54 protein-coding genes and 1 pseudogene are annotated in these 43,904 nt (G+C 41.0%); 11 read left to right on the forward strand and 44 right to left on the reverse strand.

Going from position 1 to position 43,904, the window contains the following annotated elements; translation table 11 throughout:
* Positions 1 to 258: 258 nt before the first annotated feature.
* On the reverse strand, positions 259 to 612 hold the full coding sequence (locus FYJ39_RS17675) for a helix-turn-helix domain-containing protein (protein ID WP_154473727.1): 354 nt from the start codon (positions 610 to 612) through the stop codon (positions 259 to 261).
* A 191-nt stretch (positions 613 to 803) separates the two neighbouring features.
* Here FYJ39_RS17675 and FYJ39_RS17680 point away from each other — a divergent pair, with 191 nt between their 5' ends.
* From FYJ39_RS17680 to FYJ39_RS17720, 8 genes are all read left to right on the forward strand, one after another.
* Positions 804 to 1,472: a TetR/AcrR family transcriptional regulator gene (locus FYJ39_RS17680; protein WP_235919882.1), complete on the forward strand. Its 669-nt coding sequence runs from the start codon at positions 804 to 806 to the stop codon at positions 1,470 to 1,472.
* Positions 1,473 to 1,553: 81 nt separating this feature from the next.
* Positions 1,554 to 2,468 carry a DUF4097 family beta strand repeat-containing protein gene (locus FYJ39_RS17685; protein WP_154473729.1) on the forward strand — a complete coding sequence of 305 codons (915 nt, stop codon included), beginning with the start codon at positions 1,554 to 1,556 and terminating at the stop codon, positions 2,466 to 2,468.
* Positions 2,465 to 3,583 (forward strand): hypothetical protein, encoded by a 1,119-nt coding sequence (locus FYJ39_RS17690; protein ID WP_154473730.1) that lies wholly within the window; start codon positions 2,465 to 2,467, stop codon positions 3,581 to 3,583. The genes FYJ39_RS17685 and FYJ39_RS17690 overlap by 4 nt, the downstream gene beginning before the upstream one ends.
* Positions 3,567 to 5,462 (forward strand): VTT domain-containing protein, encoded by a 1,896-nt coding sequence (locus FYJ39_RS17695; RefSeq protein ID WP_154473731.1) that lies wholly within the window; start codon positions 3,567 to 3,569, stop codon positions 5,460 to 5,462. Before FYJ39_RS17690 ends, FYJ39_RS17695 begins: the two co-directional genes overlap by 17 nt.
* A 447-nt stretch (positions 5,463 to 5,909) precedes the next feature.
* Positions 5,910 to 6,350, forward strand: a complete 441-nt coding sequence (locus tag FYJ39_RS17700) for an RNA polymerase sigma factor (protein WP_154473732.1) — start codon at positions 5,910 to 5,912, stop codon at positions 6,348 to 6,350.
* Positions 6,334 to 6,585, forward strand: a complete 252-nt coding sequence (locus FYJ39_RS17705) for a helix-turn-helix domain-containing protein (RefSeq protein WP_154473733.1) — start codon at positions 6,334 to 6,336, stop codon at positions 6,583 to 6,585. Before FYJ39_RS17700 ends, FYJ39_RS17705 begins: the two co-directional genes overlap by 17 nt.
* A 417-nt stretch (positions 6,586 to 7,002) precedes the next feature.
* Positions 7,003 to 7,206: an excisionase gene (locus FYJ39_RS17715; protein WP_154473735.1), complete on the forward strand. Its 204-nt coding sequence runs from the start codon at positions 7,003 to 7,005 to the stop codon at positions 7,204 to 7,206.
* Between the two features lie 80 nt (positions 7,207 to 7,286).
* The gene (locus tag FYJ39_RS17720; protein ID WP_154473736.1) at positions 7,287 to 8,486 is read left to right on the forward strand and encodes a site-specific integrase; all 1,200 of its coding nucleotides are present in this window, start codon (positions 7,287 to 7,289) and stop codon (positions 8,484 to 8,486) included.
* A 174-nt stretch (positions 8,487 to 8,660) separates the two neighbouring features.
* Here FYJ39_RS17720 and FYJ39_RS17725 read toward each other — a convergent pair.
* The 6 genes and pseudogenes from FYJ39_RS17725 to FYJ39_RS21060 all read right to left on the reverse strand — a co-directional run.
* Positions 8,661 to 9,023, reverse strand: a pseudogene (locus FYJ39_RS17725) (plasmid recombination protein); the annotation flags it as partial.
* Positions 9,024 to 9,411: 388 nt separating this feature from the next.
* Complete coding sequence (locus FYJ39_RS17730) at positions 9,412 to 10,425, reverse strand: Fic family protein (protein ID WP_328597572.1); 1,014 nt, start codon at positions 10,423 to 10,425, stop codon at positions 9,412 to 9,414.
* On the reverse strand, positions 10,370 to 11,164 hold the full coding sequence (locus FYJ39_RS17735) for a hypothetical protein (protein WP_154473738.1): 795 nt from the start codon (positions 11,162 to 11,164) through the stop codon (positions 10,370 to 10,372). The genes FYJ39_RS17730 and FYJ39_RS17735 overlap by 56 nt, the downstream gene beginning before the upstream one ends.
* Complete coding sequence (locus FYJ39_RS17740) at positions 11,146 to 11,577, reverse strand: hypothetical protein (protein ID WP_154473739.1); 432 nt, start codon at positions 11,575 to 11,577, stop codon at positions 11,146 to 11,148. The genes FYJ39_RS17735 and FYJ39_RS17740 overlap by 19 nt, the downstream gene beginning before the upstream one ends.
* Positions 11,578 to 11,838: 261 nt before the next feature.
* A complete protein-coding gene (locus tag FYJ39_RS17745) occupies positions 11,839 to 12,819 on the reverse strand; it encodes a C-terminal binding protein (protein WP_154473740.1) in 981 nt (326 codons plus the stop codon).
* Between the two features lie 16 nt (positions 12,820 to 12,835).
* Positions 12,836 to 14,170, reverse strand: coding sequence for a YjiH family protein (locus tag FYJ39_RS21060; RefSeq protein WP_154473741.1), 1,335 nt, complete (start codon positions 14,168 to 14,170; stop codon positions 12,836 to 12,838).
* Between the two features lie 156 nt (positions 14,171 to 14,326).
* Here FYJ39_RS21060 and FYJ39_RS17755 point away from each other — a divergent pair, with 156 nt between their 5' ends.
* Positions 14,327 to 15,085: an IclR family transcriptional regulator gene (locus FYJ39_RS17755; protein WP_154473742.1), complete on the forward strand. Its 759-nt coding sequence runs from the start codon at positions 14,327 to 14,329 to the stop codon at positions 15,083 to 15,085.
* Between the two features lie 414 nt (positions 15,086 to 15,499).
* On the opposite strand, the gene FYJ39_RS17760 is transcribed toward FYJ39_RS17755, so the two are convergent.
* Together FYJ39_RS17760 and FYJ39_RS17765 are read right to left on the reverse strand one after the other, a co-directional pair.
* Positions 15,500 to 16,786, reverse strand: coding sequence for a tyrosine-type recombinase/integrase (locus tag FYJ39_RS17760; RefSeq protein ID WP_154473743.1), 1,287 nt, complete (start codon positions 16,784 to 16,786; stop codon positions 15,500 to 15,502).
* Between the two features lie 132 nt (positions 16,787 to 16,918).
* Positions 16,919 to 17,143, reverse strand: coding sequence for an excisionase (locus FYJ39_RS17765; RefSeq protein ID WP_154473744.1), 225 nt, complete (start codon positions 17,141 to 17,143; stop codon positions 16,919 to 16,921).
* 196 nt (positions 17,144 to 17,339) lie between these two features.
* On the opposite strand from FYJ39_RS17765, the gene FYJ39_RS17770 reads away from it, so the two are divergent.
* Positions 17,340 to 17,576, forward strand: coding sequence for a hypothetical protein (locus FYJ39_RS17770; RefSeq protein WP_154473745.1), 237 nt, complete (start codon positions 17,340 to 17,342; stop codon positions 17,574 to 17,576).
* A 41-nt stretch (positions 17,577 to 17,617) separates the two neighbouring features.
* On the opposite strand, the gene FYJ39_RS17775 is transcribed toward FYJ39_RS17770, so the two are convergent.
* The 16 genes from FYJ39_RS17775 to FYJ39_RS17845 all read right to left on the reverse strand — a co-directional run bounded on the left by FYJ39_RS17775 (position 17,618) and on the right by FYJ39_RS17845 (position 29,795).
* Positions 17,618 to 17,779: a hypothetical protein gene (locus FYJ39_RS17775; RefSeq protein WP_154473746.1), complete on the reverse strand. Its 162-nt coding sequence runs from the start codon at positions 17,777 to 17,779 to the stop codon at positions 17,618 to 17,620.
* A 186-nt stretch (positions 17,780 to 17,965) separates the two neighbouring features.
* A complete protein-coding gene (locus tag FYJ39_RS17780) occupies positions 17,966 to 18,991 on the reverse strand; it encodes a hypothetical protein (RefSeq protein WP_154473747.1) in 1,026 nt (341 codons plus the stop codon).
* Positions 18,992 to 19,262: 271 nt separating this feature from the next.
* Positions 19,263 to 19,562 (reverse strand): hypothetical protein, encoded by a 300-nt coding sequence (locus FYJ39_RS17785; RefSeq protein WP_154473748.1) that lies wholly within the window; start codon positions 19,560 to 19,562, stop codon positions 19,263 to 19,265.
* Positions 19,563 to 19,580: 18 nt separating this feature from the next.
* Positions 19,581 to 19,766 (reverse strand): hypothetical protein, encoded by a 186-nt coding sequence (locus tag FYJ39_RS17790; protein WP_154473749.1) that lies wholly within the window; start codon positions 19,764 to 19,766, stop codon positions 19,581 to 19,583.
* A 66-nt stretch (positions 19,767 to 19,832) separates the two neighbouring features.
* The gene (locus FYJ39_RS17795; protein ID WP_195840474.1) at positions 19,833 to 21,029 is read right to left on the reverse strand and encodes a DNA adenine methylase; all 1,197 of its coding nucleotides are present in this window, start codon (positions 21,027 to 21,029) and stop codon (positions 19,833 to 19,835) included.
* Between the two features lies 1 nt (position 21,030).
* A complete protein-coding gene (locus FYJ39_RS17800; protein WP_154473751.1) occupies positions 21,031 to 21,456 on the reverse strand; it encodes a hypothetical protein in 426 nt (141 codons plus the stop codon).
* Positions 21,457 to 22,091: 635 nt separating this feature from the next.
* Entirely contained in the window at positions 22,092 to 22,604 is a 513-nt protein-coding gene (locus FYJ39_RS17805) for a hypothetical protein (RefSeq protein ID WP_154473752.1), read from the reverse strand.
* A 16-nt stretch (positions 22,605 to 22,620) separates the two neighbouring features.
* Entirely contained in the window at positions 22,621 to 23,214 is a 594-nt protein-coding gene (locus FYJ39_RS17810) for a hypothetical protein (protein WP_154473753.1), read from the reverse strand.
* A 12-nt stretch (positions 23,215 to 23,226) separates the two neighbouring features.
* A complete protein-coding gene (locus tag FYJ39_RS17815; RefSeq protein ID WP_154473754.1) occupies positions 23,227 to 23,919 on the reverse strand; it encodes a hypothetical protein in 693 nt (230 codons plus the stop codon).
* A gap of 45 nt (positions 23,920 to 23,964) precedes the next feature.
* The gene (locus tag FYJ39_RS17820) at positions 23,965 to 24,789 is read right to left on the reverse strand and encodes a radical SAM protein (protein WP_154473755.1); all 825 of its coding nucleotides are present in this window, start codon (positions 24,787 to 24,789) and stop codon (positions 23,965 to 23,967) included.
* Positions 24,790 to 24,903: 114 nt separating this feature from the next.
* Positions 24,904 to 25,029 (reverse strand): hypothetical protein, encoded by a 126-nt coding sequence (locus tag FYJ39_RS21265; RefSeq protein ID WP_268890686.1) that lies wholly within the window; start codon positions 25,027 to 25,029, stop codon positions 24,904 to 24,906.
* A 43-nt stretch (positions 25,030 to 25,072) separates the two neighbouring features.
* Positions 25,073 to 25,447 carry a hypothetical protein gene (locus FYJ39_RS17825; protein ID WP_154473756.1) on the reverse strand — a complete coding sequence of 125 codons (375 nt, stop codon included), beginning with the start codon at positions 25,445 to 25,447 and terminating at the stop codon, positions 25,073 to 25,075.
* Positions 25,448 to 25,577: 130 nt separating this feature from the next.
* Positions 25,578 to 25,955, reverse strand: a complete 378-nt coding sequence (locus FYJ39_RS17830; protein ID WP_154473757.1) for a hypothetical protein — start codon at positions 25,953 to 25,955, stop codon at positions 25,578 to 25,580.
* On the reverse strand, positions 25,945 to 26,745 hold the full coding sequence (locus tag FYJ39_RS17835; RefSeq protein ID WP_154473758.1) for a hypothetical protein: 801 nt from the start codon (positions 26,743 to 26,745) through the stop codon (positions 25,945 to 25,947). The genes FYJ39_RS17830 and FYJ39_RS17835 overlap by 11 nt, the downstream gene beginning before the upstream one ends.
* Before the next feature lie 368 nt (positions 26,746 to 27,113).
* A complete protein-coding gene (locus FYJ39_RS17840) occupies positions 27,114 to 28,061 on the reverse strand; it encodes a hypothetical protein (RefSeq protein WP_154473759.1) in 948 nt (315 codons plus the stop codon).
* A 291-nt stretch (positions 28,062 to 28,352) separates the two neighbouring features.
* Positions 28,353 to 29,795 carry a hypothetical protein gene (locus FYJ39_RS17845; RefSeq protein WP_154473760.1) on the reverse strand — a complete coding sequence of 481 codons (1,443 nt, stop codon included), beginning with the start codon at positions 29,793 to 29,795 and terminating at the stop codon, positions 28,353 to 28,355.
* Between the two features lie 1,292 nt (positions 29,796 to 31,087).
* Between FYJ39_RS17845 and FYJ39_RS17850 the strand changes: the two genes are divergently transcribed.
* Complete coding sequence (locus FYJ39_RS17850) at positions 31,088 to 31,459, forward strand: hypothetical protein (protein WP_154473761.1); 372 nt, start codon at positions 31,088 to 31,090, stop codon at positions 31,457 to 31,459.
* A 67-nt stretch (positions 31,460 to 31,526) separates the two neighbouring features.
* Here FYJ39_RS17850 and FYJ39_RS17855 read toward each other — a convergent pair whose 3' ends face one another.
* From FYJ39_RS17855 to FYJ39_RS20605, 19 genes are all read right to left on the reverse strand, one after another.
* Positions 31,527 to 32,453 (reverse strand): Fic family protein, encoded by a 927-nt coding sequence (locus tag FYJ39_RS17855; protein ID WP_328597573.1) that lies wholly within the window; start codon positions 32,451 to 32,453, stop codon positions 31,527 to 31,529.
* A 165-nt stretch (positions 32,454 to 32,618) separates the two neighbouring features.
* Positions 32,619 to 32,921, reverse strand: coding sequence for a hypothetical protein (locus tag FYJ39_RS17860; protein WP_154473762.1), 303 nt, complete (start codon positions 32,919 to 32,921; stop codon positions 32,619 to 32,621).
* A gap of 406 nt (positions 32,922 to 33,327) precedes the next feature.
* A complete protein-coding gene (locus tag FYJ39_RS17865; protein WP_154473763.1) occupies positions 33,328 to 33,966 on the reverse strand; it encodes an ankyrin repeat domain-containing protein in 639 nt (212 codons plus the stop codon).
* 186 nt (positions 33,967 to 34,152) lie between these two features.
* Entirely contained in the window at positions 34,153 to 35,016 is an 864-nt protein-coding gene (locus FYJ39_RS17870; RefSeq protein ID WP_154473764.1) for a hypothetical protein, read from the reverse strand.
* A gap of 58 nt (positions 35,017 to 35,074) precedes the next feature.
* Positions 35,075 to 36,049, reverse strand: a complete 975-nt coding sequence (locus tag FYJ39_RS17875) for a hypothetical protein (protein ID WP_154473765.1) — start codon at positions 36,047 to 36,049, stop codon at positions 35,075 to 35,077.
* A gap of 436 nt (positions 36,050 to 36,485) precedes the next feature.
* A complete protein-coding gene (locus FYJ39_RS17880; protein ID WP_154473766.1) occupies positions 36,486 to 36,662 on the reverse strand; it encodes a hypothetical protein in 177 nt (58 codons plus the stop codon).
* Positions 36,663 to 36,678: 16 nt separating this feature from the next.
* A complete protein-coding gene (locus FYJ39_RS17885) occupies positions 36,679 to 36,876 on the reverse strand; it encodes a hypothetical protein (RefSeq protein ID WP_154473767.1) in 198 nt (65 codons plus the stop codon).
* Positions 36,877 to 36,964: 88 nt separating this feature from the next.
* Positions 36,965 to 37,876, reverse strand: a complete 912-nt coding sequence (locus FYJ39_RS17890) for an ATP-binding protein (protein WP_154473768.1) — start codon at positions 37,874 to 37,876, stop codon at positions 36,965 to 36,967.
* Between the two features lie 37 nt (positions 37,877 to 37,913).
* Positions 37,914 to 38,132 (reverse strand): hypothetical protein, encoded by a 219-nt coding sequence (locus tag FYJ39_RS17895; RefSeq protein ID WP_154473769.1) that lies wholly within the window; start codon positions 38,130 to 38,132, stop codon positions 37,914 to 37,916.
* A 251-nt stretch (positions 38,133 to 38,383) separates the two neighbouring features.
* Positions 38,384 to 38,782: a hypothetical protein gene (locus FYJ39_RS17900; protein ID WP_154473770.1), complete on the reverse strand. Its 399-nt coding sequence runs from the start codon at positions 38,780 to 38,782 to the stop codon at positions 38,384 to 38,386.
* Positions 38,783 to 38,798: 16 nt separating this feature from the next.
* Positions 38,799 to 38,954, reverse strand: coding sequence for a hypothetical protein (locus tag FYJ39_RS17905; RefSeq protein ID WP_154473771.1), 156 nt, complete (start codon positions 38,952 to 38,954; stop codon positions 38,799 to 38,801).
* 125 nt (positions 38,955 to 39,079) lie between these two features.
* Positions 39,080 to 39,226 carry a hypothetical protein gene (locus FYJ39_RS17910; protein WP_154473772.1) on the reverse strand — a complete coding sequence of 49 codons (147 nt, stop codon included), beginning with the start codon at positions 39,224 to 39,226 and terminating at the stop codon, positions 39,080 to 39,082.
* 20 nt (positions 39,227 to 39,246) lie between these two features.
* The gene (locus FYJ39_RS17915) at positions 39,247 to 39,540 is read right to left on the reverse strand and encodes a hypothetical protein (protein WP_154473773.1); all 294 of its coding nucleotides are present in this window, start codon (positions 39,538 to 39,540) and stop codon (positions 39,247 to 39,249) included.
* Between the two features lie 37 nt (positions 39,541 to 39,577).
* On the reverse strand, positions 39,578 to 39,802 hold the full coding sequence (locus tag FYJ39_RS17920; RefSeq protein ID WP_154473774.1) for a hypothetical protein: 225 nt from the start codon (positions 39,800 to 39,802) through the stop codon (positions 39,578 to 39,580).
* A 296-nt stretch (positions 39,803 to 40,098) separates the two neighbouring features.
* Positions 40,099 to 40,791, reverse strand: coding sequence for a DNA methyltransferase (locus FYJ39_RS17930; protein ID WP_154473776.1), 693 nt, complete (start codon positions 40,789 to 40,791; stop codon positions 40,099 to 40,101).
* A 12-nt stretch (positions 40,792 to 40,803) separates the two neighbouring features.
* Positions 40,804 to 41,760 (reverse strand): DNA cytosine methyltransferase, encoded by a 957-nt coding sequence (locus FYJ39_RS17935; RefSeq protein ID WP_154473781.1) that lies wholly within the window; start codon positions 41,758 to 41,760, stop codon positions 40,804 to 40,806.
* 65 nt (positions 41,761 to 41,825) lie between these two features.
* The gene (locus FYJ39_RS17940) at positions 41,826 to 42,011 is read right to left on the reverse strand and encodes a hypothetical protein (protein WP_154473777.1); all 186 of its coding nucleotides are present in this window, start codon (positions 42,009 to 42,011) and stop codon (positions 41,826 to 41,828) included.
* Positions 42,012 to 42,114: 103 nt separating this feature from the next.
* A complete protein-coding gene (locus FYJ39_RS17945) occupies positions 42,115 to 43,128 on the reverse strand; it encodes a hypothetical protein (RefSeq protein ID WP_154473778.1) in 1,014 nt (337 codons plus the stop codon).
* Positions 43,098 to 43,274 (reverse strand): hypothetical protein, encoded by a 177-nt coding sequence (locus FYJ39_RS20605; protein ID WP_195840475.1) that lies wholly within the window; start codon positions 43,272 to 43,274, stop codon positions 43,098 to 43,100. The genes FYJ39_RS17945 and FYJ39_RS20605 overlap by 31 nt, the downstream gene beginning before the upstream one ends.
* Between the last annotated feature and the right edge of the window lie 630 nt (positions 43,275 to 43,904).

The following is a 43,904-nucleotide window of genomic DNA, read 5'->3' on the forward strand; positions in this document are numbered from 1 at the left end:
GCTTAAAACAATCCGCGTGATTGCTTTGATAAAATCCACATTTGTTTTGCCGTCATTGGCGACGGCTATTTTGTTATGCACATTTTTCCTGCCACAAAAAAGTGCTTGCATTATTAGCAGGTTTGCTACGAAACTTATCCCTACACTACCTACAACACCGGGAAAGGCAAATTTGACGGAGTTTTGCAAAAGAAAAACGCCGCAATCTGCAAAGATTACAACGCTTCCTAAATCCTATTCAGTTTTGCCGGACACATCTTATTTGTCCTCTTTTTCGACTTCTGCAATTTCTTTCGCTGTTGCGGTTACAATCCGTATGCCGTTATCGCTCATGTTGTCAAGCAGCGCGTCAAGTTGCAGCCGATTGGTGTCTTTCCCCACAGGGCTATCAAAAAGGAACTGGTCTACGGATATATTGTAACGACGCACAAGCTCAATGAAGATTTGCAGGCTGGGGTGCTGCCCTTTGTTCTCAATGTTCGCAAGGTAGCGAGGGGAAATATACATTTCATCACTCACTTTCTTGCGGCTTTCCTTGCGCCCCGTCCACGCTGCCTTGATTGCTTCTCCAAAAGCCTTGAAGTCATATTTTTCTATTGGTCTTTTTGCCATATTCATTCACCCGATTACATTTTACTGTTCCCTTTTCTTCCTGGATATGCTTACACAGTACCTATCATTAGCCAAAATAATTTATAATATGAGATGTGAAGTGGAATTTTTCTATGTAGGCATTGACTTTTAAGCGACAGGTGAGTATTATATAAATGAATAATTCATTCACAGAGAGGAGGTCAATACGAATGAATGACCGCATTAAAGCGATAGCAGACGCAGCAACATATCTGTTTTTGCAACAAGGATATTCTAAAACGCAAATAAGCCATATTGCAAAAGCTGTCGGCGTTTCTGTTGGTACAATATATCTTGACTTTACCGGGAAAAAAGAGATTATGCACTTTGTTTTGAAATGTACGCTTGACCCGAATTTTATCAATAGAGAATTTGACAGACCTATTACAGATGATTTATTTATAGGTTTAGAAAATGATATTGTCGAAGTGTTTGAAAAGACTGGTGATGATTTTTCAAAGCACCTTACCAATCATGCAGAGAACTATAACCTCGAAGAACTTATTTCAGACGCATTTGATATTTTGTCAAAGTATGCGGTGGGCTGCCTGTTTATTGAAAAAAATCAATTTGACTTTAAGTTTTTAGCAGAGCATTATAAACGATACCGAAAAAGATTTCTTGAAACTATGACACAGTATATGGCGGCGTTTATTGAACGCGGTACAGTACGCCCCCTTGAACATCTTGAATTATCTACGACTTTAATTATCGAAATTTTATCATGGTGGGCTATGGATATACGCTATACGTCCTTTGAAACACAGAATATTCCTCTGGAGCTTTCAAAGGAGCTTTGTCTGGACAACATAATTTCTGCATACCAATGTAAAAATTAGCGGGCGTAAAAAGCCCACTAATTTTTACCCTTGTTATGAATGAACAATTCATTAAGTAAATATTGAAAGCGAGGTAATCCTATGAAAATAAAAAATCAATTTTTGTTCAGTTTTATAGCAGTTCTTTTCTTGCTTACCCTTACGGGTTGTACTAATTCAAAAACCCCGGAAATGGCAAACGAGCTTCACTTTTCTTTGGGAGAAATATATGATGTAACTATTTCTTATGATGAAGAAACAATAACCTTTTTTGAAACAGACGGCGACGAATTGATAGTTAAAGAATACATGACAGAGGACAAAACAAGCTATTATGCAGATGTGGACAAAGACAGGGACAGTATTCATATCAGCGAGGGCGGCAAACCGTTATTCAAAGACGGATTTTCACGTTATATCGAAGTGTATCTTCCTGTTACTTATACGGAAGCTCTTACAATTACAACAACGGATGGAAATATAGACCTGTCTAACATAAGTTTACAGTTATCCATGCTCCGCATTGATAGCACAGTCGGAACTGTAAAGTTACGCGAAGCCACAGCTTCCAATATCCACTTATCTACTACAAGCGGAACATTGGAATTAGGCAATATTACAGCAGACACTATTAAATTAGATACTACAAGCGGAAATATTACTTGTGACGAATTGGCAGGTAACATAACCTATACTTCTACAAGTGGAAATGCTGATATAAAATCAGCGATTGGTTCCGGCAGCTACAAAGCAAATAATTCCGGTCAACTAAACATTGTTTATACGGAAGTCACTGGGGATTTGTCTTTTTACAACAAAAATGATGACATAAAACTTACACTCCCTACTGAATTAGAATTTGAGTTTGAAGCCACGACAAAAAATGGTTCTGTATCTACTACATTTCAAGAATGTATTTCTATTGACGGGAAAACAACACGCGGGACTGTTGGTAATAATCCCACAGTCACAGTAAAAGCCGAAACAAATAACGGAAATATAGAGGTATCACAATGAAACGAAAACTTTTTATATTATTGACATTCTTAATCATATTTTTAGCTTGCGCGGCTCTATTTTTGAGTAGTAGCTATGTAGTCTTTATTCTTGCCTATGTTTTTTCATTTATATTTCTGTTTTGCTATACCATTTTTTCAGCTTCAACAATACTGGAAAAAATTGCGCAGGCTATTGTTTATGCTCTTATCATGGTATCACAAATCCTTTTTGACATTTTCGTTATCCGTACTTTATTAAAGGAAAGCAATACCATTTGTAGCTTGGGAAAAATACTGGGAATACTGCTGATTTTCATTCCTTTTTTTATAAAGCCGATTTTTTTCTTCAAGAAAAATAGTAGCTCTCCCTTTGCCATTTTAGGCGAATGTACCGCTTTGTCCTACTCTCAACTGCTTCACGATAAAGAAGAAATCTTTTATAGAATGGATAAGCTGGCGGCTGCCGGACGGAAACTATCGAAAAGCAACATACAAGAAATCATACATGATTTACCCCGGCATAGCTCTTTTTCCTATATCAACAATGGAAATCTCACAGAAAACTATTTCGAGGAAGCGACTGACAGCTTGCATGACGGATATATTTATCTTGTCATTACAAAGTCAAAAAGTGCTTCCAGTGAAATTATAGGACTTTTTACAAACAAACAATACAACCATGTTTCTCTATCATTTGACAGAGAACTGCATACCATTATCAGCTATAACGGCGGGGAAAAAATAGCCCCACCCGGTCTTAATTCAGAAGTCATAGAGCAACTAACAAAAAGGGACGGAGCATCGGTTATAGTCTATCGGCTCTTAGCAACTTATGAGCAAAAACGGATTATACTTGATAAAATCCGTAAAATTAACAACGAGGGAAGCGCGTACAATCTTCTAGGATTAGTGTTGAAAGTCACACCACAGCCTAATATTATGTTCTGCTCACAGTTTGTCTATACCATGTTAGAGCTTGCCGGACTGAACTATTTTGAAAAGAACGCAGCTCATGTAACACCTACCGATTTTATAGAACTTGATTATTATAGAAAGCTTGACTTTGTATGCAGGATTGATTTGAACAAGTCGAATTTTTCAAACGAGGAAATAGAGCATGAAAAAGACATATAAACGGATAATTCTATATTGCTTGGTATTTGTTGGGCTTGTAATTAGCATAACTGCTATTTTGTTTCCGCATTTTCAAAAACTATCTGACCCAGTTTGTCAAGCCGAAATCCGCGAATGGGTAAACCGCATGGGGATTATGGGCGTAATAGCTGTTTTAGGATTACAAATACTGCAAATTATCATTGCTTTTATTCCCGGTGAGCCAGTAGAAATATTATCTGGCGCACTGTACGGAACTGTCGGTGGGCTGCTTCTCTGCTTGATCGGCTGCTTAATTGCTTCATCACTTATTTTTTCCCTTTCAAAGCACTTTGGTAAAAAACTGTTATACGCTTTATTTAGCAAAGAAAAAGTGCAATCTTGGAAATGGCTGCAAGACAGTAAAAAATGCACTATGGTAACATTCATACTGTTTTTCATTCCGGGAACACCTAAAGATATGCTTACCTATATTGTTGGCGTAACAGATATGAGTATTAACAAATTTCTTCTTATATCCTCTCTTGCGCGTATTCCGTCTGTTTTATCTTCAACTATGATAGGAGCCACTATGCGCCGGGGCGATTGGGAAATTTCTATAATTGTGTTTTTCATTACTGGAATTATAGGAATAACAGGAATAGGTTTTAATGAGAAAATTATTGACTTTTGCCGCAGACATTCAAACCGTGAAAATTGCACCGAAACAGATTATCAATGTATGGATTTGGTTGAAGCCGCACACCGACATAAAATATACCCTCTCATGTACTGTCATATTGAGATTAAGGGACAACTTGACATTAACCGCTTAAAAACGGCTATACAACAAGCAAGTCATTATGTGCCAGAAATATTATATACCTATAATTTTAGATTGGGAAAATTTACGGATATTGGATTAACGAAAGATGATGTTGTTCTACAGGAAAAGACACTTTTGGATTGGGATTTAAGCGTAAAGCCACAGGTTCAGATAAATATATCCCGACAGGAAAAGCAAGATATTGTCACTATTGGTATGAGCCATATTTTGACTGACGGAGAGGGATTTTTACAGTTTTTATATTTGCTGTCACTCCTATACAATGAGCCATACGCTGATTTTCCATATAGTAACTACCGGGCTATTACACCATTTTTAGAGAACATACACGTTCAAAAACAGACCGAACAGACACGGCAAGGAAAAAGGACAAAGATTCCACCTCTAAGGAATTTCAGTAGTGGTACGGATTATTTTTGTATAGTTAGCAAAATTTCAAGAGAGGATTTCTTATTACTACACGCAAAAGCAAAAAGGAACCATTCAACGCTCAATGACGTTTTTATGACAGCCTATTCCCGTGTGATTGCACGAACAAAAGATATTGATACCGTTATTCTTCCTTGTCCGGCTGATTTACGGCGTTTTGGCCATGTAACAGATAAATTGACAGTTGCAAATCTGACAGGAATATACAGAAGAATAGTCATAGAGATTAAACCACAGCATACCTTTCTTGAAACACTGTCACAGGTACATATAGAAATGGAATTGCAAAAATCCCGGTATCGCTGCTATGCGGGAATAAAACTATTAAACAGCACGTTCCATAAAATCCCGCGCAAATTATTACAGCAAATCATAAAAGCAAACTATCGAATACTACCCGTTAGTTATACAAATATTGGACGGATAAATCATCAGAAGTTTCGTTTTAATGATTGCATAATAGAAAACTGCTATATAACAGGAACTTACCGATTACCGCCCGATTTTCAGTTATCAATAAGTACGTTTCAAGATGTATGCACATTGAACTGTACTCTAATAGGGCAGCCGGAAGATGAACGAATAGGACAGTACATATTAGAACAAGTAAAAAAAGAACTTTTGGATTGGGTACAAACAAAGTAAATAAAAATCATGGCTGCCGACAGTAACGGAGCCAGTTGTCGGTGGCTTTGATACATCAGAGCCGCCGTTTTCTTTTTAAGAATGGGATAACGGAGGGTGTATTAAAGTCGCCCTTTTTTAAGGACATGGCGGTATCAGGGAGGTATCGCTATGTCCTTTTTCTTCAATCATGTTCTATCTAATTATTATCATTCATCAAAAAAATCCCGACCACCGCCGGGAATATTTTTACCCATAAGTATGAACTATTAAATCATCTAAATACCTTTTTCAATTCCTTTGCGCCCGTCTGCATTTCGCAGACGGGCGCATTTTGCATTTTTTCAAAAATTTTTTGGAGAAATCACAAAAAATCAACGTCCAAAATGGATTTTCTTGGTTTGAGGGTTTACGAAAGGGGATATTTCAAAATCCACCGCTTTCGCGGGAGCGAAAGGAGGTGAGAACATGAACGAACCTAATCGTACCCAATGGCAAATCCGTTGTGCTTTTAACGGCTATTGCAAACGGGCGTTGAAGCGTGAAGCTATGAACGCCCACAGGGACACAAAGTATCGGCAACTACGCGAAATTACTTTTTCCGATTTATCGCCAGAGGAAGAAAATCAGCTCCACATCTGCGACAATTATTTTGCAAATGATGAAGCGGAACAATCTTTCGTTGTCGGCGGTAAAGAAATTACTGCGGAGCTGCTTGCCGAAGCCCTACACAGTTTGCCGGAAGAAAAGCGGGAAACCGTACTGCTGTATTACTTCTTTGATATGAGTGAACGGGAAATTGCGACATACTGCAACATTCCGAGGACAACAGTACAGACCCGTCGCAAAAGCTCTATGAAGCTGTTAAAACGCTATTTGGAGGAACGCGCCTATGACTACAAAGATTAGTAACAATGAAAACGCTGAAAGCGGCTTGTTGCCATATCCGGTAATCATAGCCGCAACAAAGGGCGACCCGGAAGCTATGAATATTGTCGTACAGCATTACGAAAGTTACATAGCATCCCTGTCTATGCGGAAGCTGCGCGACGAACGCGGAAATACCTACTGGGGCATAGACGAGGACATACGCGACCGCTTGAGGTCACGTCTTATAAGGGCTGTCCTGTCATTCGAGGTTTGAGATAACGGACAAGCGGCGTCCCCCCTTTCCGCTGCTTGCCGTCCAGACCTTTTTAGCACCTTGACAAAGAAAGCGGCGCAAGAAAACGGCGACGCAGTATAGGGCAAATCAGATACATTCGATATGTGGGGAGCCGTTGGGCTGATACGCGACGACGAAAGGAGGGATAAAACCGAGCGGGAAATATCAGTGTTCCATAGCAGACCTTGGCACGTCTGCCGCCACAATCCATATATCGGTATAATGATACTCCCTTACCGCCATAGTCCGAGCGTTAGAAGCGTCGCAGGCAATGGGTAGGGCTGCATGAGAACCATGCGGGGGTGCAATTCCCGTGGAGCTTGCCGGAGCCGTCTGATTAAAGCCCCTTTTCAACTATCAACCATTTTGTATTTTTTAGAAAGGGGGACACCTTTAATGAATATTACTGATGTGCCTATCTGGGAGAAATACACGCTTACCATTGAGGAAGCGTCTAAATATTTCCGTATTGGGGAAAACAAGCTGCGGAAACTGGCAGAGGAAAATCCCTCTGCTGCTTGGGTAATGATGAACGGGAACCGTATTCAAATCAAACGGAAGCAGTTTGAAAAATACATTGATACACTGGAAGTTATATAGTGAAATCGGGCCTTGAATGTGGTATAATATATACAGGCATATCAAGGCTCTTTCCGTCATGGAAAGGAGCATGACGCATAATGTCGGAGAAAAGACGTGACAATAAAAACCGTATTTTACACACAGGAGAGAGCCAGAGAAAAGACGGAAGATATGCTTACAAATACATTGATACCTTTGGGAAACCGCAGTTTGCTTATTCTTGGAAGTTAGTACCTACCGACAAGACCCCCGCCGGAAAGCGGGACGATATTTCTTTGAGGGAAAAGGAAAAGGCAATCTTAAAAGACCTTGAGGACGGTATCGACCCTATCGGAAAGAAAATGACTGTCTGCCAGCTCTACGCAAAGCAGATACGACACCGGGCAAATGTACGGTGCGGCACGAAACAGGGACGCAAACAGCTTATGCGGATTTTGGAAGAAGATAAAATCGGAGCTTGCAGCATTGAGAATGTGAAGCTCTCCGACGCGAAAGAATGGGCGTTACGCATGAAAGAGAAAGGCTATTCTTTCAAGACTATCAACAACCACAAGCGTTCTCTGAAAGCTGCCTTTTACACAGCCATACAGGACGATTGTATCCGCAAAAATCCGTTTGACTTCCAGTTGAACACTGTCCTTGAAGATGATACGGAACCAAAGGAACCCTTATCCCCTACGCAGGAAGCGTCTTTCCTGTCCTTTGTGCAGAGTGATAAAGTCTATCAGAAGTATTATGATGAAATCATCATACTGTTAGGGACGGGGCTTCGTATTTCTGAACTCTGCGGATTGACGGAAGCCGACATTGACTTTGAGAATAAGTTAATCAATGTAGACCACCAACTTTTGAAACATTCGGAAGCGGGCGGCTACTACATTGAAACACCGAAAACGAAAAGCGGCACCCGGCAAATCCCTATGAGTACAAAGGTATATGAAGCGTTTGAGCGTGTGATGAAAACGCCCAGAATGGCAAGAACGCAGCTTATCATTGACGGGTACAGCCGCTTTTTATTCCTTAACCGGAACGGTTTACCCAAAATAGCCATGAACTATGAAAGTATGTTCCGGGGGCTTGTGAAGAAATACAACAAGTACCATGAGGAATCCTTACCGAAAGTAATGACACCACATACTTTACGTCATACGTTCTGCACCAACTTAGCAAATGCCGGAATGAACCCGAAAGCATTACAGTATATTATGGGACATTCCAACATCAATATGACACTGAACTACTACGCACACGCTACGCCGGATAATGCAATGGCTGAAATGGAACGGCTGATTGCATAGTAGTAAATTGAGGTTTTACTACTCAACCTACTACTTTTGAACGGGGAAACATGAGGGGAAATGAGAACATTTAAGAACATCTTCCGTAAAGAAAAATGCCGCAAAAGCCTGTAAACACAGGCTATAACGGCATATAAGAACTTCTAAAAAGATAATCAATTTTTCTATATAGATTTAAGCCAAAACTGTTACAAAAAAGCTTGACCACAACACTGCATAATCAGCGATCGTTTCCCCTGCTTCCGGTCCAGGCAAAGATTTTTCCAAAGCCATATTGATATTTGCATAAAATTTTCCGACCTTTGTATGCTCGATCTGCATATAACGGTTTTCCGGTTCCAGTCCACACTCTTTCATGTAATCATGATATGTCACATGAAGGTTTCTCATATCCTGCCGGTCTTTAATAAAGGATCTGGCACTTAATTTTCCATCTTTCACCGAAATAATGATAGCATGAATATGTGGAGTTCCCTCATCCATGTGGAGTACCGCTGACGCAATATTATCTTTTTCAAATTGATCCTCAAGGAATTTTTTTGATTGCTTGGTTCATTGATCAATCGAAAAATCTGCTGGCAGGTTATTGGTGCCGAATGACATCATGATTTCCCATCCCAATGTTGCGTTTTTATGAATTTTATGATTTTCATAATACGGAAGGGACATGACTCGTTTCTCAAAGAAACTATTATATGTTTCGCCCACCGGCAATCGAATAACCTGCTCGTTTTGACGGAGTCGTTCCAGATCCGCATTCGGTACATCACCGATACGATAATTATATTTGTTTTCCCATGGTGTAATTCCTCCTGTTACGTGATGACAAAATTATGCAGGAGGATCGATTGAGTAAAACGCTAATATTAGCAATTTGCGTTTTAGGTACAAAAAAGACACCGCCAAAGCGATGTCTTGAACATAATTACCGTTCCATATTTTCTAGCTCATGTTTGAAGTCCGGCATTTCCAGGTGCATAGACCGGATGAAATCTTTCTCTGTTTCCGTCTCAGCTTCTGCAACAAAAGCAATAAATCGATCTGGATCTCCACCACGAGCTGGGGTGTCATGGGATGCTTCTAATGATTGCAGATAATCCAATCGGATTGCCGGAGAAATCACGCAGGGCAAATATCCATTTTGAATCAGAGCAGTATTCATTAACAGTCTGGCAGTACGGCCATTCCCATCTTTAAAGGGATGAATTTCCACAAATCGCCGATATAGTTCAGCTGCATACACCAATGGTTTTAAGGTTTTTTCATTTTCACGCATCCAGAGTTCTAATTGTTTCATCCGACTTGGAATTTCCTTAGGTGTTGGTAGAATAGTTTCAGATCCGGTAATACGAACCTGAGTGTTGCGATAAATACCGGCATCTTTTTCGCTGATTTTATGATAAAACAGCCGGTGTAATTCCAAAATATCATCCAGAGCAACCTGTGCATTACGCATCAGTGAAAACATATAATCATACGCTTCTGCATGACCGCATGCTTCCAATGTGTCTTTTAAAGGCTTTCCTCCAATTGTAATACCATCTTCCAAGAGAACTTTGGTCTCTCCCATTGTTAATGTATTTCCTTCTATTGCATTGGATGACCATGTTGTGGAAATTCGGTAGAAATCCTGAATTTCTTTTCGAGATTCTCCTTCAAATGGCCGAACCGCATCAATCACTCGCTGACACAACTCTGCTTTTACCAGCTGTATTTCCATGTTTGTCATATTTTCCCTCCATAGGACATGATGTGGTTCTATTATTATACTCGTTACATAGCCAAAAAACAATGTTGTTAATTTGCGGATATGAAAAATACTATTATTTCGCAAAGGAGAAGCCGGCCACCTTCTGGTGTAGGTCGCTCCATTTTTTAATACATTATTTTCTTCTTTTTCTTGTGAAATGGAAGATTGCAAGACCAATTCCAAATCCACAAAGGACTCCTTCAATGACAAATAAGAGATTTGTCAGATCGAAAGGTTCTTCTTCCACTTCTTGAGCTGAAGGGATTGTTTCGGTTCCTCGAATTGTTTCCGTAAGTTCCGGAAATGCAGATTCCAGTTCCTTATAAGAACCTTCTGTAAGAATTACATCTGCCTGAAAGTTATGCTCACTATCTAGGATAATGTCATATACTTCTTTTTCTACAACTAAACGGTATGTAACTGTATCGAACACACCATAATCTTTCATAGAGATATGAATGATACCACTTTCTTGCCCATTGGAAAAATCATATTGTAAGGGTGCTAAATCAAAATCTGTAATTTCTGTAATACCATCTTTTCCAGAGTCGTTGTTTTCTTCTCGCGGTTCTTCAAATAATTCATTAACCTGAATAGTTAAATAATTTTCTGTAGATGGCGATAAGGTGGTTGGGCTTACGAATTCATACCTATCTTCTACATCCGTAGAAGATAAGACAACAACATCATATACTGTATTTTTGTCCAATGGCAGTTCCATAGTGCATTGATAGTTTTTTGTTAATGGATGAAGCGAATCGTTTAAGTAAACTTCCACTCTCAAATCAAATCCTTCTGGTACAGAAGCAGAAATTGTAACTAGCACTTCATTATCCGAATCTCCTTCATCTAACTGAATATCTCTTGCAAACGAAGTGATGCTACAGATAGCAAGAGACATATATTTTCTTATCGACTCAGCACCCACATACCACTGTTTTTATGACTCATTAAGAAAGATAATGACATAGTCAATGATACCATTACCACTTTGCCGCCCTCGGTTTCTCGGCTCAGTACCGACTGCATGATAAACCGGCGGCTTGCGTTAAAGACCAGCTTGAAATGGTCTGGAGACAAAATGCCTCGTACCTGATAAAAACGTCTGGAGACGAGAATTTGGCTTTGGACGTTTTTCTGATGTTCATTGACATTTTTCTGATGTTCATGCAATGAGTTTGAAAAAGCATCATACGAGATAGTTGTAATGGCGATTTTTGCTGCGAATGATTTGGTAGTATCATACGTGGTTTGCCCTTTGATTACCTTTGATGCCTTTATATCATTTCCGTTTCCAAAAAACTGAATACCACCTGTTCGAATCTTTACAGATTCTATCAAAAAAATGTTCTTCTCTTTCTACACATGATCAATCCTATGCTGTAAAATATTTTTTATGGAAGGGTTGGGAGCTGTTATAAAATTTTTCTAATTACTTTAATTCTTCTAATCTTCCAATCATAAATTTGTCCATGCTTTATCACAATTTGTCTTATGAAGCAATACTTTGAATCTAAATTTCCGAAACAATAGTTCAACTGGAAAATAAGCCGAAAACCATTGTACATAGAAATCTGTTTCCGGCTTATTTTTTTAGCTCTCTTATAATTCAATATTTCTAAGATTCACAATTTCTGCATTTTTATATTCTTTATTCATAAATGCATGAATATTTTTCATTGTATCTTCTGCTCCCTGGACAAATGCATCCTGTGAGTAAAAGGCAATGTGCGGTGTTACAACTACATTATCAAGATCAACCAGTTTTGCTTTTGATAAATCAGGATTTTCTGAGCTCAGAACATCTAAGATCGCATAACTAAGATTTCCTTCTGTTAATGCTTCATAGAGATCCTCTTCATCAACAACTCCTCCCCTGGAAGAATTGATAAATACAGCCCCATCTTTTACAAGATCAAACAGACTCTTATTCAGACTCTTTTCCGTCTGTTTGTTTAATGGTAAATGAGAAGATATATAATCACTCTGTGCAAAAAGTGTTTCCAGGTCTACTCGTTTCACTCCATATTCTTCAAATACTTCATCAGGAACAAATGGATCGTAAGCAACAATTTCCGGTCCAAATGCTTTTAAACGTTTTGTGATCAGCTTTGGAATATTTCCAAATCCGATCAGTCCGATCGTTCTTGAAGATAATCTGCGCATATCCGGGAATAATTCACAATCCCATTTTCTATCTACTTTAACAGACTTATTGAACTCCAAGATCCTTCTGTTATGTAAAACAATCGCACTGACAACATAATTAGCTACTTCATCTGTGCAGTATTTGCTTGTATGTGATACCGGAAGATTGATCTCATTCGCATAATCCATATCAATTCCATTAAATCCAATGGATCGGAAAATGACCATTTTTAAGCTTTTGAGATTTTCCAAAACTTTTTTTGTTAACGGTTCATATACACAGATGATCACATCTGCATCTTTTGCATTTTCGATGATCTCATCTTCTGTGCCTGATGGAATAACTTCAATCGATGCATCCATGCCAAGTTCTTTTATCATTTTCTGTTCGACATCATACATATTGTCTTCAAATAATCTAACAATTTTATACATGTTTTTACGCTTCTCCTTACATAAATACTTTTACAAATAAGATAACAAATGGTAATGCGATATAAGTTCTTTCCAAAAAGATAAGAATGGTCTGCCAGAATTTTTTAATGATCTTTGTGGATGATAATAATGTCGCTGTTTCTGAAAGATAAATAATAGAAAGAATACTCATCATCGCAACAATTACCTTTGTTGAGGCAGCCTGAATACTTCCTCCAATAATAACCGGTAAGTAGTTATCTGCTAATCCTGACATGATCGCACTTGCCGCAATCCCTGCTTCTTTAACACCAAACAGGTTCATGATCAACTCTAATGGTAAAGAGATCCAACCTAACACTGGTGTAAATAATGCAATGACCAATGCAGCTGTTCCCCAGCAAATAATGATCGGGGTTAACCAGAATACATAAAATGTCATATTATCAATTTTGGCAGCGAAATTTTTCACTCCTGCTTCTGAAGCACGATTTGCTGCATTATGAAGTCCTCTGGTTAAGGCATTTCCTTCTTTTAATACTACATGTTTGAATTCTGTTGTTCCATCTACATAAACATCTTCATACAGAGATACTGGTGGAATTCTTACACAGATTACTGCAACAATGATTGATACAACTAATAATCCTGCTAAGATCAGTCCGAAATAATCCATTACACCCAATACAGAAGATACAACTACGATCCATCCAATACTTCCTGTTGTGAAGTGGCTTGCAATTGCGGCCGCTTCTCTGAAAGTAAAATATCCGTTTTCGAATAATTCTTTTGTAGCCATGATCGCGGCATTTCCAGGTCCAACCCATGCACTGATGATGCTTGTAGCACAGATTTCAGAAACTTTAAATAACGGCTTTACAAGCTTACCAATAAATTCTCCTAAAAACTCCATTCCTCCAAATTCCAGAATAAATGTCTGGAATAATAACATGGATGGTACGATCACTGCAAGCTGTGTTGCTAATGACAGCATAGATCCTCCTGTATCTGCTGAAATAAGGAAGCTTGGTCCAATCTGAAAATAGATCATAACAGTTAACACAGCACCAATGATTCTGTTTACAACATAAAAAGGGGATGTTACAAACAACTTCTTCATAAGTCTGTTCTGGCCTAAAAATGTCTTGTCATTAAATAAATTAAACAATGAGATCGCCGCACTTGCAATAATACAGATCATAAGCACCATGGAAAGCTGGCTGTTAAACTGCTTTACAAAAAGCTTTACATAGTAAAATAAAATTGTGTCTACTGTTCCATCAAAATTAAATGGAACCAGCACAAAGAATACTCCAAACAGAGTACCCAAGATAAATTTGATGAGGTTTTTTGCATCCATTTCTTGTTTCATCGTTTTCTCCTTCTCTATTTTCGGGACACTGTCCTGTTTTTTAATTTATTATATAGACACAGCGCATGATTGTCAAGCATTTGTCAATCTTTTTTCGGATTTGCAAAATATTCCATTTCGTGTATAATTAATGGAATAACGAAGTAGGAGGTTCCCATGACTGAGACAAACAACCAACCTATCCAGGCAATTGTCAATGCTGTAAAAATTCTGGATTTAATCAACGAGAAAAATGAAATAGGTGTACGAGAAATAGCCAAAATACTTGATATCCCAAAGTCAACAGTTTTTCGGATCATCAAAACTTTAGAAAGTCAGAATCTTTTAGTCAGTACACATGAAGATGAATATGCCATTGGCTATAAAATGCTGAATTATCGTGCCGGAATTAACAAAGAAAAAAATTTAATCACTTATGCAACAGATTCTTTAAAAAATTTCTGCAAAAATACAAATGAAACGATAAATCTGGCAATACGAAATCGGGATAAAACTTTTATTATCTATTCAGAAGAAGGCGAATATTATTCCCTGCAATCCAATATGCTGCCAGAATCGGATTTATATTGTTCAAGTACAGGAAAAATCTTTATGGCTTCCATGCCGGAAGAAGATGTTATGAAATATTTTTCTGGAAATTTAACAAAAAGAACAATAAATACGATTACCGATTATAATCAGTTTTTAAAAGAAAAGCAGACTATTTTAAATACAGATATTGCCTATGACCATGAAGAATATGAATATGGTCTGACTTGCGTTGCTACTTCGATCAAAGTAAAAGATGAAATCATTGCCGCCATCAGCGTTTCCGGTCCAACGACGCGATTAAAGGTTAAAGGTTTTGAAAATTTAGAAAAGGAACTACTGTTAACTGCAAAATCTATTGAAGGAAAAATCATTGCTAATATATAAAATTATCTGGCCACATTATGACAAAACTCGTCATCACGCTCAACGCAGATGACGAGTTTTGAATTATTGTGTCACAGTAAAAACAAGGCCCTCAAACAATATGTCTGAAAGCCTTGATTTTATTACGTTTGTGTCCTTCCGTTGCTATGTCCTGCTATTAGTCCTCAACCTTAACAATCTCTTTCTTGTTGTAGGAACCGCAGCTTGCTTATATCTTCTTACATCCTGATATAGCTTGATATTTCAATATTTTTAAAGATAAGTCTTTTATGTATCTTATCATATATTTTTATAAAAGTCCGCATTTTTCGGAAAATCTTTCGGATTTTTTCGCTTTACACAAAAACTGCTTCATATTTACAAAGAGCAGTCTTGAGATTGGTGCTGCGATCAAATTCTTACATTTTTCTTAATTTATGCAACATGATCAAGCGACTTAAGACTTTTAGCGTATGATAGCATCTCATCTTTTACAACATCATTACCAGCTTTTACATAATACTGTAAAGTAATTTCAATTTTACTGTGTCCGGCAACAAGCTGTAATACTTGTGGAGACATTCCGCTCTCAGCCATACGTGTTAGTCCTGTACGTCTTAAGCTATGACAGGATAGGTGTGGTAATAAATCGGTTGCCTCTTCATTATTTTTAATTGCTTGCTGGATTTTTTCTTTATTATAGCGTTTCACAATGTTATCTATCAGGCGGTTGATACTTCCTGGCGTTATAGGATTGCCTTTTGCTGTAATAAAGAGAAAGTCTCTTTCATCATCAATGATACAACTACCTTTTGTTTGTGTAATATAGTTTGCGTATTCTATTTGTGCATGTAGGCATTGTAGAATTTCCTCATCATCAAAATACATATATCGTATACCATTCATTGTTTTGGGTGGACGTACTCGAAACTTTGTACACTCATCATCGTACAGTTTTTTGTAAATCACTTGATGCATTAAGTCAAATTTCTTATTTTCAAAATCCAACTCTTTTTTATTGATACCTATGGTTTCTCCAACGCGTAATCCGAAAAATGTCATCGTATACAAAAGGTTATAATCAAACCCCCTATAGTGTTTTTTGATGTATTGAAAGAATTGTATCTGTTGCTTTTTTGACAATACTGTTTTTTCCTTTTCTTCAGTGTGAATGATGTCTTTCATTACCAAAATACATGGGTTATAGGTGATCCACCTAGAATCGATTGCCAAACGAAAACTTGGGGCTACGATATGATTGATTGTTTCTATTGTTCCGCGAGCAAGTCCTCTGCTTTCAATCAATTCATTATAGTAATTGGCAACGTGTAATTTCAACACCTTTCCAATTGCCATAGCACCAAACCATGTGTCTTTGATATGCCATCGATAATTATTCCAATATCCAGTTAACGTGGTTTTTTCTATATTCTTTTTTGAACGCAAATATATTTCTACCATGTCCGCTACAGTGATCTCCGCATTTCCGCTAATGAGAAGATGAGAGTGTTCTGCCTGGATTATCTCTTCTAATTGCCTAAGCTCGTCCAGTGTTTTGGCTGAACGGCTGTCTGTTTTGTTTAAAATGTTCTTAAACTTGTATTCGTAAATATCTTTTGATGGGTAATAATATTCTCCTGGATAAAGGATATTGCCATAAATATCCTTTCTTCGTTTGGATCCACTACCCTTCTTTTTCTTACTGGCCATATTTTTGGTCAATATTGTCCGCCTCCTTTATGGGTTAGCGGATGCAACTTTTGAGAGTTTATATCAATCCTTTGACGTTTCTATGCAATTGTCAAGGTGCGACTCATTGAGACATATACCACGTAATATATCGTTGCATCCGCATTATATCACACTTTTGTTTTCCAGAAAACTGAGAAAACGTTCTTTTTTGATTAAATTTTTAGATCCAACTCTTAACACGAATGGACATGTTGGCCCATCAATCAATTCTCTGATCTTGTTTTGTCCAATGTTTGTTAATTCTGCTGCCTCCGGAATGGTTAGGAGTGCTTTTTTATCAATTGGGACTTTTTCTTGGATCGCTTTCGTTTTTGGAGTGTCGTTCATAGTTGTCAATCCTTTCTTTCATATTTTTTCAAAAAAATTATGATAAGGATTGTTTAAAAATCAGTTTTATAGAATACAATTTGCTTTTTCATATCCGTAAGATTTGTTCTTTTGGATTTTATCAACAATGTGTTACAGTCAAGATGTAAGATGATTTTTTTCGTATCAATTTCATAATGAAAAGGAGGACTACTATATGAGAGGCGTTGCTGGATCCAAGCATTGGGCACAAGATATTATTTATCGAGTTTTAATGGATGGGAAAGTGCATAGCTTCGATGAGATTTTGTGTGAAATCACAGAAATTGAACATCTACGCATGACTCGTTGCAATTTAAGTTGTGTACTTACACGATTAAAACAAAAACGCGGAGATATTATCCAGGTTCGCGAAGGTTATTTTCAATTAGATACTAAACATTATTCCATATAATCACAAACAAAAACCGCAGGCAAAAATCCTGCGGTTTTTTATCATGCTTCTGGCATATGATGCTTATTAGGTAACTCATAGCAATGATGGTCTATGTGCAAACGTCGCTGATTCTTTCGAAATCGCTGCCTCATACCCATTTCTTTCAGCTCCTCTTCTGTTGCCGCCTCCTGGCACTGCAGCATCAATATTTCATCCTTCATATGCTTGCCTCCTTTATAGCTTCAGTTTACAATTTTGTGACACCGCAGACAAAAAGCGAAATTTGCGGATATGAAAAATGACCTTATTTATCTTTTCAATCTAAACAGGAGTTTTCCCCAGCAAAAAAGACAGCCCTTTTGGACTGTCTTTTTACAACTATGGCAGGATAAACCTCGCTGGATGGGTTACTCGATGGTAACGATGTAGCCTCTATCCTTCGTGGAGCGGCTTACAAGAGTCTTGATCTTATAAGTCTGCGGATTTGCGAAGGTCAGGCGGCGGGTGTGGGGTTCCTTGGTCACGTCGATCAGGATCGGGTAGTCTGCAAGTTCATTGACTGCCGGGTTGTTGATAGTGATGACCTCTTCTGCGGTCTTAACAATCAAAAGCCCGTCACTCTTAAATGTGAAATCGTGGCAGATGTGGCTCCACTCCACCGTCATCTTCTCCGGAAGCAGCATCTGACCAACACAATGATCTTTTGCGATGATTAACCAGGTGTAATGATCAGGGTTCTGGCGTTCACCAGTCTCTGTTACCGGGGCCGTAGGAACAAAGTATACCATGGACATGTCATTCTGCAATTCCTTGACGATGATGCCCTTGATCACCAGAGGCATATCGCAGGTGATATACTTTACCGTGCGATCGGCAACAGTGATGATGCCGGCATTTGCGCCGATATAGATCTCCTGTTCATTGCCATCAGCATCCGTTACGGTATCTTTCTTTGTTTCTGAAAAGGCCAGAACAGCCTGCGTGTGGTCGGAGTTATATGCCACAAGCTCAGGCATCGGGATGCTGCCTGCGTTACACTTGCTAAAGCGGTCTCTAGCCGGCTCATAGATAAATGTGTCATACAGATTGTCAGCGGCGTTGGACTTTACTGCTAAGACCAGGTAGCCTGGAAGTGCTGCAAGGATCTTTTCGATGTACAGCTGGCCCTGCTCACAGACCTTTGTGCCGTCTTTGTACAGAATGCCATTGACTACGGTATATCCGTCTGCAACCGGATACGGCTCGGGATCACGCTCGACTCTGAAAATCAGAGAATTCTCTTCTGTGATGGTAACGGTCGCATTACCCAGAGTGCCGTCCTCTAACAGCTCCTTGGCGGTTCCTACCTGGTCGTTGACTGCGGTAACCTTGTACATCTTGCCATCCACCTTGTTGTAGACTTCAATACCGTTTCTTAATCTTTCGATTTTCATTTGGACTCCTTTTCCGAGGAACGCCCGCAATGCGGGACATAGATGTTTTCCTCATATGACTTTGTTTTTGTTACAGGGTAATTATGGGAATGCAATTCCCTCGATAATAAATAAAATCACCTCCGCGTGTGTAAAGAATACTTCTTTAGTATAGAACACAAGCTGTCTTTTATCGAAATCCAGGTATTGCGGATATGAAAAATAGTGTTTTTTCAAAACAAAAAGCACCCGATTATCGGATGCTCTTGTAGAGAATGATGTGATCTGGGTATTAAGCTATCATTGTACGATCTTCTTCTGTCATTTCCATGGCTTCCAGTACCACCGGTTCGCCACGCAGGAAGGCTTCTCCATCCCTGCCCAACAGAATCATGTATTTTTTATCGGTATGGTAATTGTAAAAACACTGATACATATCGAAATTGCCGACGCAGCCCTGTTCGCCAAGAAGATCCATATCCTCGATATGCCAAAGAATGGCGACGGCCAGGTTCTGTTCTTCTAGTGAGAGAACTTCATCGGGTTCTTTCTGAATGGACCAGCCATCGTTGTCAAGTTTGTTTACAATCATATGATTTTTCCTTTCGGCTTATTTTTTCTTATTGATTTTCTTTACGACGCACATTTTATCGATCTGCAGGTTACCGCCGCTATGAGATCGAATCTCCGGATGAGTTTTGGCCGCTTCCAAGGCTTCTGCTTTTGTGTTGGCTTCCACCACAAACTGCTCCTGTCCGAAAAAATACCGCGGCACGTTAATCAGGTACTGATTCATGTGTACTCCTTTCCGTTCCTGAGAATATGTTCTCATAGGTCACTCTTTTGTTCTCATTTCCGTGTTTTAACCTGTGTATGCGGTGACATACCTTCCATCCAGAGCCTGTTTCCAGCTCCGGTAAATTCCATTGGTATCGGTGAATTCTACGATAAAGCCTTCATCCTCCCAATACTCCTGGTATTTGATCTCAGCAATGGTTGCTTCGATCCCTTGACATACAATTTTGTCACCGGGCTCCAGATTTCTTCTGTCACATTCACGGGTTGCCTTATTGTTAATAATCATTTGTTCTTCCTCTTTTCTTATTTTTTGTGTAACACAGGAATATACCGGTTTGATGATTTCTGTTTTTGGCAATGCATACAGATTTTGAATCGCATCTGCATTGTCATAGGTAATGATCATGTTGGCGCCCGGTACATTCTTATAGAGATCTTCTACCAGAAAGGCCAAGTTCTGATGGTCTTCCAAAGAAAATGCCTTCGGGTATAACTTAGGACCTTGCTTATAATAGGGCGGATCAATGAAAAGCAGTGTTTCCTCTCCTCGCCAATACTCTTCCTCGATCACTGAAAGTGCGTCATTCTGTGTCACTTCAATCTGATCTCGGAAAGAATAGATCTGTCGGATTCTGGCAGCAAGTGTTTTTGGATTGTACCGACTCTTGAGATCTCCGGTTGGGTTCCCCAATAAAATCCCGGAAAAAGCCAGTCGATTGCAGTACAAATACCGAAAACCTCGCTCTGCATCAGATAAAGACGCTTCCTCAAACAGAGATTTCCGATAGGCAAAATAGGTCTCCCGGTCTGCTTTTGTGTTCTGAAGCCTGGAGATGATCTGCTCCGGATCTGTCAGGATGGTCCGAAACAAACTGAACACTCCTGGTTCCATGTCGTTCAAACGAATTTTTTCCACTAATCCGGCCATGAGGCAGGCAAGGCTTACGCTGGCGCCGCCACAGAATGGCTCCACCAACCGATTTGTCCCATGCGGTATTTTGGCAGCCACATATGGAGCCAATTTGGTTTTGCCGCCGGGATAACGCAGCGGAGACACGTTTTGTTTCATGATACGTTTGTCAGTCAATGGCGTTCCGATTTTCACATCTTCCAGCCACAGCAAAAACTGTCTTCGTTGATCGTGTTCATCCAGTGTATAGGAAAATGAGTCGCAATAAGGGCACCAAAAACCTAAATGGTTTCTGGTATCCTCCTCAAAACCCTCTGCACTTCCTTCGTACCCACAGATTCGACATTGCATCTTACGCATCTCCTTTTAGATTATGGACGATGCGGTCGGTGTAATCTTCTTTAGAAGCCTGGCCCCACACTCGGGTAATGAGCTGCTCTTTTGCTGGCAGATCTGCGTCTGCATCTTCCGCACCGCAATATTCTACCAACACCAAAGGAATCTCTCCTGCTACGTTCGGCCGCAGCAGATCAATAGAGAGCCCCGGGTGGTGTGGATCTGTGGTTTCGGTAATTTTTAACTGTCCAAGCGGTGTGTCCACTGTAAGGTCCAGCGTTTCAAATGCATCTGTTAAGATCTTTTCCAGTTCGTTCGTACCAACTGCTCTCATGTACGTGAATGGTTTGATTGGTCTTTTGGATTTTACGACAGATACCTTGAGAGCTTGCTTTTGAAAACACTCTAACAGATGGTTTTTGAAATTTTGCATGACTTTCATCGTTCTCTTCCTTTCTCGTATTTCTTTTAATAGTTCAAAGTAATTATGGGAAATGATGTTTTTGCATAGGAATTCCCCTGCTCACGCAAGGAATACAAAAGGGCATGGCGCTAACCATGCCCTACTTTGGCGAACCAAAGCGACCTCGTCGGTCAAAAAACACACCCCCGCGTACGCGTGGAAAACTCATTACGCCACCTCCCATCACAAACTCGTCAGGAACACCCCGCGGGTGCGGGGAAAACCATAGCCCATTTAACGGCAATTTGGAAATTGATGGGAACACCCCCGCGTATGCGAGGAATACTGCACGACTACACGAAAAAAAGCAGTGTCTTTTAGGAGCACCCCCGCGTATGCGGGGAATACACTTAGAAAAGCCTTATTTTAAGCCATTTCTAATTTGGGAAACGTCGGTTTTCATTTAACTGCCATAGCGTATATCTGTTGCGCACTGTTAGTATGACGCTTCTGTGTTGGTCCAGTTTTGGTGTATAACACCACACAACCATTTTCAAAATCCGCAATTATGCGGATATGAAAAATCGCTCTTTTTTCAAAGTTTTCCATATTATTAGAAAAGAGACTGCGGCTGCAGTCTCTTAAAGGAAGTATTTTGTGGTGTTTTATGATGATTACTCGTAGGTGAACACAACCTCATCTGTTTCCGGATCAACCTCATCAGCTCGCATTGCAGGGTATTCCTTGTCATCAAAGCTAACATATTCCGCATCCAATACATCAACGTAACTTAATGCTTCCTCATCAACGGGTTCGATGTCAAAGATGGTACGCTTTGTCAGGTTGACGCGGCATTTGGTTGGCAGTGATGCTGTTTTTCCGTCCCAAACGCTTGTAAAAGTGGCCGGAATAATAATGTCCGGCTCCTCGCCGCTTTCATTCAATACCCACTTTCCATCGGCATTTTTGTGCATGTTTGTCGGCAGGCTTTCTGCTGCCAAATCATCGTATTCCGCTCCACATGCCTCGCAGGTATATGGTCCGTATGGAGTTTCTGCGTCATAGATGGATACATCTCCATTCTTACCGACATTGTCAATGAACTGGTTGGAGCCGTCTACAATCACATCCATACGACAAACCTGACGAGCAAAAAAACGCTCTTTTCCACAACATTTACATTTCATGTTTTTCCTCCTATTCTCATTCCTCTTCCGCATTTTCCCAGTCACTTTTCTTGGTAACCTCGAAGAAATATTCAATCATTTTCTCGATATCCTTTTCATCAAAGAGTGATGTGCTCAGTGACAGTGAAACAAAGGTGGCAAGGTCGTGCTTGTACAAAATTGCCGTACCATAGGTACCATCGGCGCCGGGACAGATCTCATCAGATTTACCGTCAACGCTCACGTAAAAATTCGCTGTATCGCAGCCAAGCTCGATGATTTGATCGATAAGCTCCGGGTGATACTTGTTGTCGAACAGAGTTTCCATGATTACCGTATGCCATTCGTCGTCATCGGTCTTTTCCACGACTGCGATTCCAATTTCCCAGGTATCCCAGTCCAGAATTTCCATGTTGCTATGTACGAGTTTGACTTCGATTTTTGCCACTTTACTTCTTGACCTGGTAATCTTTTTATCAAGAACAAACTTTTTAAGCCTTTTGGCATCAGCCGCTGTACCGGCCTGGATTTTCTCAAGGTAAGACGGATCGCCAATCAAGATCCGTTTGAATGGCTTAATGTCATACGCTCTTTGTTTTACAGTTTCAGTTTTGATTTGTCCAAAATCCATTCGTTCCTCCATTTATACTTCTTTCCCTGTTTCCACATCTGCAAACCTTCCAAACAGGCTCCTTAGACAAGCTGACAACGCTTTTGTTTCTTTTTTCAGCTCATCCTCTTTCGAATACAGGGTGATGCCCTCATAGAGTCTGCACCCTTTTCCTTCTATGCGGTCCATGATAGAGCCGTCACCATACGAACTCCAAAGCAAGGCATTTCGGATCCTTTCTTCCGATACGCTTGTCCAGTCCAAATGGTTTAGAACACTTACAATCACACGTGCTCCTACGCACAAATCTTTGACGTCAGCAGCCTGATGTCTTCGATGATTTACGATTTGCGTACATAATGCTCCCGCGTTGTAGATCATCTCGATACACAAGGCTTTCATAGTCTTGGTTTTGTCCGGACATGTACTGATGGAGAGGCATTCTGGCAGTATGCGTTCGTAAAGGGCATATTCGTTCTGGCCGGCAGAGGAATCTTTCACCAGCTTTTTTAACTGTTCCGACTCCAGTCTTACCTTCAAAACGACCGGAGCATCTAAGACGATACTCCAGTACGCAATGCCTTTGTAGCTGCATAAATACACGGCAGCTTCGGTTTCACCGGCCAGTAAAGAGCTTGAGCCAATCTTTGGCAGCAGGCCCTCTCTTTGAATGGCCTCCAGTTTGTCTTTTGTGGTTACATGGTAAAAATTTTGTTGCTTTTTCATGTTTTTTTCTTATCGTGCTTTGTTGCAGCAGTTTCCTGCCAGGTGTTATTGCCAGTTGACACCGACCTTTCCATCCGGATGGATGATGATGTTGGAATACCCATCCTGATAGTCGTTCTGCCTCTGCTGGTACATATCCCCTAAGGTGATGCGGGCATGTTTGCCATTCCAGTCAAAGGTGGCGTACACGAAGAAATCTCCGATGCGAAAGGTCGATACCTGAATCTCATCGTCATTTTCCAGTGCATTCCAAATGGACACATCATAGTCATGTTTTTCCAGTCCACTGAGGAAGCGGAAAGAAAAGCTGCCTGCGGCCGGATTGCTGGACATGATTCTTTTGATATTTTCAAGGGTCATCTCCTCTTCCGTCAGCACTGTCTGGTAGGTGCATCCCGGAAACAGGGCCGGATCCGGTTTCACATGTTCATTGATCGACAGATTGATGTGGGCCAGATCATGAATTACCGGATTGTACCCGGCGGTGTTGATGGCGACAAAAACATGATGGCTACGTTCCTGAAAGAGCGTTACCAGGTCTTTGACATGTTCCGGATAGAGACTCGGTTCCCCTCCGGTAATTGTGAGTCTGGCGTTTGGATGCTCTTTTAAGACTGCCATGAGGGCGTTTTTCTGTGCCTCCTTGTCGATGATGCCCACCATCGGGTTCTTTCGTTCCAAACAGAACGGGCAATGATACGGACACTCCTGTGTCATGATTAGCTGGACATTGATACGCTCATAGAGCGGGCGGCCCAGGCTGGTTTTTCGTACTCTGTCTTCTAAACGGTACTGCAAATCCCCTTCCATCTGGTTACGAATGTAGGCATAGTCCGGGATCGGCGGAATGAAAGACAATTTTCTGCTCATATTCTTTTTCCTTTCAAACTCTGATGTCTTTGGTTTTTCAAGTAGAATTATGGGTTCCGGTTCCTTGACGCAGAGAAAAAGAGACAGCCGGTGGCTGCCTCTTTTAAAAGGATCTTACAGAATTGGTTCAATCACTGCCTCAATGACTTGAGTCTGTTCTACATTTTCCTCATAACGGACGGTAGCAGGTGTACCTTCACGAAGCAGCAGATGTTTTTCTGCAAACAGCTGTTTGAACACTGTGACACGTTCCTCCTCACGCACCGTAATGTAGGTATAGGTCTCATTCTTTAACGGAATACTGATTTAATATCTCATCCCAATTTAGTTCAGTTAAAAATCCATCATCCGGAACATATATATGTCCATACATGTTCTTACGATCCATATATAATATGGAATAATTTTTGATTATGATTTTTTCATTATCGGTGTTTAATTCTATATCTGTCAATTGTCTTCCTGGATCACTTAATTTCGATGCCAATCGTGTTTTATTTTTTTCAATAAACAATTCTGCAACTCTTCTGTTCAAATCTATAATAGGCATGTTAAGTCTATAGTCATCACTAACTAGTATATATGAATTTGCATCTATATTATAAAAGGTTCCGATTTTAAAAATTGCATCGAAACCTTCTGGTTTATTAAATTTCATATTTTTCTCCTTTACTGTTTTATATCAATAATATGTCTCAAAACAATACAGGATAAGATAATTGCTTTTAAAAAAAGAGGAAGACTCCTCTTTTTTGATAGTTATTAGGTTTGGTTTTTATTACCTGATCTTATTTCCACACAATCTCATCCTTGTATAGGTAATCCCAGTGATTTCCTTTTACAATATTAATAATCAGTGATTTAAGAAATATCAGTTCCTTGCTGCCTGGCTTGAATTCCATTCCGGAATCTTCCATTGCATTAAGTATGCTTTCATTGATATGGGTGGCCATTTTATGCGAATTATGTGTCTCACAGATTTCGCCAAAAACATATGCAAAATCAGCTCCAGTCCAAGTATCCAGGCTTAAGAATGTCAGTTTTTCTGCTTCCTCATCAGTTAAATCAAAATCTTCCAAGGTCTGTCCATACCAGAAAGATTCTTCGCCGGTTTCATTGTTCCTTGATTTCACAAAATGCCCAAAGCTCTCAAAATCATTTATCATTATCCTTCTCCTTTTTCTTTTTATCGAAGTAGTATTGGATATACTGTCTCTTCATTTGTTTTTCATACTCTGCTTCTTCTTTCATCCGGCTAGGATTATAATAATCAAATCTAAGCATATATGAGGTATCATCTTTATTTTTATCAATTAACTCAATATGATATGGATAGTCAGGATGGTATTCATAGCAGGTTTCGCATAAAAAGCAACTGATATCTGGTTCATATGAGACAATTTGTCTTATTACATCTAAAACATACTTTTTCTCATTCTTCGTAATTTCATGGCCTATTGACATTTCCGTATCCACACATTCTCCTTCTGAAAGGCAGTTCCAGAAGTGGCTTAATATATTTACCTTTGTTGGGTATTGAGTTTCTGGTTTAATTGCGAATTCTATACGGATATCATTTGGAAATACCTTATAGAGAAATCTTTGGAATTTAAACAGCATGGACAATGTCTCATATGTATACTCATCCAGATTATGTTTCATTGTCATATCAGGAATGACAAACGTCATGATTTCATTTTCTTTATTAAAAAAATATCGGTTTATGAGCAGAAGCGAATATGGACTTCTATAGCCATCCGGGCTTTTAATCTCAGTCATATACTTTTCATCATCATATTCCAGTTTCTTAAATCCAAGTGCATTATTAAATTTAATTAGATATCCGATGTTTTTCTCGTTTGTGTAATTATGTGTAAAAGCTTTTCCTGCATATCTAAGACGCTCTTTATAGGACATCGGCTTGGCACCATATACAGTCATGACAATATTATTCATATTAGATTCCCTCTATTTCTATCGTAAACTTTAATATTTTGGCTTTCTGCGTAGCTGCAGAGTTCTTTTACTTCTTCATTTGATTCATCATAGGAAAGTATAATAGCTACTTACCTGGTAAATATCGGTAAATTGAAATAACATAATCAGCCTCTCTTTCTGTAATAACTTTAGCGCGGCTATTTTTAATTTCAAAAACAGCATTCACTACTTTTCTAAAATCATTTGGGAAACGGATTTGTTGTAATTTTGATTTGAATTCAATATACAGATTATGCCAAGACTGATTTTGAATGTTTTTTTACTCAGGCAGCCAGTTCTGTAAGCCTGGTGTTAATTTCCTCATATCTTTTTTTTGGCAGCTTCATTTATATTGATGAGATGCAGATGTCGTTTCCGATGGCAATGTAACCATAGTCATTAGTTGCTTTGGTACAGCCGCGTTGCGCAAGGACAGAATTCCAGTAGCCCTGCTGCAGCCGACCGTAGTCATTATAGAGCTTAATGACGTCTTTCCCTTCGATGGCCAGATCAATCCATTCCGGAATGTCAGAAATTTCATACCATTCACATTCGCCGGTGATGGCGTTCATAATAATCAGTCCGTCCGGCTTCTTTGCAGAAAACAGCGTTTGCGGAGTTTCTGTCATGATTGTCCAATACGGTGTACCCGCATCATCCAACTGGAAAATCCGGTTTCCAAAATGTTTGTTTGGGAAATTGGTTCTGGCATGTCGCACGACATCCTGCTCAAAGAATGCGGATGGTGAATATTTCATGCCGGTTTCCAGCTTGACATATTGGGCCTCTCCGGTTTCTGGATCCACGATCACATAGCCTGGAACACCATTGTGCTTGTTGGACTTCCATTTCCAATAACTGTTGTAAAGAAGCGGCGCCACCTTTACCACTTTCCCGTTATCAATGATCGTGGCATAGCCGGCCGGTCTAAATTGGGAAACGACATCAGTCAGTTCACCGATGGCTCGGTTTCCGATCATGTATGCCGTATCGCTGTCCATCAGTGGAATTTTCTTTAGATCGGATACTGTGGGAATATCTTCTTCAAACGATCCTTCCTCTACTGTGATTCGATTTGCATATGCAGGCGCATTGAATGCCTTTGATGACATAAAAGTCTGACATACCACTACATAAAAGGTAAGGAATGTAGCGCCTACAAGCATGGCTCGTGTGGTCACGTATGCTACGTTATCGTTTTTTGCCCCCTTGTAGCTAATGGTCAGGCCGGCAAAAACGCTGATAAAAAGCAGGTTCCAAAATGTCGAGGATGTCATCGTTGCGGGCAGGCACATGATATAACTCCCGCCGCAATACAGGATAGCGCCTACAATGAAACCCAATAATACACTTATGTTGTTATTCTCCTTTAAGTATTGTATTTTTTGTTATCATATCAGCTTCATGGAACTTTTGCCAAAAATGAAGTTTGCGGATAAGAAAAAATGCATTTTTAGAATCACCCCCGCGTGTGCGGGGAAAACACTTAGAAAAGCCTTATTTTAAGCCATGTCCATTTTGGAGAAAGCGCATTTTCATTTAACTGTTATACCTGCCTTATATCCCCATAGAGCAATCAGGGAGATTTACTGGATTTTTGGCAATACTTCCTCATTATTTTTTTTCTCCGATGTCAAAGCCAGTTTTGGAATCCAGTTTTCTTCCGTTACTTTTCGCAAATTCTCAGGTACGCACTCAATCAGAGCCGAGTTTTGTGCCAGGGCCATGTCGATCAGCCAGAAGTCATCACCGTTTTGCATCACGTCGATACTCCACTGGCCGGATAAATGAAGCCTTGGCAGCAGTGTCTCAATTTCCATTCTTACTCTGTCCTTATTTTCCTCGTACCGTCTCATCAGTGTTTCTTTGTGTGATTTATAGATGATGTAGTCGTGGATCTGGTGCGGACTGTTTGCATCCTCTTTGTGACCAAAGCGTTTTTCCATGGTGTTTGGTCCCCAGTACGGGCTGATACCGAGGACTGTATTGGTGTCACAATCCACAAATACGCGGTATTCCGTATGTAACGGCAGTCCCTTGTAGATGCACGGGTTATTTTCCTTATCCGGAATAAACTCGCGGACCACCCATTCGTTGGTGGTGGAGACGCCGTAAATACAGGGGCTGGTTAGCGGCCCTGCCATCATTACAGCCTGATGCTGGATATAGAGGAGATATTCTCCTAACTCCGCCACTTCCTTTTCTCCATGCACATGGGCGTTTCGAAAATCAAATTTGGACGAATATGTTCCCGTTTTAATGAAATACTCTTTCTTTCTGTCCAGGCCAAATGCTTTTTCGCAGAATCGATCTACGATTTTTAAGGTCGTGGCGGTTAATGCAGAGTATTCGCATCTTGTCAGTTGCAACAGTGTCAGCGGTACTTTAATGATCGTTGTTGCTGGGATCTTAAAAAATGCACTGTCTTTTACCGCTTCCACCAGTGCCGACAGCCAGTGACCCATGGAATTTGGGTTCGTGCCGATCATCTGATACATAATGCTATCAAGGTCCTGAATATCCAAGCCCTGGCGGAACAGATGATAATACTGCATGTTTTTGGTAGCTCGGTAATCGGCATACATCTGTACAATCATGGTGTACGCCGGTTCACGGATGTCGCGTTTCATCAGTGTGCCCGTAAGCTGTGGACGCAGACTGTACGGCAGCGTCTGGATTTCTTCGTTGCTTACTGCAGGACCAAGGGCGTTATGCTGATACAAACGCTTCGAATCAGCTTTTCCATTGTATACATATGCGACCGTTTGCTGCAAAAGTTCGTCCACGATACGTTCTACCATGTCTATGGGGATACTTTCGCTTCCTTCCGGATGGTTTTTGGCAATCGCTTGTTTGGCACACTGCTCAAAGAAATTGTCCGATTGAGTGTCCATGAGTGCATTGTCCTGATATGCTCTCTCAAAAGCCTCCAGAGCTTCCGGAGTGGTTTGCAAAACTTTTGCAATCTTATCTTTTTCGGCCAACGCTTTGAGCTTCGTGTGGCTAAATACATTGTTGAGATTAAACATAACTTTCCTTTCTGCGTACTGTAATTCCTTAATACGTTTCAGGACAATTATGGAAAGGGACACCCCCGCTTACGCGGGGAAAACTAGCCCTGGGTCTACATGGAAGTAGCCTTAGGGGGAACACCCCGGGTGCGGGGAATACACTTAGAAAAGCCGTATTGTAAGCCATTTCTAATTTAGAAAAGGCCTATTTCCATTTAACTGTCGCAGAATTTATGATGTTTGGGAGTGCATTCACATAGATTCCATATTGTTTAATTATACTTGCGGATTATTTCGGTAATCTCCTCTTCTGTTGCTCCGAGTTTTCGAAGACGTTTATGTACCAGTTCGTTATGACCGATTATAAATCCTTTGGTGGATTCCTCTACCCCATTGCGAACAGTATTCAGACACTTCCTATACTCATTCATAATGAAACATTCGGTTGTAATTAAAGAACCAAATGCCAATAAAACAAGGATATCAATTATTGTGAAAAGAAATACAAAAAGTATAAACATAAGAACCTCCTACTAAATGAAGTACAGGATTACCGGGGCAACAAAAGGTACAATAAATAATAATGTAAATACTGCATATCCAATCGTTAGCCCACAAAGCTGACAATCAGTAAATCCGTCACACTTGACGTAGGTCCATCTAATCATTGTTCTGTATCCTAATACGTGAATCACTAAGAATACAGATAATAAACCAATAGGTCCTAATACAGCAAATATAATCTGAATTGTAAGGTTCCAAGCCACCAGAATATCATCGAGAGAATTTATGTTCTGTGACGTTAATTTTTCGACTAACTGGTAAAGCGTTTCAATATATGAGTGTAGCATACTCTCCCTCCTTACTTTTTGTGAGCCATTTTTATATTGATTTGACACTCCCCACAGTTAAAACATGGGATTCTCGTTTCATTCGGGTCTGCATGGTTATCCACGTCTTACGTCCCGTCCACGAAGGGCCTGTCCGGCCCTTTTTGTACGCTTTGTGTACCAGCACCTCGGCTGTCTCCTTTCATTGATGTATGTCCAGTGTACAGCACCAAACAGCGATTTTCAAAATCCGAGATTGTGCGGATATGAAAAATCTTACTTTTTTTGTAAGGAAAGGGGTTTTACGGCGTTACTTGATAATACGATTTATATTTTTCTTATCCGCAACATTTTAATTCCATTATTCATACTCTTCATCCTTTTCCATAATTGTCATGAAAGGTATAGGTATCGGAGATTTTTAGTTCCGACCTTTCTTTTTCAATACACCCACAATAGGGCCAATAGGAGGAAAAAGAAATGATGATTACAAGTGTTGTCAAAAAGACATCAGCAGAAATGCTGAAGGCAGAAAACTATGGATTGTATCTCCAGGTTTATGATGCGGCGAAAGAAGTCCGTCAGGATCTGTACCAGATGCACTATAGTACCAATCCGGAAGATCGTTACGTGGCGACAGCATGCTTCGATGATGATTTGGCGGAGTTTATGAAGCTGATCAAGCAGGCGAATATCTTTTTGTCCACAAACTACAATATGCATTTGACCAGATACGATGATGAACTTCGGAAGAAGGGCGGAAAATACGCTCTGACGAAGGAAATTATCACTGTTTGGGATGCCATTATGTTTGAGGCACATCAACAGAATCGTCAGCAGAGACTTGCATAAGTCGGAACAGAAGAAATCCCCAAAGCGAAAGCTAAGGGGATTTTTTTTGTGGTATTTTTTGATTTTGTTATCGCTCCTCAAATTCATCTTCCAGACTGACATGCATTGGCTCGTTGATTTCAGTTAGTGCCGTGTTTCGGCTGCCTGATGCCAAAAAGCGTTCCAGATCCTGCATAGGTGAGATTTGCGTTTGATGTTCTTGACTGTAATCCAGAAGAAATGTTTGGGCTATATTATAGTACCGCTCTTGTTCTTGCTGAAAATAAGTCACCAATGGCTCGTATTTTCCGCATGTTTGTGCTTGATTTAGAGCATGGTAATATTGTTCTTTATCCTCATCTCGTATAATGATTGGAATGATCCCATTGTTTAAACACTCTTTGAACAACAACATACGTCCTACACGGCCATTTCCGTCCTGGAATGGATGAATCTTTTCGAAAGCGGCATGAAACCACGCCATCACCTGAATCGTGGTCTCGCTTCTTTCTGCATATTTTTTTAAGAATTGCTGCATATATCCAGATACTTGGTCAGGTCTTGCTGTTTCGATATTGGAGACCATGTTGATCCGATTTTTATATTCGCCAACTGGATATCCGTTGGCCATATCTTCGAAAACACCTGCTTTTAACCGGTAGTGATAGGATTTAATCAAATCTTCTGTCAGAGGTGCATTCCATGTTTTTAACATTTCGTTAAACATAGAAAAGTGCCCCGTCATTTCTTCGATATCCTTTGCGCGGTAGACAATTTCTCCAGAGGACCGCAATGTTCCCGTATGAAATAAAGATGCAGTTTGGTCTGGCGTCAATGTACTGCCTTCGATTTTATTTGAATTATATGCCATTTCCGTCTGGGTTTTTGCATAGATACCGCTGCGGTCTGATTTTTTAAATTCAATCATCATCCTGTCAATGAGGCTTGTGACTATATGGGCAGATTCTTCCACAGTTAATTCTGGTAACTCCTTCTTGATGATTTTATTATTCACTTTCAATACCTCCCTTGACTACTTTTATTGATATTTTACTGGAGCACCTTGCTATTTGCAAGTGTTTTATAGCTGAATGTGCTTTTACTGATACCGATTGTAAAAACCTCCATCGGGTGATGAAGGTTCATTGTTCTAGCTTTTTTGGGCATTCCACACGCACATTTAATCGTTACCATCCATCTCAGCCAACATCTGTTCGATATCGTTGGTAATCCCCAACTCATCTTCCAGCTGCACTTTCTCTGCCTCCAGACGTACCATCTCTTCGTACTCTGCCGCATGTTTTTCCTGGATTTTTCTGTAAAGTGCTTCTGTCAGTCCACCCTCTTTGCGGGCTCTTTTAGAAAGAGAGTCGCCTCTTTCATCACGCTGATATCCAAGGATGGTATTCAGTTCTGTAAGCCTGGTGTTAATTTCCTCATATCTTTTTTTGGCAGCTTCATTTATATTGATGATCTTTGTCATATCTATATCAATTTCCTTTCTTGATTTGATGACATCATTATAGTATGGTGGCGTGCTCTGAGCAAGTACGAGAAGTTGCGGATATGAAAAAATGTTGTTTTTACCCCTGCGGGCGCGGGGAACCCCTTTTTGGTTCGTCTGTCTTCATAAACTTTACAGAATCACCCCCGCTTACGCGAGGAATACATACTATACAGACTTGTCACTCTCTGACGAAGCAGGAACACCCCCGCTGGTGCGGGGAAAACTGGACACGGCCATTACTCCGGCAGTAAATACGTGAAACACCCCGCTCACGCGGGGAAAACCCGCAGTAGAAAAGTTCTGCTTGACCTCGACGAGGGAACACCCCGCTCATGCGGGGAAAACTACCAGCCGCCAGTTCGTCCAGTGTCACGACATAGAATCACCCCCGCTTATGCGGGGAACACCCGGAGCCGTCCAATACACATACATGCCCTTCAGAATCACCCCGCGGGTGCTGTTTGACAGCGAAACCAAATACTTCATCATTGTGAGAATGAAGATTGGCGCCTTTCTTTGCCAAGTATTTTATTACATTCAGATGACCGTTTGTTACCGCCAAACGGAGTGCCGTATCATACTCCTGATGACCATTCACACCATGCTTGATTAAATATTTGACGATTTCCAGATGACCTTTGGCTGCTGCAAAGAGGAGCGGAGAATCCTTCCGTACATGAAGGTTGACGCCGCACTGTTTAAGCCACTGGAAGGTTTCCACAGTCCACAGATCTCGGATTTCACCAAGAATGATCCGATGGGCTTTGTACTTATTTGTCATTGTCACAATATCTTCTCCCTTTGGTACAGTCACTGTTGCGATTTTATTACCGCTGTTGCAGTATTTCAGAATGTTTTCTTCATCCGAGAAAAATAGTTCTGGAGCAAAGTCGGGCTCTGGATCAAAGTCTAACTCTTCAAAGTCTGGTTTTTCATTTAATGGTTCAAGATTTTCATTGAGCCCTTCATGGTAGGTGTAGCCGTCGTGGGTCAAATCATCGTTTAAAATTATAAAATACAATCAAATTCCTCCTTTGACTCATATACCTGATTTTGCTTTCGATACAATTATGGTGTCAGATGTTGGCACAACAAGCCCTCTTCAAAACCAAAGGCAATATGAGACCTTGAAAACTCGTTCCTCCAACCATGAGGGATTCATGTCAAAAAAAGAGCTGTGGCATCTACCACAACTCTTTTGGGAAGTTTAACGAACCATTGTCGGACTTTCCGCGAGCACGACTCGTTTGGCATCGTAGAACACCTTTTTTATGGCTTCTCCGATTTCCGGACATCTACCGATGAGTCCTTTGGACCAGAGATTGACACCAGTCTCACAAAGCTCTTTTACCGAAAGGGTGGTTTTCGTCAACGGTCTATGTACGATATAGGGAATCAGAAAGACTTCTTCTCTCAGCCCTAATCCTTCTTGGGTGTTAAACTTCATGAGGAAGGTATCGGTGTTGGTCTCGAAATATGACTGACCGATTCCTTTTAATCTGGCGGCGTCCGTTTCGATCTTATCGCTGTCCAGAACATACATCGGCACGTACACATTTCCTTTTCCGTAATATTCCTCCAGGCTTTCTCTGATCTTCTGTCTGGTCGGAGAGTCGATTTTATAATCCGTGATTTTTTCCGGAAACAGCCTGGTCACTACAGTCGGGATCACATACAGATAACACGGTGTTTTCGCATCTCCTTCAGCCAGTGCCGTAAGGGTATGCGCCGGCTGCGGACATTCCTTTGAAAACATGAGCTGCGACTCCACAGTCTGTTCCAGTTCATGCTCCTTTAAGAATGTCAGGTATTCCTCTCCCAGCCCACAAATCTGCAGATTGAGATTTTCCATCTCTTCTGCTTTTAATCGGTATGTGTTTACCAGATGAGACATGCCCTGATCCAAAAAATCATAAATATTGTCCGGGTGCATGAGCTGTGCCCATAAATCGTAGTTGGCATTCGGTACGGTCTTCCGAAACACAGGCCAGGACATCCATTGCAGTGTTACAGTAAAGTTCGTTTCTTTCATTGCTTTTTTAAACTGTCGTTTTCTTCCAAACAAAAACATTAGGTTCTCCTTTTGTGTTGCGATGTTCATAGTGATTTACGGCAAAGCCGCTGGTGCTTTATTTCACACCAGCAGCTGCCAACAGATAATTGACAAACTTTCCTACATTTTTCTTATGCAGCTTATGAATGTCGTTTTCGATCTTCCATTCGGAAAGATGTCTGGTCCATTCGGTACCGGAAAGTACCGGATCCAGTGCGGTTACGTCAGTCACGTGGCGTCTTTCCAGTACCTGTGTAATGAGTTCTTTCTCCTCTTTTTCCCGCTTTGTCAGATAGGATTTGATGACGTTTAAATACTCTAAGGCCACTGCGTAATCTGCGGTACCGACACCCGGCAGCCTAAAGCCGGATACCTGACCGGTTGAGATGACGTAATCAATCCATTCGGAACAGAGGAATGTCAGAGGAATGTATTCTTCTGGTTCAATCAGAAAGTTTACATAAGCGGTTTGTTTTGCGTAATCCCACTGACTCATCGCTCTTGACACATAAATGTCAGAGGATACCTCAGTCAGTGAAGCACTTTCAGGATCATAGACGTCTTTTCTCTTGTCGTTTGATCCTGCCAATACGCATTCTCTTGCTGTTTTATATCTGTTGCGTTTTCTCTCCAGGTCTGGTATTCCGTCCAAATCTGTATACCACTCTGTTTCATGTTCTTCCGTTACTTTATACGGTGTGGTTTCATGCACGTGCTCTTCCGTGTACCATTCACCGGCACCTATATGGTCAATTGGGTGCTTGATGGATTTGATGCATTTGTAATACTCCTGTTTATACGAAATATCAAATCGGAAGTTTCGTAAGACTCGATTGACCTCCAATACCGCCCTGTCTGGTATGCGGATACCTTTGGTACGATTTCTTTCTCCGATGCCGCGGTCATTTGTCCATTTGGCCCATTCGGTTGAGGAGCCGGTGTAAGTGCGATCATAGGTATCATCTCTTGTGATCCGTAAAAGCGTCAGGATTTTACTTCGCCCTTTCTTCGTGCCTCGGCGGCCTCCTCTGCTGGCTAAAAGCGTCCGCATCAATCCGTTTCATAAGACATCTTCCTTTCCAATAGTTCAGTTTTGTGGATTATGTAGCACCAGTTCTGTATCCTTGTAATGTCTCTGCTGACCATTGCTATGCTCCACCCCAATATGTCCCGTCTCCACATACCTCAACTACTAAGCCTGTGATATACTCGCTCGGATTCAAATACCATCTAACAATATCCCCATCCTTGAATTTCTCCATTTCCATACCTCCTCAAAATATCAGTTTATCTGAGCGGCCGCTATTGCCGTATGTAATGACAACATACAGTCTCTGCAAAGCATTATTGTTGTCCACCCATGCCCAGTTGTCGATGCTTTGATTTCCCAGATTTCCGTATCATTTGACTGCTGTTTACCGCAATCATTACAGACTCCATGTCTTTTACATGTTTGGATTTTTACCATTGCCCATTTCTCCTAAATTCTAATTTTCTGTTTCGAGCCACTCCCGGATAATATCCCTCCCTGCATCATGTGTACATGTTCTGAGACATCCAGAAGCAAAATCCGGGCACCTTTCTGCGCAATCAAATGACGCTTCGTGAAGAAATTCAACCAATTCATTTGTGTCCATATTTCGTATGCGTTCTATATTTTTCATCTTATCCTCCTAAATCTTAACCTAACTTAGCACCACAGTATGGACAATAGACGATCCCATCTGCCGTATTTCCCTGTTTATTGCTCCACCTTACCCAGTACCAGTGTAAATCGCTGAGCCGCTGGACAGCAATTTGCTGCTTTTTCAAACCATTATTATACTTATCCAGTACATCGCATTCATGGCTCTCTATGACTTCCATATGCTTACTCATATTCATCCTTCCTCCGGTTCTACCGGAAATGTTAAATTACTGCATTAATGCAGCGATTGCCAAAAAGTAGCTTACGAGTTTAACCGGTTTATAAAACAACCTTATCATTTTTGTTTATCAGCATGTATGCAATCTGCCTGGTCATATGCGTCATAATCTGTGCCTGAGACAAATCCCGGCTTGCATATTTTCTGGCTGACTCCTTATCAAAGGCAAATCCCGTATCGTCCAAATACTGTTTTATGAAATTATAGTTATCTTCGCAGGACAGTCTTTTTATCTCATGGGTTTGTGTAAATCTCCTTTTTACTGCTGAATCAATACTGTCAAGGAGATTGGTTGCAGCTATAATAATATGGTCATTCGTAACTGCATCAAGGAGTTGTAGCAAACAAGTCGTACTTCTTGAGACCTCCGCACCCGCACTTCCTTCTGAGTACTTTCGTCCTACCGCCAGAGAATCAATCTCATCCAGCATTACAACACATTGTTGCTGATTGATGTACCGGAACAGATTGGTTAAGTTTTTGGCTGTTCCTCCCAGATAACTGTCCAGCATTTGGGACAGGTTCACATACAGATAGGGCAAGTCCAGTTTATAGGCAATGTATTTGGAAAAGGTTGTCTTTCCAACTCCGCTCTCGCCATATAACAGCGTTGCATTCAGATATGGTATCTGCTTTTCCATCAGTTGTAATGAAACAGAATGCATATCCCGGATCAGTTCAAATAGCTTCTTTTCATCTTCCGCCAGATAATACCGATTTTCATTGTATGTAAGCGACAGTTCTTCCATGGTTGAGAAATTCTTGATGTTTGTCGGAAGTTCTATCATATTCATACTTCCAGATTTTAAGATATGTGCATATCTGGAAACCATCTCCTTATTCTTTTGTGTGGTATCCTCTGCACAACATGCAAGTGCTGCTGCCTTTGCTTTGCTCAGGTTATTTTCTGAAACCGCCCTAACAAGCGCAAGCTGGTTAAATGTCATTCCCATTCTTGTACCTCCGTTAAAGTTTTAATTTCGTTGTGTATCAATATCCATTTACCCAGTCCAAATATTCAAGACCTAACCAATTTTTTAAACACGGCAAATCTCTACATTCGGAATAATCATGCTCTTTAACTCCGCAGAACTTTTCGCAATTCACGCACATGGCGTGTAATTCTTCGCAACAATCTTTTTGGTTTAAGTATGGTTTTCTACTTTGATATACTTCTTCAAGTTGTCGCTCCGTCTTTTTACATAACATAGGATACCTCCGTTAAATATCAGTTTAATTAAATAGTCTGCCCATTCTTGTTTTCCGCCATTTTGGCTATCATTGTCCCAGCCTCATAATCAAACACCAATGTCATTATCTTTTTACATCCCAGGCATTTTCCCCGCCCACCGTCAGCAATACCCCATGTATGTAAGATTGATAAACATGCATACTGTACCTTGCCACAATACGGACAATTTATCTCATATCGCTTATTCTTCATGTTGTCACCTCAAATCTTAATTTTCTGGTTTAAGAAACTTTCGATTTCTCCATGAAACCAATTCTTTTAAGTCAAATGCCTCCCCACATTTGGGGCAAACTGGAACCATGCTATAATTATTATCACGGTACATTTTTTCAAGGTTCTTGATGACAACCAAGTGAGGCTTATAATTTGCAATCTCTTTCCGTTGTTCCAGTAAAGATTGCACTTGATCTTCCAATCGCTTATAGTGTTTTGCGATTTCGTATAAGGCTTCAAATGGCTCAATTACCGCTCCGCAGTCCTCACATGTTACAAGCCTATTTCTATAGTCAATTTCATAATGAGGATTCCGACATTCGCACAATTTTCTTTTCCCATATTCGATCCGCATTACATCAATGCGTTTTATTTTGTCTGGCAATTTTTCCATGGCTCTCCTTTAAAGCTTAATTGTCCAGCATATAGAGAGGGAAATGGTACACCCTCCCATCTGCCTCAATCACAAATATCATGCGCCCATACGGACTATCCTTAACCGCAGTGACAATTCCCGAATGACCATCTATACACTTTGCAAAATCACCTATACCTGGTTCTTTCATTTTTGCTCCTTCCCTCTTTTAAATCTTAGTATTGTGGACTTACATGACTACTTGCATATAGCCTATATTGCTACTGTTTTCACCAATGCCACAAATCTTAATTTCCGGGTCAATCCTGCGGAGAGCTATGATTTTCGCAGGATTTCACGGTATTTAATTTCATAATAAGGTTTATCAACAGTTCCGTGAACAACTATCTCGGCACTTGTTGCTTTGATTTTAATATCTTTACTATTACTGTCATTGGCTACTATAGTAGCAAGATTATCCATTTTACATATCCTCCTAAATGCTAATTTTGATTATCAGTTACGTGCTGTCCACACCATGGACAATAATCCCACATCGGCACAATCTTTTCTCCGCACTCCGGGCAACAATAGATATTTGGATTAGGCTTGTACATCTTCTGCACTTCGCCCCGTGCTTTTAATTCCTTAATTTGCTCCAGCTCCAGCCCAGTATCCTCATAAGCCCCCAACTTTTCAATCAGGAGTCTTTTATACTCCCAACTGTTTTCTCCACACGGCAAATCATCTGCCGCAGCGTGTGTACTATCCTCGTACATTTTTGTTAATCTTTCCATCTCTATTCCTTCCTCCGGTTCTCCCGGAAATTTTAATTTAGCTAATAATCAATTCCCAGTTACTTCTGTTAAAACCGAAATAATCATCCGGATCCTCAACGATATCCGAATTACGGTCCACGTACACACAATTAGCGATACACATATCCATAAAAGCATTGTCTCCATACTTGTAAACCATCCCCGTGCTTTTGTCTCGGACACTAAATTGAGTCGCTGCTTCAGTAGCAATTTTGCAGCGGTCAATTGTTGAGCTATACACAACATATACCTCCTTCATCAAATGTTAATACTGTTTAATATCATCATCCAGCCTGTAGTTGCCTGAAAATATCAGATTAGTTTCCCTTTCCTCCGGTTCTCCCGGAAATGCTAATTTCCTGTTTCTGAATTAACTGTTCGCATTCTACTGGTGTTAATTTGCACTGACAACATTGGCAACTCTTACCTGTTGCCTCACATCCATAATCCTCGTCATACTCGTTCCCATTACGAAATGGGATAACTACAACATAAGGACAGTTATAAAAATCCATGCATTACCTTCTTCCTTAAAGCTTAATATATCCCAAAATAATTCAACGTTAACTGCGCCCTATGCACTTCAAGCCTCTGTTTCGACAACTTATACCGATTAGGATCAATCTCAAATCCCACATACGGTAGGTTGGACTCCTCAAATGCTATCAGGCTGCTTGCACTTCCTACGTGCGTGTCTATTACCTTCCACCCAGGCTGTACATACTTCTGAATCAACCAGCGGTAGAGGTTAATCGGTTTCTGCGTTGGGTGGATCCGCTTCTCATTGAGTTTCTTATTGCCTTGCTGTATCCATCCTTCCTCTATGGATTTCCCCTGCATCATTCCATTCCACATATACCGGAACAAGCGCACTGAATCATGTAAAGTACAGGAGGCAATCTCGCAATCTGAGAAACTACTTTTCCCATTGCATTTGTCCCATATGATTCTGCCAGGCAGAAAATGCCAGTTAAAATAATTACAGCCCCATACAATCTGATGCTTAGATACCCGTTCCAATTCCGTGAAATATTCATCTCCGGGTACATCCCAGTTTTCTGAAGTCTCATAAAAACGCTGCACGCCTATGGGGCTTACTTTCCTTCCGTAATATCTCCTGCGTTCTGGGCCAGAGAAGTAGGGCGGGTCAACAATCGCAAGGTCAAAATACTTATCCGGAAACTGCTTCATCCCGTCCATACAATCCATGTTGTAATATCCGAAATCCATCCTTAATCCTCCTTATCCCCGTTCAATCTCCGCAACCGCCTTAAACACCGGGTAAAACTGCTGCGGCACTACTGCGTTTCCGAGGCACTTAATTCTGTCCACCCGGTTGGGAATCCCATGAGCCACTCTACCCACATTGGGTTCAACTGCCCATTGCCGGCTTCCATCTGGTTCTCCCCTGCGGAAATTTGGTCGTTCAGGTTCCTGCTCCTCTCTGAGCTCTTCCACCTTTTCGCTTGGCCTGTTCGATAGTCCCTGGCCTGCGGTGTTGCATACCACTCCCTCATCAGTTCCCCCACCAGTGAATCTCTCTTTATCTGTGATTCCGGGAAAGTAGAGTTCCTTGCATCCTGTGCCGTAGGAGTCGGATACATCTTCACTGCCGCTGACAAATCCGGACTTCTTCGTTTCCTTTCTGACGGGCAGTCCCCCCGAATAGCAGCCTTTGGAGCAGGCCACAATCGCTGTCCTGTATCGCTGGTGCGGGGCATTGACACCTGCAGCTGGTATAAGAAATGTCCGTGTGGCGTATCCTTGGCTCTCCAGGTCAGATAGCACCTTGTCGAGTGCCATATTGATGATTCCAGCAACATTTTCTCCAACAACCCAAGCCGGCCTGAGTTCCGCGATAACCCTAACCATTTCTGGCCAGAGATAATGGTCATCTTCCTCGCCTCGCTGCTTCCCGGCAACAGAGAATGGCTGGCAGGGGAATCCTCCTGAAATAACGTCAACTGTATGTAATCCTGTCCGCTCACAAAAACTTCCTCCCGTTAGTGTTCGTATATCCCTCCAGCGTGGCACATCCGGCCAATGCTTTTCCAATACCCTGGCAGGGTAGTCCGCAAACTCACACTGCCCCACCGTCTTAAATCCGGCCCACTCAGCAGCCAAATCCAGGCCACCTATTCCGCTAAATAAGGACAAGTGGGTTAGTTTCCGTACAGGAACAATGTTTTCTATCTCCATCTTACCCTCACATCCGTTACGGTCAATTCCCTCAGATCCCATCGCTTTTCCTCCCAAGACCAGCCTTATGTCTCCCCCAGAAGCTCCGGCATAAAGTCAAACAGGGTCGGGGCTTCGATTTCTTCCTCCGCTGCCTGAAGGTATCCTACCCCATCACGGAAATAATCCGGGTTCAGCTCGCTCCGGCTTATCTGAAATCCGCTGTCCTTTGCAATCTCTATTTTGCTTTTTAAAAACTCTAAATACTCCACTCCTCTAAGAAGCCCGGTATACCCTTACCCCTGCAGGAGGCTGGCTCCTTTCTGTCTTAATCTATGTTACATGCTGTTTCAGTCACGTATATCGATTGTCAAATCAATTTTTACATTCTCCCGCGACCCCTGTCTGTTCATTTTTATGGGCGGTTAATTCAAACCGGCAGTTTCCTCCATCCGGCACAAGCAGCTTGATTAGGGGGTAGCTTTTAAAATCCCTTGCGGTAGAGCCGTCATACATCTTTCCTACCTGGGAGCCGTCATACATCGCTCCTACCTGGGAGCCGTCATACATCTCTCCTACCTGGGAGCCGTCATACATCTTTCCTACCTGGGAGCCGTCAAACATCGCTCCTACCTGGGAGCCGTCATACATCTCTCCTACCTGGGAGCTGTCATACATCACTCCTGCCTGGGAGCCGTCATACATCTTTCCTACCTGGGAGCCGTCCCACATCTTTCCTACCTGGGAGCTGCCTCGCATCCTTCCTACCTGGGAGCCGTCATACATCTCTCCTACCTGGGAGCTGCCTCGCATCCTTCCTACCTGGGAGCCGTCATACATCTCTCCTACCTGGGAGCTGCCTCGCATCTCTCCTACCTGGGAGCCGTCCCACATCTTTCCTACCTGGGAGCTGCCTCGCATCTCTCCTACCTGGGAGCTGTTATACATCTTTCCTACCTGGGAGCTGTCCCACATCTCTCCTACCTTAGAATTTTTCAACAGAACCATAGCATCACCGCACAGCTTCTCCACTTCGCAGTCCTTCAGCATATAGTACCCGGTACGCAGCGTATCCATCTTTTTTCCAACCAGCACATGGCCGCTCCACCATTCCTTCACCGCTGCCCGGAACCTGGAAATGTGGCCCTCCCTGTCCTCCTCAAACCAGTCCGGCACAATATCCTGGTCAATCACAAACTCCCACCCATACGGGTCTGTCCACCACTCATTTTTCTCAGGTATCAGCTCCGCCCGTACGAACACCCTGGCGGCGTTTTCGTATGTATCGCTTATGTTAAGCTCCTCCAGCATGTCCTGATGGCTGTCATTGTCCTTCTGGGCGATTACCACCCTGTCTTTTAATAGAATTCCGCTTCGGAATCTGCACATGTCTTTTTCCTCCTCTTGTTATAATCAATTTGCCTAATATCTGCATCCTTTTCACTTTGAAATCCTGATTCTATCAATTGCTCATTCCTTTTCGTCCATAGGGCCGTTCTGTGGTATTCAATCTCCGGTAATTTTGCTCTCTCCATTCTTGTTGTCACCACCTATATACCATTCTGGGTTGGACGCATATGCGTTTACTCCCAAATTATAGGGAATATCAGCTACCACCAGCTGCGCTTTCGGAATGCCGTACGCTTGTAATTCTGGAAGTGGTCGTTATACAGTTCCGTTTTCATTCTCCTCCAAATTAAATTAAGACAAAACAATAGTTCCTTGTAAAACGTCCAGTCGAACGCAGGATACTTGATATCGGGATCTCCTTCCTGATGTTTGGTTACCGCAATGATATCAGAATCTGTTGTTTCGTGCAAAGAACAGATACTTGCGGATAACAAAAACCGTGTTTTTTGCAAAAGTGGTTACCGCTTAACTCATGACTGAAGTCACGAGTGTGCGGAGGTTAATTATCAAACTGACTGACGGTAAAAACTGTTACAAGTTTTGCCATTTTTTTCTTTCTCCTTTCAACACTCAGATTTCTTTAATTTTTCAGAGTAATTATGGATACGGATTAGCGAACAAAAAAAAGAGGCGGCCGTATGGCTGCCTCTTCAGACTGTAGACAAAGTTGGTGCTGGGAGTTATCCCCAGCACCACTTTTCTGTAAATAGCCTCTGTTTTAATAAAAATCTTAAAAAACTCCAAGATTCTTTCAT

The sequence above is a fragment of the Clostridium porci genome (genome assembly GCF_009696375.1).
In the GTDB taxonomy this organism is placed as follows: Bacteria; Bacillota; Clostridia; order Lachnospirales; family Lachnospiraceae; genus Enterocloster; species Enterocloster porci.

Coding starts and splice junctions, on each gene's coding strand:
- FYJ39_RS17845 (WP_154473760.1), bottom strand. CDS start 29,795: ATGTTTAATCTCAACAATGTATTTAGCCACACGAAGCTCAAAGCGTTG.
- FYJ39_RS17775 (WP_154473746.1), bottom strand. CDS start 17,779: ATGAAGGATGAAATATTGATGCTGCAGTGCCAGGAGGCGGCAACAGAA.
- FYJ39_RS17850 (WP_154473761.1), top strand. CDS start 31,088: ATGATGATTACAAGTGTTGTCAAAAAGACATCAGCAGAAATGCTGAAG.
- FYJ39_RS21060 (WP_154473741.1), bottom strand. CDS start 14,170: ATGAAACAAGAAATGGATGCAAAAAACCTCATCAAATTTATCTTGGGT.
- FYJ39_RS17720 (WP_154473736.1), top strand. CDS start 7,287: ATGTCGGAGAAAAGACGTGACAATAAAAACCGTATTTTACACACAGGA.
- FYJ39_RS17885 (WP_154473767.1), bottom strand. CDS start 36,876: ATGAGTAAGCATATGGAAGTCATAGAGAGCCATGAATGCGATGTACTG.
- FYJ39_RS17910 (WP_154473772.1), bottom strand. CDS start 39,226: ATGGATAATCTTGCTACTATAGTAGCCAATGACAGTAATAGTAAAGAT.
- FYJ39_RS17875 (WP_154473765.1), bottom strand. CDS start 36,049: ATGCGGACGCTTTTAGCCAGCAGAGGAGGCCGCCGAGGCACGAAGAAA.
- FYJ39_RS17810 (WP_154473753.1), bottom strand. CDS start 23,214: ATGGATTTTGGACAAATCAAAACTGAAACTGTAAAACAAAGAGCGTAT.
- FYJ39_RS17870 (WP_154473764.1), bottom strand. CDS start 35,016: ATGTTTTTGTTTGGAAGAAAACGACAGTTTAAAAAAGCAATGAAAGAA.
- FYJ39_RS17815 (WP_154473754.1), bottom strand. CDS start 23,919: ATGAAAAAGCAACAAAATTTTTACCATGTAACCACAAAAGACAAACTG.
- FYJ39_RS17825 (WP_154473756.1), bottom strand. CDS start 25,447: ATGAAATTTAATAAACCAGAAGGTTTCGATGCAATTTTTAAAATCGGA.
- FYJ39_RS17765 (WP_154473744.1), bottom strand. CDS start 17,143: ATGAACGACACTCCAAAAACGAAAGCGATCCAAGAAAAAGTCCCAATT.
- FYJ39_RS17840 (WP_154473759.1), bottom strand. CDS start 28,061: ATGTGCCTGCCCGCAACGATGACATCCTCGACATTTTGGAACCTGCTT.
- FYJ39_RS17675 (WP_154473727.1), bottom strand. CDS start 612: ATGGCAAAAAGACCAATAGAAAAATATGACTTCAAGGCTTTTGGAGAA.
- FYJ39_RS17680 (WP_235919882.1), top strand. CDS start 804: ATGAATGACCGCATTAAAGCGATAGCAGACGCAGCAACATATCTGTTT.
- FYJ39_RS17690 (WP_154473730.1), top strand. CDS start 2,465: ATGAAACGAAAACTTTTTATATTATTGACATTCTTAATCATATTTTTA.
- FYJ39_RS17945 (WP_154473778.1), bottom strand. CDS start 43,128: ATGTGCAGATTCCGAAGCGGAATTCTATTAAAAGACAGGGTGGTAATC.
- FYJ39_RS17755 (WP_154473742.1), top strand. CDS start 14,327: ATGACTGAGACAAACAACCAACCTATCCAGGCAATTGTCAATGCTGTA.
- FYJ39_RS17900 (WP_154473770.1), bottom strand. CDS start 38,782: ATGGAAAAATTGCCAGACAAAATAAAACGCATTGATGTAATGCGGATC.
- FYJ39_RS17880 (WP_154473766.1), bottom strand. CDS start 36,662: ATGAAAAATATAGAACGCATACGAAATATGGACACAAATGAATTGGTT.
- FYJ39_RS17915 (WP_154473773.1), bottom strand. CDS start 39,540: ATGGAAAGATTAACAAAAATGTACGAGGATAGTACACACGCTGCGGCA.
- FYJ39_RS17695 (WP_154473731.1), top strand. CDS start 3,567: ATGAAAAAGACATATAAACGGATAATTCTATATTGCTTGGTATTTGTT.
- FYJ39_RS17860 (WP_154473762.1), bottom strand. CDS start 32,921: ATGACAAAGATCATCAATATAAATGAAGCTGCCAAAAAAAGATATGAG.
- FYJ39_RS17830 (WP_154473757.1), bottom strand. CDS start 25,955: ATGATAAATGATTTTGAGAGCTTTGGGCATTTTGTGAAATCAAGGAAC.
- FYJ39_RS17905 (WP_154473771.1), bottom strand. CDS start 38,954: ATGAAAGAACCAGGTATAGGTGATTTTGCAAAGTGTATAGATGGTCAT.
- FYJ39_RS17745 (WP_154473740.1), bottom strand. CDS start 12,819: ATGTATAAAATTGTTAGATTATTTGAAGACAATATGTATGATGTCGAA.
- FYJ39_RS17800 (WP_154473751.1), bottom strand. CDS start 21,456: ATGAAAGTCATGCAAAATTTCAAAAACCATCTGTTAGAGTGTTTTCAA.
- FYJ39_RS17770 (WP_154473745.1), top strand. CDS start 17,340: ATGAGAGGCGTTGCTGGATCCAAGCATTGGGCACAAGATATTATTTAT.
- FYJ39_RS17785 (WP_154473748.1), bottom strand. CDS start 19,562: ATGATTGTAAACAAACTTGACAACGATGGCTGGTCCATTCAGAAAGAA.
- FYJ39_RS17780 (WP_154473747.1), bottom strand. CDS start 18,991: ATGAAAATCGAAAGATTAAGAAACGGTATTGAAGTCTACAACAAGGTG.
- FYJ39_RS17705 (WP_154473733.1), top strand. CDS start 6,334: ATGACTACAAAGATTAGTAACAATGAAAACGCTGAAAGCGGCTTGTTG.
- FYJ39_RS17805 (WP_154473752.1), bottom strand. CDS start 22,604: ATGAAATGTAAATGTTGTGGAAAAGAGCGTTTTTTTGCTCGTCAGGTT.
- FYJ39_RS17890 (WP_154473768.1), bottom strand. CDS start 37,876: ATGGGAATGACATTTAACCAGCTTGCGCTTGTTAGGGCGGTTTCAGAA.
- FYJ39_RS17935 (WP_154473781.1), bottom strand. CDS start 41,760: ATGGAGATAGAAAACATTGTTCCTGTACGGAAACTAACCCACTTGTCC.
- FYJ39_RS17930 (WP_154473776.1), bottom strand. CDS start 40,791: ATGGATTTCGGATATTACAACATGGATTGTATGGACGGGATGAAGCAG.
- FYJ39_RS17790 (WP_154473749.1), bottom strand. CDS start 19,766: ATGAATCAGTACCTGATTAACGTGCCGCGGTATTTTTTCGGACAGGAG.
- FYJ39_RS17795 (WP_195840474.1), bottom strand. CDS start 21,029: ATGCAATGTCGAATCTGTGGGTACGAAGGAAGTGCAGAGGGTTTTGAG.
- FYJ39_RS17685 (WP_154473729.1), top strand. CDS start 1,554: ATGAAAATAAAAAATCAATTTTTGTTCAGTTTTATAGCAGTTCTTTTC.
- FYJ39_RS17700 (WP_154473732.1), top strand. CDS start 5,910: ATGAACGAACCTAATCGTACCCAATGGCAAATCCGTTGTGCTTTTAAC.
- FYJ39_RS17715 (WP_154473735.1), top strand. CDS start 7,003: ATGAATATTACTGATGTGCCTATCTGGGAGAAATACACGCTTACCATT.
- FYJ39_RS20605 (WP_195840475.1), bottom strand. CDS start 43,274: ATGGAGAGAGCAAAATTACCGGAGATTGAATACCACAGAACGGCCCTA.
- FYJ39_RS17895 (WP_154473769.1), bottom strand. CDS start 38,132: ATGTTATGTAAAAAGACGGAGCGACAACTTGAAGAAGTATATCAAAGT.
- FYJ39_RS17835 (WP_154473758.1), bottom strand. CDS start 26,745: ATGAATAATATTGTCATGACTGTATATGGTGCCAAGCCGATGTCCTAT.
- FYJ39_RS17820 (WP_154473755.1), bottom strand. CDS start 24,789: ATGAGCAGAAAATTGTCTTTCATTCCGCCGATCCCGGACTATGCCTAC.